Consider the following 57,671-nt stretch of genomic DNA (forward strand, 5'->3'; position numbering starts at 1 on the left):
TCTCGGTCAGCGCCTGGATCGAGTTCGCCTGGACCGCGATCCCGGGCCGTACGCCGTGCCGGGCGAAGTACTCGTCGATATGCCCTCGGGTGGCGAAGTCGTCGCTGAGCAGGGCCAGATGCTCCGCATCCAGGTCACCCACCGGCAGCGGAGGGGCGTCGGGGGCGGGGGTCGGCCGGGTCGCGCCGACCACCAGGCTGAGCCGTTCGGTGCCGAGCGCGGTCCCGGTGAGGCCCGGCAGGTGTGTGCCGCGGAACGCGATGCCCAGGTCGAACTCGTCCGCGGCCAGGCCGGATTCGATCCGGTCCTGGGTGGTCTCCACGACGTCGAGAGCGATTGCGGGATGGCGGGCGTACAGCTCCTCGGTCAGCGGCCCGACCAGGTACGTCGTGAACGTCGGCGTCACCGCGAGCCGCAGGCCGCCGCGGCTCAGGTCGGCCACGTCGTGCACGGCGCGTTCGGCGGCGGCCAGGTCCTGGAGTGCCCGGCGGGCGTAGTGCAGGTAGCTCTCGCCGACGTCGGTGGGCCGCACCGTGCGTCCGCTCCGGTCGAGCAGGCGCACTCCGAGGATGCGTTCGAGCTGCTTGATCTGCTGGGACAGGGTCGGCTGCGAGACACGCAGCTCCTCCGCCGCGCGGGTGAAGTTGCCGTGCTCGGCGACGGCGAGCAGGTAGCGGAGGTGCCGCAGTTCCGGGGCCATGGGGACGACTATAGGTGACAGCTATGGATCCGATGGGTACTGCGTCTTGGACGCTATAGGCGCAGCTCGTGCATGGTGGATCCAGTCGAACAAAGGCGCCTGCGCCCTCGGTTTCGCCTTCACCTTCGCCTTCGCTTTCGCCTTGGCTTCGCCTTCGTAGGGAGTAGTGCCATGCATCACCTCACCGCCGGTGTCACCCGGTTTCAGCGCGATGTGTTCCCGGCCAAGGCGCCGCTGTTCGACCGCCTGGCCCACGCCCACCGGCCCGCGACGCTCTTCATCGGCTGCTCCGACGCCCGCGTGGTGCCGGAACTGATCACCCAGAGCGAGCCTGGCGAGCTGTTCGTGATCCGTACGGCGGGCAATCTGGTGCCGGCCCACACACCGGGTGCGGGCGGCGGGGACGGGGTGGCCGCGAGCGTCGAGTACGCGGTCGCCGTCCTGGCGGTCACGGACGTGATCGTCTGCGGACACTCGGCCTGCGGGGCGATGACCGCACTCGCCGAGGGCCACGACCTGGCCGGCACGCCGCAGGTCGCCGACTGGTTGCGGCACGCGAACCCCGGTCGGGCCCGTCCGGCCGCGGACGCCTCGGATCGGGTGGGCGCGCTGGTCCGGAGCAACGTCGCCGACCAACTCGCCAACCTGGCCACGCACCCGAGCGTGGCCCGCGCTCTGGCCCGGCACGAACTGACCCTGCACGGCTGGGTCTACGACATCGGCTCCGGCACGGTCACCGCGCTGGACGCCGCCACGGGCCGGCCGATCGCCCTGCCGGCCTGACCCTTCCCTCCCCCACACACACTCTCGTAAGGAGAACCTCATGCCGCACGCCCTCTTCGACCCCACCGCCCGGCGGCAACTCGCCGCCACCGCCGTCGAGGCCAAGATTCGCAAGGACCTGACCTGGGAGCGGATCGCCGAACCCACCGGTCTGTCCGTCGCGTTCGTCACCGCCGCCGTCCTCGGGCAACACCCGCTGCCCGCCGACGCCGCGCACGCGGTCGCCGAACTCCTGGACCTGGGCCCGGACGCCGCGGCGCTGCTCCAGGCCATCCCCACGCGTGGCCCGGACACCCCGGGGCTGCCGACCGACCCGACCATCTACCGCTTCCACGAGATGCTGATGGTCTACGGCACCACGCTCAAGGCGCTGATCCACGAGCAGTTCGGCGACGGCATCATCAGCGCGATCAACTTCCGCCTCGACGTGCGGAAGGTCGCCGACCCGGAGGGCGGCGAGCGCGCGGTGATCACGTTGGACGGCAAGTATCTGCCGACCAAGCCGTTCTGAGATTCCGGCTTTCCCATCTCTTTCCGCCGACCTTCACCCAAAGACCAAGGAATCCCATGGACTTCGCCCAACGCACCATCGAGCTCGCCCTCCGCAATGTCGAGGAGGGCGGCCGGCCCTTCGCGACGGTGATCGTCCGCGACGGCGAGATCGTCGCCGAGAGCGCGAACAGGGTGGCCCAGACCGCCGATCCGACCGCGCACGCCGAGATCCTGGCGATCCGCGAGGCGTGCCGAAAGCTGGGAACCGAGCACCTGACCGGCACCACCATCTACGTCCTCGCCCACCCGTGCCCGATGTGCCTGGGCTCGCTCTACTACTGCTCCCCGACGAGGTCGTCTTCCTGACCACCCGCGACGACTACGCGCCGCACTACGTCGACGACCGCAGGTACTTCGAACTCGACACCTTCTACGCGGAGTTCGCCAAGCCGTGGGAGGAGCGCCGGCTCCCGATGCGATACGAGCCGCGCGCCGCCGCCACGGACGTGTACCGCGAGTGGCAGCGCCGCAACGGCGGCGAACGCCGGGTCACGGGCGCCCCCACCGCCTGATCGGGGCGCCGGGGATGTTCACCGGGGGCGTTCGCCGGGGCGGTGCGCCGCCGTTGCGGAGTCGATATCGGCAACTTCCGTACCCGCCTTGACGATTACGCTTCGGCGTTTCTAGGGTGCGGTGAGTAGTCACCCTCCGGAAAGGTTGGTTCGTGATGGCCGCTCGGTCCGTCGTTGGCGCTCGACGGTGTGTGTCATGACGGTGGGGCCCGACACGTTGACGGCGCTGCTCAAGCGCAAGGACGTGCTCCCGGCGGGCTGGGAGTCGGTGTTCGGCATGGTGGCGCGCGAGGATTTCGTGCCCGCCCGGATCTGGCCGGACGACACCGACGCGCTCCTCGATCGCGACCGGGATCCGGAGGCGTGGCGCCGCGCGGTCTATTCCGACCGGGCGTTGGTGACCCAGTGGGACGACGGCCGGCACTCCGGTACCGAGGCGGGCCGGCTGGCCACGTCGTCGGCGTCGACGCCCTCGACCCTCGCGGAGATGTTGTACGACCTCGACGCGGCCCCGGGAATGCGGGTGTTGGAGGTCGGCACCGGGACCGGGTACAGCGCCGGACTGCTGGCCGCGCGCGGCTGCCGGGTCACCTCGATCGAGGTCGACCCGCACCTGGCCCGGCGGGCCCGGGAGAATCTGGCGGCGGCCGGGTTCGGCGATCTGGTCGAGGTGATCACCGGCGACGGCACGCTGGGCCATCGGGCGGGCGGGCCGTACGACCGGATCCAGGTCACCGCCGGGGTGCGGCGGGTGCCGGCGGCGTGGCTCGAACAGGCCGCGCCCGGCGCGGTGATCGTGCTGCCGTGGGGCACCGACTACGGCAGCGGCGACTGCGCGCTGCGCCTGGTGGTGGGCGCCGATCGGCGTGGTGCGAGCGGGCCGTTCACGCTCGCCACGGCGTTCATGAAGCTGCGGGCCCAGCAGCCGGATTGGCGACGCTACGGCGGTGCGGCGCTGCCGGACGACTGGGCCGCCTACGCCCGGGCGACGACCACGACGTTGGGCTACGACGACGTGGTGGGCGGTCCGTTCGACTCGGTGGGCTTCGTGCTCGGCCTGTGTGTGCCCGACTGCCTGGCCCAGCCGGTGCTGCACGGGATGGTCGGCGCGACGTTGTGGCTGTACGGCGCCGACACCGGTCGGGGTCACTCGATCGCCGCGGTCGACTTCGGCACGGACGCGCCCACCATTCGGCAGTCCGGCCCGCGTCGGTTGTGGCACGAGGTCGAGGCGAGTTGGCACTGGTGGAACGCCCGGGGCCGGCCGACCATCCACGACTTCGGCCTCACCGTCACGGTTGCCGGCGACGGCGTCGTCGACCAGCAGCCGTGGTACGGCGCCGCCGCGTTTCCGCTCGTCCCGCCGGCGCACGACTGGCCCGCGCGGGGTCGCGGTTGACGCCCGGGGTCAGGCCGAGGTCGGGGCCGGGGCGGCGGGGAAGCCGACGTCGGCGAGCCAGGTCAGCGCGTTCTCCGCGATTTCCGGCCACCCCCTGTCGACGATCAGCGAGTGGCCCCGGTCCTCGAAGCAGCGATAGTCCGTGGTGGCACGGGAGTTGCGGTAGCGCTTGAGCGTGCCGCGGGTCAGTACGTCCGGGACGGTGTGGTCCTGCTTTCCGGACAGCAACAGGAGCGGTCCGCGCGACTGGTTCCGGGTGGCGACCTCGGCGGCGGAGTTGGGGGTGAGGTTGCCCAGGGCCAGTTGGAAGAGCGGGCGGGCGGGACTGGGGATCGTCCAGGCCGCGAACAGGTCCTCCGACTCCTTGCGGGACACGGTGTTGGCGAAGCCGTACCGGAACTGGGCCTGATTCAGCGACACCGCGCGTTTGGCGTTGGCCGGGTTGCGCAGGAAGGCGAACGTCGACTTCGCCTGGGCCGGTCCGATCGCCTTGACGCCCTTGATCTGGCCGGGACAGATCGCCACGGCCGCGGCGGCCAGCCCCTCGCCGAGCAGTTGCTGGGCGATGAAGCCGCCGACGGAGTGGCCGACCAGCACCGGCGGGGTGTCGAGGCCGCGAATCACGTCCGCGTGGGCTGCGGCGATCTCGGCGAGGCCGACGCCTGCCTGGCTCTGCGGGTCCCGGCGGGCCGCCAGTACGGTGTCCGGCACCCCGGGCCACTCGGGCGCCAGCGGCTCGTAGCCGGCCGCCCGGAATCGTTCGATCCAATTCCGCCAACTGGTCGAATGCAGCCACAAACCATGGATGAACACCACGGGAGTTCGTTTCACGGTCCTACCTCGCCTCGCTCACCAGGCCCCCGCCGCGTCGTTCGAACAAGATCCTTTCCTGCCACTGTGACACCGCCCCCGGCACGTCGCCGGCGGGGTGACGGGGCCCATTTCGCAGGGTGGGGATGTCGACGGGGGCGGATTTCGGAATGGGCGTCATGTAAGGTTTCTACAGATGTGTAGAAGCTTGGTTTCGGCGGTCTCGGTGCGAGCGAGGCCGCTTGGTCGCCTGCGATTCAGGGGGTGGAACTGTGCTGAATGATCATCGAGAGCGACGCATGGGCGTCGAGTGGGTGACGGCTCCTCCGGAGGAGGAGATCCGCCGGGTCTACGAGCCGGTGGAGATCCGCAACCGGGACGGCAGTTGGGCCCTGGGACGAATCAACGCGCGCTGGTACGGCGGCCGCGGCGAGGACTGGTGCCGCCTGCGCATCGTGGGCAGCGACCGACCGGCCCGGTGGGTCCCGTTCGACCCGGACGTCTTCGTCGAACTGCAGATCGACGGAACCTGAGAGGGGCCACCCACGGCGGTACCGCGCACCGCCCGTGGGGCGGGCGCGGGGCCGTGGGGTGCGGCGCCGACGGCCGGTCGCGGCGCCGCGGGGTCGGGCGTAGCGGCGCTCGCCGGGCGCGCCATGGGCTCGGGCGCGTCGGCGGCGGCTTCCGGTCTCGGGACGCACCGCCGCCGGCGCTCGGGGCCGGGATGTACCGCTGCCGACCTGCGTCCTCCGGGGTGCGGCGTTGTCCGTCGCTGTGGGCCTTCGTAGGCTCGGGCATTCAACGCTGTATGAGGAGGTCGTCGTGTCCGATGAGCCGTGGGGCTTTCCCGCCGTGGGGCGGCGGGTGTTGGTCAGTGGGGCCGCGCGGGGGCTGGGTCGGGCCGTCGCCCGGGCGTTCGCCACGCACGGGGACCGGGTGGTGGTGCACTACGGGTCGCGGCGCGACGAGGCAGAGGAGACGTTGGGCGGCCTGGCCGGTCGGGGCCACGTACTGATCGGCGCGGACCTCGCCGAGCCGGACGCGGTCGAGCGACTGGTGGCCGAGGCGGAGGAGGCCCTGGGCGGCATCGACGTGCTGGTCAACAACGCCGCCGTCAACACCCCGCATCCGCCCGCCACGACCGACTACGCCGAGTGGGTGACCGCCTGGCAGCGGCACGTCGCGGTGAACCTCGTCGGCGCCGCCGGGCTGAGCCACCTCGTCGCCCGGGGCATGATCGCGCGCGGCACCGGCGGCCGCATCGTCAACGTCGGCTCGCGCGGGGCCTTCCGGGGCGAGCCGGACCACCCCGCCTACGGCGCCACCAAGGCCGGACTGCACGCACTGGGCCAATCCCTGGCGGTGGCGCTCGCCCCGCACCGGATCGCGGTCGCCTCCGTCGCCCCCGGCTTCATCGACACCGACCGGGTGGCCCATCGCCTGTCCGGCGCCGAGGGTGTCGCGATCCGCGACCAGAGCCCGTTCGGCCGGGTCGCCGATCCGGCCGAAATCGCCGCCGCCGTCCTGTGGTTGACCTCTCCGGAGGCCGAATGGGCATCCGGCACGATCCTCGACCTCAACGGCGCCTCCCACCTGCGCACCTGAACCGACTCCGAATCGAGGCCCGGCCGAGTCGGAGGTGGCGGCATACGCGACGCAGCACGCCGAGGTTGCGGGGTAGGTCGGCGCGATGGGGCACCATTGCGACGGCTTCGGAATCCGGTTCCGACCCCGCCGGGCACTCTCGGTCCCCGCGACCTCGCCGGCGAACTCGACCCGACCGCCCTGCCTGCCGCTGCCGGCCGGTCTTTTCGCCGAGCAACACCCACATCTCGTCGGGGACCCCCGGTCTCGGAGTCTCGAACGCCGGCGGCGGCCTGTCCCGCGTGCCGGATCAACCCCGCAGCGCCCACGGCGACAAGGGTAGGGACCCGGGCATCGGCCGGTTCGTTCGTCGATCGTTGCGGCATGGGCCGAGTCGCGCCGCGAACCGTGCGTGCCGGCGCCGGTCGCCTTCGGTCGCCGTTGCCGCAGGCGCCGATGTCCGGTTCCATGAACACCGCCGGCCCGGCAACGCGATGGCGGCCCCAACGGAAGGTGCGGGCAGCCCCGTCGCCCCCTGGGCGGGATGACGGGACTGCCCGGTATGTGTGGGTGCCGTGCGGTCGGCGCGGTCAGCGGCCCTGGAGTGCCTTGACGTTGTTGCCGAAGGTCCAGTTGCGCGAGCCGTCCCAGTTCAGCGACCAGGTCATCAGACCCTTGAGTGCGCCGCCGTACTTGTTCCACGCCTGGGAGACCAGGCCGGTCGACATATAGCCGCCGCCCGCACCCGGTTGCGCGGGCAGGCCCGGGACCTGCTTGTCGTAGGGAACCTTGATCGTGGTGCCCTGGACGACCAGGCCGCGGTTCAGGCAGTCGGTCTGCGCGGTGAAGCCGGCGACGGTGCCGGCGGAGTAGGAATCACCGTTGCAGCCGTACATGTTGCCGTTGTAGTACTGCATGTTCAGCCACCACAGCCGGCCGTTGTCCGCGTACTTCTTGACGATCGGCAGATACGCGCCCCAGATCGAGCCGTAGGTGACGCTTCCGCCGGTGACGTAGGCCGTTTCGGGGGCCATGGTGAGCCCGAACTGCGGTGGCATCTGGGCCAGTACGCCGTCGATGATGTGTATCAGGTTGGCCTGCGAGGTGGACGGGGTGTTGATGTTGCCGCCGCCGACCAGGCCGGTTTCGATGTCGATGTCGATGCCGTCGAATTGGTACTTCTTCAGGATCGGCACCACGGTCGCGATGAACCGGTCCGCCACGGCACGGGAGTTGAGGTCGATACCGGCCGCGGCGCCGCCGATGGACATCAGGATGGTGGCACCGGCCGCCTTGGCCTGGCACATCTCGGCCGGGGTGGCCACCTTCACCGTCGAGTCCATCCCGTCCTCCCACAGGACGGTGCCGTCGCCGAGGATGACCGGGAACGCCGCGTTGAGCACGTTGTATCCGTGCGCGGCGATGCGCGCGTCGGTGATCGGGATCCAGCCGAGCGGCGGGTGTACGCCGTTGACCGCACCGTCCCAGTTCTCCCAATAGCCCTGGATCACCTTGCCGAAGGGCTTCGGCTTGCGCGGACAGAGATCGTCCGGCGGGTCGGCGGCGGCGGCCTTCGCCAGGTGCGGACGGCCGCTGCCCTGAATGCCGTCCGGGGTCGCGGCGACCGAGCCGCCCACCGCGAAGGCGACCGCCAGGGCGACTCCAAGCAGGCGTGAGGTCCTGCGCTTCATGCTCGATATCCTTCCGGCCGTTCGAGCGCGGCCGGGCACGGAAGGAACGTCCTGCGTGGCACGCCTACCTCCCGGGCGGGGACGGGCCCGGAAACTCACGTGGTGCAACACCAAAACGCTAAAGTGGTCCAGACCTCCCGGTCAACAGGTCCAGACCACAGTCAAACTCCGTCAAACAGAACGCACCCCCACCCCACACACTGCCCGCAGCACGGGCCACGGGGCCGGTCGCGGCGCGAAGCGGGGGCGGGGCGCAGGCGCGGGACGCGGAGCCGGGCGCAAGGCCGGGGCGCGGGGCCGGGCGCGAGCCGCGCGGGACACGAGGCGGGCGCGGCACAGCGCGACGCGAAAAGCGCGGCGCGAAGCGGGAGCGGGGCGCAGGGCCGGGGCGCGGGGCCGGGCGCAAGGCGGGGGCGGGGTCGGGCGCGGCACGGGACTCGGGGCCAATCGCGGCGCAAGGCGGAGGCGGGGCGCAGGCGCGGGACGCGGAGCCGGGCACAGGACCGGGCGCGAGCCGCGCGGGACACGAGACGGGCGCGGCACAGCGCGACGCGAAAAGCCCGGCGCGACACGGCACGACACGAAAGGCGCGGCGCGAAGCGGGAGCGGGGCGCGGGACGCAGGGCCGGGCGCAAGGCGGGGGCGCGGGGTCGGGCGCGGCACGGGACTCGGGGCCAATCGCGGCGCAAGGCGGAGGCGGGGCGCAGGCGCGGGACGCGGAGCCGGGCACAGGACCGGGCGCGAGCCGCGCGGGACACGAGACGGGCGCGGCACAGCGCGACGCGAAAAGCCCGGCGCGACACGGCACGACACGAAAAGCGCGGCGCGAAGCGGGAGCGGGGCGCAGGACCGGGGCGCGGGACGCAGGGCCGGGCGCAAGACGGGGGCGCGGGGTCGGGCGCGGCACGGGACGCGGGGCCAATCGCGGCACGAGGCGCAGGCGCGGGACGCGGAGCCGGGCACAGGGCCGGGCGCGAGCCGCGCGGGACATGAGACGGGCGCGACACAGCGCGACGCGAAAAGCCCGGCGCGGCACGACACAACGCGAAAGACCCGACGCAGCACGACTCGACGCGAAAGACCCGACCCGGCACTGCGCGAGGCGAAAGACCCGGCGCGACGCGACGCGAAAGGCTGGGAGCAGAGGATGAGTCCTGGCGAAGGACGGTCAGGCATGAGGCTCAGGGGCGAAGCTCCGGGCTTGGGGCCGGGCGTGGAGCACGAGTTCGGGCGCGGGGCGCGAGGAGTGAAGCACGGGATGGGGCGGTTCGCGACGTGGAATGCCGGCGAGGCTTGACGCGAGACGCCGCGCAACACGATGCGCGAAACGGTACGAGAGGCGAAGCGCCGCGCTACGCAAAGCGGTGCGGGACGCGAAGCGGCACGCCACGCGCAGCGGCACGGGACGCGAGGCGGTGCGCTACGAGGCGGTGCGCTACGCGAAGCGGTGCGGGACGCGAAGCGGTGCGCCACGCGAAGCGGCACGGGACGCGAAGCGGTGCGCTACGCGAAGCGGTGCACTACGCGAAGCGGTGCGGGACGCGAAGCGGTGCGGGACGCGAAGCGGTGCGGGACGCGAAGCGGTGCGGGACGCGAAGCGGTGCGGGACGCGAAGCGGTGCGGGACGCGAAGCGGTGCGGGACGCGAAGCGGTGCGGGACGCGAAGCGGTGCGCTACGCGAGGTGGTGCGGGACGCGAAGCGGTGCGCTACGCGAGGTGGTGCGTTCCGTGGGTCGGCGTGCGACGCGACGCGGCACGTGGTCCCAGGCCAGGCGCGACGCGCGGTGAGGCGCCGCCTCTGCGGCGACCCGCGGCGGCGCGAGACGGGAAGCGGTGCGCCCCGAGCCGACGTGTGACGCGAGGTCGGGCGCGGTCCGAGTGGGCTTGGTGCGGGGTCGGGTGGTCAGTGGGATGGCGTTGGGGGGTGGTAGATGGCGTTGAGCCAGATGTGGAGCAGGGTGGTTACTGCTTCCGGTTCGGACAGGGAGGGTTGTTCGGCGGCGAACGTGGCCAGGAGGACTCGTTCGTTCATCGAGGTGAGTGCGATGGCCAGGTCTCGGGCCGGGGGGCCTTCGGGGGCGGCGCCCCGGGTGCGTTCGGCGGTGATGGCCGCCGTGGCTCGGCGGATCCAGTTCTCCATGACGCGGGCCCACAGCTCCTGTACCTCGCGGTTGGTGCCGTGGGCTCGGGCTGCGGCCAGGGTGACCGCGCGGTGGGCCTGGAAGGTCGCGAAGAAGGCGGCGATCGTCGATCGCCAGTGGGCCGTCGGGTCCGCCGGCAGGTCTTCGAGCATGCCCTCCGAGCCCGCGTCGGCCTCGGCGACCACCCGGTCGATCAGGCTGAGCAGGACCGCCTCCTTGGAGGCGAAGTAGAAGTAGAAGGTGGGTCGCGAGATGCCCGCCCCGCGGGCCAGGTCGTCGATGGAGATCTCGTCCAGGCCGCGCCCGCCGAGCAGTCGCTCCGCGGTGGCGAGGATGGCCCGCTCCCGATCGTCGCCCGAGGGACGCGAGTCGCGCCGGCCCCGACGCGGGCGGATGCTGTCCTTGGCGGGGGTCTCGGTCACCCCCGAACCCTATCGCCCGTCGAACGCCTCGACACTGTGTTGACCGACTCGACGCGACGTCGATACCGTTGCCTACGCTACCGCCCGGTAGCCGCGCGCCGCACCGGCGTTCGTTCGGATGTCGCACCCGTCGCCCGTTGTCGGGCGCCCCTCGCGGAATGGGGAACGGCATGGCCAGGGAACACGTCGACGTACTGATCGTCGGGGCGGGTCTGTCCGGCATCGGCGCCGCCTGCCGCCTGCGCCGACACTCCCCGGGCAAGTCCGTACTGATCCTGGAGGGCCGCGACGCGATCGGCGGCACGTGGGACATCTTCCGCTACCCCGGGATCCGTTCCGACTCGGACATGCACACCCTCGGCTACTCCTTCCGGCCGTGGTCCGCGAACGAGGCGATCGCCGACGGCGCGACGATCCGCGACTACATCCGCGACACGGCGCGCGAACACGGCGTGGATGGGCTGGTGCGCTTCGGGCATCGGGTGCTCGGCGCGGAGTGGTCGGGCGGCGAGGCCCGGTGGACGGTACGCGCCCGGCGGCCGATCGCGCCCCCGACGCAGGCACCCGTGGCGACGCCGATATCGGCACCGATATCCATACCGACGCCGACGCCATCGCCGAGCCCGGCCGACAAGACCGCATCCGATCCGGGCGACGAGGCGAGTGCCACCGAAGTCGTCGAGTTGACCTGCTCGTTCCTGTTCGTGTGCACCGGCTACTACCGCTACGACGAGGGCTACACCCCCGACTTCCCCGGCATCGAGAACTTCGCCGGAACCGTCGTACACCCACAGGCGTGGCCCGAGGATCTGGACTACACCGACAAGCGGGTGGTGGTCATCGGCAGCGGCGCCACCGCCGTCACCCTGGTCCCCTCCATGGCCGACACCGCCGCGCACGTGACCATGCTCCAGCGCTCGCCCACCTACGTGATGGCGCTGCCCGCGCGCGACGCGATGGGCCGACGGCTGCGTCGGGTGTTGCCGGACCGCGCCGCGCTGCCGCTGATCCGGGCCAAGAACGTCGGCCTCACCATGCTCGCCTTCCACCTCTCGCGCAGCGCGCCGAGGCTGATGAAGTCCGTGCTGCGCAGGGGCGCCATCCGGCAACTGCCCGAAGGCTACGACGTGGACACCCACTTCGCGCCGCGCTACGACCCGTGGGACCAGCGCATGTGCTTCGTGCCCGACGGCGACCTGTTCGCCGCGCTGCGCGGCGGCCGGGCCTCGATCGTCACCGACACCATCGCCGGCTTCACCCGGACCGGACTGCGTCTGGACTCGGGCGCCGAATTGCCCGCCGACATCGTGGTCACCGCGACCGGCCTGAATCTGCTGGCCATCGGCGGCATGACACTGACCGTCGACGGGACCCCGATCGAACTGTCCCGGACCGTCGCCTACAAGGGCATGATGCTCTCCGGCGTGCCCAACTTCGCCCTGGCCCTCGGCTACACCAACGCCTCGTGGACGCTCAAGTGCGACCTGGTCAGCCGCTACGTCTGCCGGCTGCTCAACCACATGGACGCGCACGGCTACCAGGTGTGCATGCCCCAGGCCCCGCCCGCCGACGCGCCGCTCGAACCGCTGCTCGACCTGAAGTCCGGCTATGTACTGCGCGGCACCGCGATGTTGCCCAAGCAGGGCCCGACCGCGCCGTGGCGGCTGCACCAGAACTACCCGCGCGACGTGCTGCTGCTCAGGCACGGTTCGCTCCAGGACCGGGGCATGCGCTTCGGCCGCGCCGCCGCCCGGCCGCGCGCGGTCGATACCAGCACGCGCTGAACGCCCGGCCGGCCGCGCGTGTACGGTCAGCCGCGCGGTGCGCTGCGGCTTGCGCGCCGGAGGATCCACGGGACGGTCAGGTGGTGGATCGGCGCGATCGCGCCCCACACCACGCGGCCGATACGCCGCTCGTGGCGCACCCGGGTGATCCACACGACACCGTCGTCCCGGACCAGCAGCGTGTTGTGCGCGGTGACCAGGCGTGAACTCGCGGTCACGGTGCACGAGTCGGCGTCGGACGTGGCGATCGACCAGCCCAGCACGTGCGTCGGCGACGGCCGCGGTCCCAGCCGCAACCCGAGCACGAGGGTCCACCCGATCAGCAACAACCCGCGAAACACGGCCGGCGACCCCTCGAACGCCGCCCGGGCCCACTGCTCGGGGGTACGAGCACGAGCCGTCGCCGTGCCGAGCTCGAACGCCGAGGCGTATCGAGCCCCCGGCAACTCCGCGCCCGGCGCCGGCACGTCCGGCACCACGATCCGCCGCACCCGCGCGCCACCCACGAAGCATCCTCCCGACACCGACCACCGACCACCGACCACCGATCCGGTCGATCCTAGGGCGTGTCCGGCCCGGATTCGGCGCGGCCCGTCGTTCATTCGCCCTCGTCACACCCTCTTCTCCGGGGCGGGGCTCGCCTATCGTGGGTTTCATGGACAGTCTGTCGGAGCCCATCGCCGAGAATGTCGATCCGCTGCGCGCGCTCACGTTGGACACGCTGCGTCGGCGCACGAGCATGAAGTGGCACGCCTACCCGGAGGATGTACTTCCGCTGTGGGTGGCCGAGTTGGACGTCCCTCTGGCCGAGCCGATCATCCAGGCCGTGACCGATGCCGTCCGACTCGGCGACACGGGATATGCCGCCGGTTGCGAATACGCCACCGCCCTGGCCGACTTCGCGGCCAAACGCTGGGGATGGCACTCGCTCGCGGTCGAGCGTACGGCGATCGTGCCGGACGTGATGCAGGGTGTCGTCGAGATGCTCAAACTGGTCACCGGGCCGGGCGATCGGGTCGTGGTCAACTCGCCCGTGTATCCGCCGTTCTACATGTTCCTGACGCACATGGATCGACAGGTCGTGGAGGCCCCGCTCGGCGCGGACCACCGGATCGACCTCGACGTACTGGCCGACACCTTCCGTACCGCGACGGCCGCCGGCGGCCGGGTCGCCTATCTGCTGTGCAGCCCGCACAACCCGACCGGGACGGTGCACACCGAGGCCGAACTGTCCGCCGTGGCCGCGCTGTCCGCCGAACACGGGGTACGTGTCGTGGCCGACGAGATCCACGCGCCGCTGGCGCCGCCGGACCGGTACGTGCCGTACCTGAGTGTCCCGGGCACCGCCGACGGCCTGTCGCTGATGTCCGCGTCCAAGGGTTGGAACCTGGCCGGACTCAAGGCCGCGCTCGCCATCGCCGGCCCTGGCGCCGCCGAGGAACTGGCCACGCTGCCCGAGGAGGTGAGCCACGGCCCCAGCCATGTCGGCGTGATCGCGCACACCGCCGCGCTGCGCGACGGTGTCGGCTGGCTGGACGCCCTCCTGGCCGGACTCGCGGCGAATCGGCGGCTCCTGGCCGACCTGCTCGCCGAACACCTGCCGGCCGTGCGCTACACCCCCGCCGAAAGCACCTACCTGGCCTGGCTCGACTGCCGCGACCTCGGTCTCGGCGACCGCCCGGCGGCGTACTTCCTCGACCAGGCCAAAGTGGCGCTGACCTGCGGCGTCGACTTCGGCACCGGCGGCGCGGGACACGCCCGGCTCAACCTCGGCACCCACCCGGACATCGTCACCGACGCGATCCGCCGGATGGCCGCCGCGCTCTGACCGGCACACCCGTCGCCGGCATGGCCGATCCGCGCCGACTCGGCCGCCCGGCGGGCGCTCAGTCCGCGCGGTTCTGGCCGGCCAGATGCTCCAGCGCGTGCAGCAGGTACGCGGCGGAGGGGTCGGTACGGTCGGTGCGCAGCGCCCACAGCGCGACCTCGGTCGGGAACTGGATGTCGGCGAACGCGATCACCACCCCGCTGCCGTCCAGGAACAGCCGACTGCGGGCGCTGCCCAGGTCGATCCAGGTCTCGGCGACCGCGAGGGCGGCGGCCTCGTCCGCGCAGGGCAGGTAGGCGAAGCGGCCGTCCACCAGGTCGGGCGGCAGGATCCGGGCGGCGCGGCGCACCCGGGCGAGGTGGGTCTCGAAGGCGTCCGTATGCTCCCGCGCGGTCCAGGGCAGCCGCGAACGCCACAGCAGGCAGGTGCACCAGGCGGTCACCAACGCCGCGTCCGGGTCGACGGCGGAGACCGCGCCGGGTCGGCCGGCGGCGTCGGGGTGTGGCCCGGTGCGCATCAGGTGTCCGGCCGCGACCCGCTCCACCACGGCGTCGGGCTGTTCCTCGCTCAACGATCCGATCCCGTTCTCGCTACTCGCGCCGGAGCCGCCGGCGCCCGTCGGGCCACGCTGTACAGCACGGTAGCCGACGGGGGTCGCCGGGCCGCCCACGCCCCTGCCGTGCCGATCCGCAGCGGCACCACGCGGCCCACCGCGTAGAGTAGTTGCCGCGTGACCGACGGGTCACGTGTCGGATTCGAAAGCTCGCATACACCACTCATGCAACAAGTGTCACATCGGCACCCCAACCAGACTTCGGGGCGGGGTGTTTGGCGCGTTTCAATCTGCCGGCATCGCCTTCCGCTCTCCTAGGGTGACTTTCTGGATGGGCAGTACAACCATCTCCCCCGCCCATTCGTCGCCCGACCGACGTCGACCCGCGCCGGGAGAGCGCTCTACAAGAGCCCGAGGGCCTTCGGAACCCGGACGGGCCACCTCACCCGGGGTGCGTCCGGGCAGTGCCGACAGTTTCCACACAGGAAAGGTTCGGTCCCTTGCAGCAGGTGAACATGGACGATCACACCGTGTCGTTCGGCGCCGCCCTGCGCCATCATCGTCGACAACAGGGCCTATCCCTGCGGCAGTTGGCCGGACTGGTGGCCTACAGTCCGGGCTGGCTGAGCAAGATAGAGAACGGCATGTCGACACCGACCATGCAGTTGGCGCGTTTGTGCGACCGGGAACTCGCCGCCGAGGGGGTACTCGCCGCGTTGGCCGGTTCCGCGGCCGACGACCCCCCGCCCCGCCTGCGCCCGGCCCAACTCCCGCCCTCGACCGCGGGATTCGTCGGCCGTGAACGCGAACTCGAAGATCTCGACGCGCTCCTGGCACACAGTACGGAGACCGGCCTACCGCTGACGGTCGCCATCGACGGGCCCGCCGGCGTGGGCAAGAGCGCGCTGATGATCCGCTGGGCCGGCCAGGTCTCCGGGTCGTTTCCCGGCGGCGTGCTCTACCGCGACCTGCGCGGCTCCTCCCCCGATGCCGAACCGGTGCGTCCCACGGACGTGTTGGCCGACTTCCTGATCGCGCTGCGGGTGTGTCCGCCCGCCGTCCCGGCCGACCTGGAACAGCGCGCCGCGATGTTCCGCAGCCTGCTGGCCGGTCTGCGCATGCTGGTGGTCCTGGACAACGCGGCGGACTCCCGGCAGGTCACGCCCCTGCTGCCGGGAACCGCCGGTTGTGCCGCCGTGGTGACCAGCCGCCGCCGACTGACCGGAATCGCGGTGCGCGCCGGCGCGTCCAAGATCCCGCTCGGACCGATGTCGCCGGCCGAGTCGGTGGCGCTGCTGTGCGCGGTGGTCGGCCCCGATCGGGTACTCGCCGAGGCGGACGCGGCACGGAAGTTGGCTCGACACTGTGCCCATCTGCCGCTGGCCCTGCGGATCGCCGCCGAACGCCTGGCCACCCGACCGCACCGCTCGCTCGCCCTGCTCGCCGAGGAACTCGACGACGAGAAGGGCCGGTTGGATCTGCTGGCCGACGCCGACGACCCGCACCTCGCGCTGCGCGCCGCGTTCTTCGGGTCCTATCGCGACCTCGACCCGGAGGCCGCGCGGGCCTTTCGCCTGCTCGGCCTGCATCCGGACGGGCGCCTGGAGGCGTCCGTCGCCGCCGGGTTGATCGGCCGTCCGCTCGGACACACCCGCCGACTGCTGGAAAGCCTGGCCAGCGTGCACCTGTTGGAGGAGACCGGCCCCGACCGGTATCGCCTCGCCACCCTGCTGCGCGCGTACGCGGCCGAACGCGCCGGCGACGAGGAGGCCCGGGTCGGCGCCGACGACCCCGGGCCGACGGCCCGCTGACGTATCCGACGGCGCCGGGCCGGGCCTGCTCACCCGGCGCCTTCGGTCAACAACGCCACCAGGCGCGGCACGGTGGCGTGCCGGTAGAACTGCCGCACCGTGATCCGGGGCAGGCCGGCCGCCCGCAGCTCGGCGAGCAATCGTGTCGCCAGCAGCGAGTTGCCGCCGACCTCGAAGAAGCCCTCGTCCCGCCCGGCGTCGGCGCCCAGCACCCGCCGCCAAATCTCCCACACCGTTGCGGCCGTCGCGGACTCGCCGGCCGTACCGGATCCGGCGGGCGCAGTGGGTTCGGCGGGTCGGCCGGCCGTCATCGGGTCCGGGCCGGTCGGGGCCGGCACCGCGTCGTCGTCCGGCGCGGACAGGGCGGCGAGCCGGTCGGTGTCGACCTTCCCGTTCACCGTCAGCGGCAGGGCCGGCACCACGACGGCTCGACCCGGCACCATGTATTCCGGCAACACCGCCCGCGCGGCGCGCAGCACCTGCGCCGGGTCGCCGCCGTCGACCAGCACGAGATACGCGTCGATCCGGGCCTCCGCGCCGTCGCCGGCGCTCGCCCCCCGGACCACCGCCGCCGCCTCGATCACACTCGCGTGCTCCAGCAACACCGCCTCGATCTCGCCCAGTTCGATGCGGTAGCCGCGCACCTTCACCTGGGTGTCCAGGCGGCCCAGATGATCGATCCGGCCGTCCGCGCGCAGCCGCCCCCGGTCGCCGCTGCGGTAGACCCGCTGCCCGGTGTGCGGATCCACCACGAATCGTTCGGCCGTCTGCTCGGGGCGGCCCAGATAGCCGATGGCCACGCCGGCCCCGCCCACCCACAACTCGCCCGCCACCCCGGGCGGCAGCACCCGTCCCCTCGGGTCGCGCACCGACACCCACCAGCCCGGCAGCGGCGCGCCCACGGACCGCGCCTCGTTGGCCGCCCGGGTCGGGGTCAGCGGCTGGGCGGTGACGTGCACGGTCGTCTCGGTGATGCCGTACATGTTCACCAACCGGCACTCCGAGTACGAGTGCCGCTCGAACCAGGGGCGCACCATCGGCGGGTGCAGCGGCTCGCCACCGAACACCACCAGGCGCAGCGCCAGGTCCTCCGTCCGTCTGCGGTCCACCTCGAGGAGTTGGGCGAAGGCCGACGGCGTCTGGTTGAGCACGGTCACGCGCCGCTCGACGAGCAGATCGTAGAAGTCCTCGACCGAGCGGGCCGTCCAGTAGGACACCACCACCAGGTGGCCGCCGCCCAGCAGGCAGCCCCAGATCTCCCAGACCGAGAAGTCGAAGGCGGTGGAGTGGAACAGGGTCCAGACGTCGTCGACTCCCGGGGCGAGCAGGTCGCGGGTCGCGTCGAGCAGCGCGAGAACGTTGCCGTGCGGCACCTCGACGCCCTTCGGGCGCCCGGTGGATCCGGAGGTGTAGATCACGTAGGCGGGATGCGCTTCGCCGACGGCGGGTGCGGTGAACTCGGGGAGTTCCGTGCCGCGTTGGCGAATCGTCGCCGGGGCGAGGACGGTGACGGTCCGGTCGGTCCGGTCGGGCGGGTCCGTCGGGTCCGTCGGGTCGGTCGGGTCGGTCGATTCGGTCGGGAAGTTCTTCGGGTCGCCGATCACCAGGCGCAGGCCGGCGTCCGTCGCGGTGTGCCGCAGTCGTGCGTGTGGATGGCGTACGTCGAGCGGCACATAGGTGCAGCCGGCGATGAGTACGGCCAGGAGGACCACCACGGCCTCGGCGTCCGGCTCCAGGAACACGCCCACGCGGTCGCCGGGTTCGACGCCCGCTGCTTGGAGGCCGCGGGCCGTCAGGTCGGCGCGGGCGGCCAACTCCCGGAAGGTGTAGGCGCCGTCGTCGTCGGAGAGGGCGATCGCGTCGGGCCGGGCGGCGGCCGTCGCGGCGAAGCGGGCGTGGATCGTGTTCGCCCGGTCGGGGGCCGGGTCGAGCCGCCGGTCCACGCCGCCCAGGCGCAGCGTGTCCCGGATCTCGACGGTGCTCAACCAGGTGATCGTGGCCAGCGGCGCGGTGTCGGCGGCGGCGTGCAACTCGCGGACGACACGCGCGATGTGCCGGCAGACCCGCTCGGCGACCGAGGGGTCGACCAGTCCCGCGTCGTGGCGGCAGGTCAGCGTCGGGGTACCGGCCGGGTCCTCCGCGGCGTAGAGCGTGAGCGGCGCGATCGGGGCCAGGCACGGGCGGTAGTCGGCCCACCCGTCCGTGCCGTCGGCGGCGGTGATCAGCGCGGTCTGCGGCGCGGGGCCCGGTTCCGCCGGCGCGACCGCGATCGGCCCGACTCCGGGGCAACTCGCGGCGATCAGGTGCAGGTAGCGGCCGACCGTGTCGTCCTCGTCCACCCGCACGTCGTGCACATGCGGCCCCAGTCGTCGGCATCGGTCGTATGGGGTCGCGGCGGCCACGGTCTCGGCGGCGACGTCCAGGACGGCGAAGCGCTGCCACGGCTCGCCCGCGTGCCGGGCCGACACGAGCGCCACGGCCGCCGGGAGCAGCCGCTCGTACAGGCCGGGCAGCGCGGGCAGCGGCACCGACGCCCACCCGATCCGCCCGACCTCGCTCGGCTCCCCCAGCGCCCAGGCCGGCGCGGTCTCGGGGCGGTCCGCCCGGAACTCCGGCAATTCGGCGGTGAACGTCGGCACGGAGGGCCCGGCCATCGGGTCGGCCGGAGTCGGGCCGCCGAGCAGCACCTCGGCCAGTCGGTGCAGCCCGTGGGGCGACACCGCCGCGCGCTCCGCGACCAGGACCAGGTCGGCGACGCCGTCGGCATATCCCAGGACCAACACCCGCAGCGGCCCGGCGGCCGGATGCACCGGCCGCTCCGCCTCGCGTTCCCGCCGCCGCCGGGCGAGCGGATGATCCGAGCCCACGGCCAACACCTGCCGCCACGCGACCCCGACCCCCATCCCCGGCCAGGCCTCGGCAACCCGACACAGCCCAAGGCGCACGGTTTCGGCATCCACCCCCACCGGCAACCGCCGCACAAGACTGTGACAGCCCCGCCCGAGCTGCAACTCCCGTACAGAACGCCCCCGACGGCGCCCAGCCGAAACCGAGACACCAGCCTCGCCCCGCACGAACACCGCCCCATCACCAGGACCGTAAGCAGCACCCGAAGCGCTCGAACGGGGAGTCACGTCGACAACGGCAGGCACGGTCGACACACCCACGGCGGTGGAACCGGCAGCAGCGCCGAAGGCGGCTGACCCAGCGGAGCCATCCACGGCCGTGGAACCGAAATCCGCACCCGCGGCCCCTGACCCGGGGACCGTGTCCGACACCGTCGACCCGGCGGCCGCAACCCCAGCGGTCGAACCACGGGCGACCTCGGCGGACTCCGTCGACGCGGAGGCCGCCTGCACGGCGGTCCGCCCGGGGTCGACCCCCGTCGCGTCCGACACGGTCGGCTCGGGAAGCGAGTTCGCTGCCGTCGACCCGACCGCCGCATCCACCATCGCCGTGGTCGGCGTCCCCGCACCGCCCCTCGAGCCGGGCCCGACATCCGCTGGGCCGGGAGCAGCGGAACCCGAACCCACCGAAGCCGGCCCCGCGCCCGCCGGAACGGGCTCCGCACCGACCGGCCCGAACCTCGCACCCACTGGAGGCAGCGCTTCACCAACCCGGGAGGACGCCCCACCCACCGACCCGACGCCCGAACCCACCGAAGGCGGCCCCGCATCCCGCGAGCCGAAACCCGTACCGGCGCCCGCACCCGCCGGGGCCGGCCCCGCCACGGCCATCCTCGGCTTGGGGCGCGCGCCGCCCGCGCCGGCCGTCGCGTTCGTGTTTGTGCCCTCCGTCTCGCGCATCCCGGCCTCGTTCCTCATCGGACCGTGAACCCCCCGTCGACCGCGAGCAGGCTTCCCGTGACCTGGCGGGCCTCGTCGCCGGCCAGCCATAGGGCCGCGCCGGCCACATCCGCCGGTTCGACCAGGGCGTTGGTCGGTTGGGCCTGGACGAAGGCCGCCTCGTGTTCGTCGGCCGCGACGTCCAGGGAGCGGGCGATCTCGCCGAGCATGCGGCCCTCCAGGAGCGGGTCGTCGCGTACCGATCCCGGGCACAGCGCGTTGACCCGCACCCCGTAGGGCGCGTAGTCGAGCGCCGCCGCGCGGGTGAGGCCGATCAGACCGTGTTTGGCCGCGACGTAGGCGGCGAAGTTGCGGTAGCCGACCATGCCGGCGGTCGAGGAGACGTTCACGATGCTGCCGCCGCGCTGTTGGACCATCACCGGCGCCACCGCCTTCATCAGCCGCCAGGCACCGCTCAGGTCGACGTCCAGCATCAACTGCCACTCGTCCTCGCGGATCTCGTGGATCGGTTTGCCGGAAGGCGCGGCGATACCCGCGTTGTTGAGCAGCACATCGATGCCGCCGAACCGGTCCAGGGCCAGGTCCACCGCCCGGTCCACCGTCGACGCGTCGGTGATGTCCGCCACCGCGGTGACCACCTCGACGCCGAAGTCGGCGCACTGCCGGGCGGTCTCCGCCAGTTGGGCCGGTGAGGCCAGCGGATACGGCACGCCGGGATTGTCCGAGGCGACATCGAGCAGCAGCAGGTCCGCGCCCGCCTCGGCGTAGCGCACCGCGCAGGCCCGGCCCAGCCCCCGACCCGCCCCGGTGATCACGGCCGTCCTGTCCGCGAGTCGCGGCGCGGCGTCGTCGTGCGCGCGGCCCCGGATCTCCGCCGCGCTCATCGGCCCGGACCCACCGGTTGGCCCACCGTGCCCGCAATCAACCGCAGCAGCGCGTCGGCTTGTTCGGTGGGATACATGTGTCCGCCCGGCAGTTCGGCGGTGAGCAGTGGCGTGGTGGTGACCGCCTGCCACTGCCCGATCTCCCGCGCCGAGACCATGTCGTCCGCACTGCCGCGCACGGCGAGGATGGGCGCGGGCAGCGGTCGGTCGACCGTCGGCCGGTAGCGCTCGTGCATCTCGGCGTCCGCGCGCAGCACGGGCAACAGCAGCTCGCGAAACTCCGGATCGTCCAGCGCGGCCGGTCGATATCCGACGAACTCCGCGATTCCGTCGAGGAATTGCTCGTCGGACAGGCCGGTGACCTGTCGCCGGCGCGATTGGTACGGGCCGTGCGAGCCGCTGACCACCAGGACCGCGACGCGGATGTCGGCGGTGTCGATGAGGCGATGCGCCAACTCGTAGCCCAGGAAGGCGCCCATGCTGTGTCCGAACACGGCGATCTCGGTACGACCCCGCAGTGCGGCCAACACGCGCGGGGCGAGTTCGTCGATCGCGGCGCGGATGTCGCGGTGCGGCTCGTCGTCGATCAGTTCCTCTCGGCCCGGCAGTTGCACCGGCACGATGCTCAGGCCGTGTCCTTCGCGCCCCCACCAGGTACGGAAGATCGAGGCGCCGACACCGGCGAAGGGCAGGCACACCAGCGGCAGGGGTTTCATCTCGGCTCCGTTTCGCATCCGCGTGTTCTCCGTTCCCACCCGCACGGCGGGCGTCCTGCTCCCGGCCCCGGGCCTCGTGGTCCCGGGTCCGAACGGTTCACCCGCGTCTGCGGGCGGCGGCCAGGTCGGCCAGGCCCTCGCGCAGGGCCGGTTCGGACTCGAGGGGCGGCGGGCGACGGCTCGCGTAGATCGTGTTCAGATACGCGGCGCCCAGATCCGGACAGATCACGCCGATCTCGCGCAGTTCCGGATCGCCTCGGGCGGCGACCATCGCGCCCAGGAGCGCGGCGCCGGAGGAGCCGCCCAGGGTCAGGCCGGTGGCCGCGCGCACGACCCGGCAGGCCGGCGCGGCGTATTCGTCGTCGACCCGCACGCATACGTCCCAGTCGCCCGGGCACAGGAACGACGAGCGTCGTCCGGAGCCGAAACCGGGGATCTTGGCCGGACGCGCGCCGCGTGCGCCGCCTATGGCGGCCGAACCGACGGCATCCACGCCGACGATCGTGGTGTTCGGGTGGGCCCGGCGGAAGTAGGCGGACAGGCCCGCCAGGGTGCCGCCGGTGGAGATCGCCGCGACCACCGCGTCCGGGCCGACGGCGCCGATGCCCCGGGCGAGTTCGGGCCCGGTCCAGCGTTCGTGCACGCCGGGGTTGGCGGGGCTGCCGTACTGGTCGGTCCAGCGCATGCGCGGATCGGCGGCGAGGATCCGGCGCACCATGCGCAGCCGTTCGGCGACCGGGTTCCCGGCGGCCGTGGGCTCGACCAGGATCACGTCGGCGCCCGCGTCCGCCATCAGGATGATGCTCCGGCGCGGGGTGTCGCGGTCCACCACGAGGGTGCACCGATAGCCCCGGGCGCGGCAGATGCCGGCGAGTGCGACGCCCAGGTTGCCGGAGGTGGACTCGACGATCGATCCGCCCGGCTCCAGGCCGCCGTTGTGTTCCAGGTGTTCGATCAGGGCGTGCGCGGTACGGGCCTTGATCGATCCGTACGCGTTGGCCCCTTCGAGCTTGAGCCACAACCGGCGGTCGATGCCGCACACGGGCACTACCAGCGGCACGAGTGGGGTGCCGCCGATCCCGGGTTCGCCCGCACCGGCCGTCGGCAGGGTGAACTCCGCCCCCAGGCAGGCTGGTCCGGTCGGTCCGCGATTCATCCGCTCCGCTCCTCCGCCCGTCCCCGGTAGTAGCCGAACCGGAGTTCGGCGGTGTGTCGACCCGCGTGGTCGCGCAACCACAGGTCGGCCGGTCCCGGCAACATCTCCGAGACCACGATCGGGCCATGGGCCCGGTCGTAGTGGCGCGAGAACAGGTCGACCAGCACCGGTACCTCGAAGTCCACGAAGATCGGTTTGGGTTCTCCGGCGAAGCGCACATAGACCTGGTCGGGGAAGCCGTACCGGTCGCGCAACCGACGCATCCGGGTGCGGTTGGCCGGGTGCAGTCCGCTCCACGATCGCGGCGGCGGCGCGGGAATCCGCCAGGTCTCCCGGTGCACGACGGTGCGGCCCACGGTCAGCCGGGGCAGGTGCGGGACGTCGTCGAGGGCGCGGAACATGTCCTCGGCGCCGACCAGTCGGGCGCCGGTGAATGGCGTGAAGATCGACTCGACCTCGTCGCCCCAGGACGGCAGCGGCGGTCTGGTCAGCAGTATTCGCCCCAACGTCGGGCACTCCAGGACCAGTTCGCCACCGTCGAGGCGCACCCGCAGGTCGGCCGCGCGGCCGACCCGTCCCGGTGGGCGGGGGCTGGTGCCCAGGAACTCCACCTCGGGCAGTACCTCGGCGCGGGCCAGTGTCTTGCGTCCGTGTGCCAGGACCGGATCGCAGATCCGTGCGTCGGTCAGGCCTTCGATCAGGGCGCCGATCTCCGCCTCGAACCCGGCCCGGTCCGGATGCAGTGCCGGCCACAGGCCCTGAAGCAACTGGTCGTGCAGGCCGTGTACTTCGCCGACCACGACGGTGAAGGTGTCGGCGTTGATCGCCGCCTCGTCCGGCGCGGCCACGAACAGGTCGGCGCCCGCCACGCACCACGTGTCGAAGTCGACCTCGGCCGCGGCTCCCTTCGCCCAGTCCATGTCGAGCCGCACCCGGGGCCGGTCGGCGCCGGCCCGCAGCCGGTCGGTGAGCGCCGAGGGTCCGTCCATCCGGGTCCGATCGTCGAGCTTGCGCAGCCGCGCGCCGAGCCCGGCCTCCTCGGCGGCGACCAACACGCTTTCCAGCGGCACGCTTTGCCCGGCGAACGTGTCGGCGAACCACTGGGTGATCTCGGCGACCAGTCGTCGCCGCCGGGCCAGCGACAGTTCGAACAGCAGGTCCAGGAGCACCGGCGCCTCGTCGGTGAGATACCGGTGCAGCGGGCGGCCGAGGTCGACGCGCGGCCACGGGAAGCGCCCGTCCTCGACCAGGATCGACCGGTCGGCGTAGTGCCGACCCGCGTCCTTGTCCGCCGCGGCCCCGGTCACCTCGGTGAACGTGCGGCCGACGGCGGACAACGCCTCACGGCGCGCCGCCAGGGACGGTGCCTCGCGAAACCGTCGTCGGCGCAACTCCAGTTCGGCCAGTACGCCGCGCCACCGCCGTCCTACCGGGCCGGACAGGCGTGCGGCGAACTCGGTGAGCGGGCGCAGCGGATCGATCAGGCCGACCGGGACGGTCAGTCCGAAGCGCACCGAGCCGCGCCGGTCCAGCGCTCGCAGCAGATCGAGCGTACGGCCGAGGTCCAGGCCCTCGGCCGCGGCCAGTTCGGCGGCGGTGGTCCGCCCGTCGCAGCGCGCGAACAACGCCCGCTCGGCCGCCGTCCGGGGCGGCTCGGCCCGTTCGTCCAGGGTGATCGGCCAACGGTCGTAGCGAACCGCGAACTGCCGCCCGTCCCGCTCGACCAGATTCGGCGGCACCCGCGGCGCCACCTCGGCGAGCACCTCGGGATCGGCGCTCATCACGTCGGCGATCGCCTGCGCGGCCCAGTGGGTCCAGGCGGTGGTCAGCCGGACCGGGGCCGGCTCCCCGAGGTCGAACCGGAACGGTTCGTCGGGGTCTATCCGGGCCCAGGCGATCGGGCCGAAGAAGCTGGTGCTTTCGTTCTTGGCGCACATCCGTTGGAGGTACATCGCGGCCAGCAACACCCGTCGCCGGTCGGCCGAGCGCAGCCGGCTCGGGTCGGGGTCGGTCCGCAGCCAGTGGTGCAGGCGTTCGTAGGCACCTCGACTGGAGAGCAGCACGGCCTCCAGGAACCGCGGATCCGCGCAGGTGCGCAGCAGGCGGCGCACACATTCGGCGATCGGATCCGCGTCGGGCGGCCCGCCCGCGACGGCGGCCTCCGGGGCCTCCCCGCCCGTGTGTCGATCGGCCGGGTCCAGGACGCGCAGGTCCTCCAGCAACTCGTAGGGGAATCCGGTGGATTTGACCAGGGCCCACCCGGCCGTGCGCCAGGGCCCCTCGGTCGCCGCCCCGGACACCGCCGCCCGCGCCTCGGGGATGTCCGTCCCGTCGCCCATCCCTAGTGGTCCTCGTACAGGAAGGTCTTCCAAACGGTCATCATGTACGCCAGCGCGCGTTTTTCGATCGTGGTCAACTCCGGGTGCCAGACGTCGAAGAGCAGTACGGCCCGGCCCGAGTCGGCGTCGTTCCACACCTCGTGCTCGAACGAGTCGTCGAAGACGATCGCCCGGCCCTCGCGCCAGGTCCGGGTCTCGTCGGCGACCCGCATCCGCCCGCCGTCGGGCACCACCAGGCCCAGGTGACAGCGCACCCGCGCGTTGATGAAGCCGCAGTGCGGCGCGACATGGGTGCGCGGGCCCATGATGGAGAAGTAGCACATGCCCGAATCGGCCACCCCGTCCGGCTCGGACAGCACCTTGGTGGTGCGCGGGCAGCGGGCGATGTGTTCCGGGTAGGAGCGGCCGAGCAGGTGGAAGTAGTACGCGTTCCACTCGCCCGCCTCGGCCAGGTTCCCGGAGTTGGGGTGTCGGACGGCGTCGGCGGGGACCAGCCCGCCGACTGCCTCGAACTCCTCGCGGATCGCGCCGAATCCGGCTTCGAGGTCGGTGATCCAGGGGAAGTACCGTCGGTCCCACCACGGTTGTGCGGTGAGTCCGGGGAGCAGGACCTCCGGGCGCTGCACCGCGTCCTCGTCGGCGGGCTCACGCCAGGAACTGACCTCCAGGCCGTCCAGGATCCGGGTCAACCGGGACCGGTCCACGTGCTGTTCGTCGATCCACCGGTCCAGGAACGGCCGACTGTCGTTGACCCACGCAGGCATGCCCGCGCTCCTTTCTTCCGTGCCCACCAGGGGCGTTCGGTGTGCTCAGGGTCGGCGTGACGGACGTTGCGGCCGGGGCGCGGCGAGGTCGGCGGCTCCCGGGTCGACGCCGGCTTCGCCCGGGCGCGGCAGCCTGGTCGGGACGTCGAACCGGGCACCGACCGCGATCAGGTCGGCCACGGTCGCGCGCGGCAGCGGGATCCCGGTCGCGCGGGCCTGGCGGCTGCGATGTTCCGGGGCGCCGGGGACGGTCGCGTGTGCCCCGGCCGCCTCGGCGTCGGCGACCAGCGCGGCGGTGTCCGCGATCATCGCCCGATACGGCTCCAGGCCACCGAACGCCTCGGGGTCGATCGCGATCAGGCAGACGCCGGCGATCTCACCGCGTCCGGTGGAGTCGGGCGGGCGCTGCGATCCGGCCAGGGTCGGCGTACCGTCGCCGATCGCGGCCAGGCCGCCGAGCAGTGCCGCACCCAGGGCCAGGCCGAAGCCCTTGTGCGCGGCCACCGGGCTGCCCAGCGGCAGCAGCGCACCGCCCGCCAGGTAGTCGGCCGGGTCTCGGCTGGGACGGCGTCCCGCGTCCACGACACACCCCTCCGGCAGGACCTCGCCGCGCGCCGCGGCGGCGGTGATCTTGCCTTCGGCGAGCAGCGCCGTCGACACGTCCACCACCACCGGATGATCGGTTCCGGGCACGCCGAGCGCCCAGGGGTTGGCCGCGAGGAACCGTCCGGAGCCGCCGGGGGGCGCCATCACGCCGACGCCCGGACCGGCGGCTCCCACGGTGAGCAGTGCGACCAGACCGGCGTTCGCGAGCAGTTCGCAGTAGTGCCCGAGCCGGCCGATGTGGCCGCAGTGTCGAATGGCCACCACCCCGACGCCGTGTTCGATGGCCAGGGAGGCCACCAACTCGCAGGCCATCCGGGCCGAGTAGTGGCCGAACCCGCGGCGCGCGTCGAGCAGTACGCTCGCTCGGCGCCGGCGCAGCACGTGCGGCCGGGCGCTCGGTATCAGGTCGCCGCGCTCCGCCTCGGCGACGTATTGCGGCAGTCGCAGCACGCCGTGCGAGTCGTGTCCGGCCAGGTTCGCGCCGACCAGGTGTTCCGCGACCTCGCCGGCCACTTGCCCGCCGGCGCCCATGCGGCGGCAGACCGAGTCGACGAACAGGGTCAACTCGGCGGGCGGTACCCGGATCGCGTCCGCCGCGGTCGACGCGGGACGGATCGGCGGCAACGGCGGTCCTGCCGACGGGGCGGGGCCGGGAGCCCTCGGGTCAGTCCACATCGGACGTCCACATCCGCATCACGAACTCCATCGCCCGGCGCTCGATTTCGGTCAGGTCGGGGTGCCAGGTATCCACGAGCAGCACCGCCCGGGGACGGTCCGAGTCGTTGGCCACCTCGTGCTCGAACGAGTCGTCGAAGACCGAGCACCGGCCCTCCCGCCAGGCCCGGGTCTCGGTGCCCACCCGCATGCGACAGTCCGGCGGCACGATCAGGGGGAGGTGGCAGCGGATCCGGGTGTTCACGAAGCCGCAGTGCGGCTTGACCCGGGTTCGCGGCGCCAGCACCGAGAAGTAGCAGATCCCGGCGTCGGCCACCCCGGGCACCGCCGCCAGCGCCTCGGCCGTGGCCGGGCATTGCGCCAGGTGTTCGGGGAACGGGGTGCCCATGGTGTGGAAGTGGTACGCGTTCCAACCGCCGGTCGCGGCGAGTTCGCGCTCCTCGGGGTGTCGGCCGATCCCGTCGCTCGCGTACTGCTTCTCGAACTCGTCGCGGATGCGCGGGTATCGGCTCTCCAACGCGTCGACCCACGGATACCGGTCGGGGTCGTGCCAGGGCGAGGCGGCCAGTCCGGGCACCAGGATCGCGGGGGATTGCAGGTGTCCGGCCCGGGACCGTACCGGGTCGTCGGGATCGAGACCGCGCTGGATCCGCTCCAACTCCGCCGGGTCGATGCCCTGTTCGGCAGCCCAGCCGGTCAGGGCCCGGGCGCTGTCCTGCGGCGTGGGCTCACGCATCGTGTTCGTCGCCTTCCGCTCAGCTCGTCGACGGGCGCGCGGCGGACTGCCGCGCCTCGGCCTCGGCCCGCCGGGCGAGCCGATCACGCAGGCTCTTGGGGCGCATGTCGGTCCACACCCGTTCGATGTGGGCGAGGCAGTCCTCCCGGGACCCCTCGACGTCGACGCCGTCCACCCGCACGATCCGCCAGCCGACCGGCACATCGCGGCCGGCCGCCCAGATCGAGTACTGCTCCTCGTCGTTGATCACGACCGACCAACGGGTGTCCTCTACCGTCATGGTTGTTCTCCGCTCATTGCGTTGTGGTGCGTTGCCGATGAGGTCGCGGCCGGTCGCACCGGTCGCGAGGGGGCGTCCCCGGGGGCGAGGACCGCCCGTGCCAACACGTCGGTGACGTCCACGACCGGGACGCGGCCCGCCCGGGACGGGGCGATCACCGACAGTTCGGTACAGGCCAGCACGATGCAGTCCGGATCGCCCGTCCGGCGCGGCGGCAGGCCCTCGATCCAGCGGGCGAACTCCGCACGCAGCGCCTCGACCGGGTCGCCGCGCTTGACCCGGCCGATGAAGTCGTCGGTCGCCGCCTGCCGTTCCGCGTCCGGGTAGCGTGCGATCGTGTCGGGTGCCAGGTGCGGCTCGTACAGGCGCAGTTCCGCCGTCGCCTCGGTGGCCAGCAGCAGCGGCCGACGCAGCCGGGCGCGGCGCAGCGCGATACCGGTCTCGGCGAGCAGGTCGAACACCGGTACGCCGACCGCGTCGCACAGTGCGGCCCGGTAGGCGTGTGTGGTGGCCGAGGGGATGGCGATCGCATCCGCCCCGGCGCGTTCCAGCTGCTCGACGGTGGCCAGGAGTTGTGGCAGCGGGCTCTCACCCCGACCGAGCAGGTGCTCGATCCGACTCGGCATCGGTTCGGAGACCAGCACCGCCGCGGGGTAGTCGGCGTCCTCGCTCGCCCCGGACAGCCGCAGCAGACGTTCGTAGAAGTACACGGATGCGAGCGGACCGACGCCGCCGACGATGCCGATGCGTTTCATCAGGGCCGAGCCTCCTCGGGCGACGATGCCGATCCGGTGCGGCCGTCGGGGCGCAGGGCGGTGTCCACACCGATGCGCAGCAGCCGGGCGAACTCGGGTACATGCGGTGGGTTGGCCAGGTCGTGGTGGGTGCCGGGCACCGGCACCACGTGCAACGCGGCATGCGTACGGCGACGCCAACTCGCGGGGATCACGGCGGGGTTGGTCAGCGTCGGATGCCGCTCGCTCGCGGTGAACAGGTGCAGCGGGGCACGCACCCGGGTCGTGGGGCGATGGCCCTCGGCGGCGCGCCCGTTCGCGGTGAACACGTCGATCATCCGGCGCAGCGTTCCGGTGTCGGCGTATCGGGACAGCCGGTCCTGGGCGGTGAGGTGTCCGGCCAGCAGGGTGAGCACCGCGTCGTCGTCGGCACGGCTCAGGCCGGAGCGGGTCAGGCCCTGGGTGATGCCGAATCGGGCCAGTTCGCCGGTGTTGGCGTACCACTCCTCGACCTCGTCCTCGCCGAACGCGCGGGCGTCGATCACCCCGACGAACGCGACCTCCTCGCCGGCGGCCTCCAGGAGCGCGGCCATCTCCACCACGACATTGCCGCCGAACGACCAACCGGCGAGCAGGTACGGGCCGTTGGGGGAGACCTTGCGGATCTCCTCGACGTAGCGCCGCGCCATCGCGCCCAGGTCGGTCAGCGGGGCGGCGTCGCTGCTGTACCCGATGGCCTCGATGCCGTACACCGGTCGCCAGTCGCCGAGTTCGCGGACCAGATGCACGTAGCAGCACACGTCGCCGGACTGCGGGTGCACCAGGAACAACGCCGGTCCGGGCAGGTCTTCGTCGCCGAGGGGCACGACCAGGCCGGGCCCGTCCGGCGACGGGTCGGCCAGGGCGGTCGCGGCGGCGGCCAGCCGCTCGACGGTGGGGTTGCGGAAGAGCGTGTGCAGCGGCAGGTCCAGGCCGGTCCGGCGGCGGATCGTCTCGACCAGCTCGACCGCCTTGAGCGAGTGGCCGCCGAGGTCGAAGAAGTCCTGGTGCACACCGATCGGGGCCCGGCCGAGCACGTCCTCCCACACGCCCAGGAGCCGCATCTCGACCCTGGTGCGCGGGGTCACCACCGCCTCGCCGGATTCCGGCTCGGGTGCCGGTGGGCGGGCCGCCAGGGCCCGGCGGTCGAGCTTGCCGTGCGCGGTGGTGGGCAGCGCGTCGAGCGCGACGTAGTGGCCGGGACGCAGGTACTCGGGCAGTACGTCGGCGATCGCCCGGCGCAGCGCGCGCAGGTCGGGCGGGCCCGCGGCGCCGACCACGTAGGCCACCAACTCGACGCCGTTCGGCCCCCGGTGCGCCACCGCGGCCGCCGCGCGCACCTCCGGCCGGGCCAGCAACGCGGCCTCCACCTCGCCGGGTTCCACTCGCACGCCGCGGATCTTGACCTGGTCGTCGCGTCGGCCGTGGAAGATCAGCCGGCCGTGGAAGTCGACCCGGGCCAGGTCTCCGGTGCGGTACCAGCGGCTGCCGGGCGGCCCGTACGGGTCCGGCGGGAACCGCTCGGCGGTGGCCCCGGGCGCGCCCGGGTAGCCGATCGAGACGCCGGGCCCGCCCAGGTACAGTTCGCCGATCGCGCCGGTGGGCAGCGGCCGACCGGCGGCGTCCAGGACCAGTGCCCGGGTGCCGGGCAGCGGCGCGCCGATCGGAATCGACCCGGCGTCGAGGTCGGCGTCGGTGATGCGCCGGAACGTGGACGTCATGGTGCACTCGGTGGGCCCGTACTGGTTGACCACCACGATCCCGGCGCCCAGTCGGCACACTCGCCGCAACACCTCGGCGCTCGGCTCCTCGCCGCTGAGCAGAATCAGCCGCAGCCGGCTCGCGGCGGGCGTCGTGGCGGCGTCGCCGTCGGCGACCGCGGTCAACACCCCCAGCAGCGACGGCACCACGGACAGCAGTGCCGTCACCCGGTACCGGTCGATCGTGGCCAGGATCGCCCTCGGGTCGCGTGCGTGTTCGTCGGCCGGCAGCACCAGGCGGGCGCCGGCGGCGAGGGTCCCGAAGATGTCCCGGATCGCCGCGTCGAAGGAGACCGCGGCCACCTGAAGCACGGTGTCCTCGGCGCCGAGGCCGAACTCGGCGGCGAGCAGGCGAAGATATCGGGTCGCCGCCGCGTGGGTGGTGGGCACCGCCTTGGGCAGGCCGGTGGAGCCGGAGGTAAAGGTCACGTAGGCGAGGTCCGCCGGGCCGGCGGGGGAATCCGGAGGGTTGTCGGCCTCGATGGTCGACGCGGACACCACCGCCGACCCGGCGAACCGGTCCGTCGCGCCGCCGGTCGGTGACGCCCCGTCGGTCAGCACCAGGGACGCCCCCGCGCGGGTCAGCAACAGCCGGGTGCGCTCGACGGGTTGGCCCGGGTCGAGCGGTACGGCGGCGGCTCCGGTCCGGAACACCGCGAGCAGGCCCACGACCAGCTCGATCGACCGCGGCAGCAGCACGCCGACGAACACGCCCGGTCGGGCGCCGGCCGCCCGCAGCCGTCGGGCCAGGCCGTTCGCGCGCCGGTCCAGCCGAGCGTAGGTGAGCACCTGTGCGCCGAACTCCAGAGCCGGGGCCGTGGGCTGTTCGGCGGCGCGGGCGGCGACCAGGGTGTGCAGGCACGCGTCCTCGAATCCGGTGGGCCCCTCGATCGGCAACAGGCGTCGTGCGGCGGCCGGATCGAGCAGGTCGGGTCCGGCCGCCGGACGGTCCGGGCGGGCGAGGGCCGCGGTGAGCACCCGCCGGAAGGTGTCCGCGATGCCGTGGGCGGTCGTGCGGTGGTAGAGCGCGGTGGCGTAGGCCAGCGATCCGCTCAGCGTGCCGTCGGGGCGTTCGGTGAGGGTCAGGCCTAGATCGAACTTTGCGCTGTGGTGCGGGATCCGTACGGATTCGGTGCGCACCCGGGGAAGGTCGAGGGCAGCGGCCTCGTCCCGGTCGAACGCGAACATGATCTGGAACAGCGGGTGTCGGCCCAGTTCGCGCTCCGGCCGCAGCTCCTCCACCAGCCGCTCGAACGGCAGGTCCTGATGCGCGGTCGCGTCCAGGACGGTGGTTCGCACCTCCCGCACCAGGTCGGCGAAGACGCGCTGCTCTCCGGCGTCCACCCGGAGTACCAGGGTGTTGACGAAGGGACCGATCACACCCGCGAGTTCGGGATATTGCCGGCCGCGACCCGCGGTCGGCGATCCGAGCACGACGTCCGTACTCCCGGAGAGCCGGGCGGCGGTGACCGCGAAGGCGGCGCACAGGATCACAAACGGCGTGGTCCCCAGCTCGCGCGCCACCTCGGCGGTACGCCGCGCCACGGTCTCCGGCAGCTCGAAATCGACCGAGGCGCCTTCCTCGTCGAACATCGCCGGTCGGCGCCGGTCGCCGGGGATCTCGGTAGCGCTCGCTCCGGCCAACTTCTCACGCCAGTAGGCGAGGTCGGCCGCGCCCCGGGCGGTGTCGGCACGCTCCCACGCGGCGAAGTCGGCATACTGCAACGGCGGTCGAGCGGGCTCGGGCAGCACCGATACGGACCCGGACCCGGACCCGGCAAGTGCCCGATACCCGGCGCCGACCTCCGCCCAGAACAGCGGCAACGACCAACCGTCGACCACCGCGTGGTGCATGACCACCACCAACAGGTGGTCCTCGGCACCGATCCGGATCGGCGTGGCCCGGAACAGCGGTCCGCGCGCCAGGTCGAACGGCTCGGCGCAGCGCCGCCGCGCCTCGGCGAGCGCCGCCGCTTCCGCCTCGCCCGGATCGGGCGCGCCCGGGTCGTACACCTCGTCCCACGGCGGCCGGACCGGGTCGGTCACCTGTACGGGACCGTCGGGGCCCGCCACGAACCGCCCGCGCAGCACGTCGTGTCGGGACAGGACCCCCTCGACGGCCCGCCGCAGCACGGCCGGTTCCACCCGGCCGCGCAGCCGCAGGACGGACGCCACGTTGTAGTCGGCCCGATCCGGACGCAGCCGGTCCAGGAACCACAGTCGCCGCTGGAGGAACGACAGCGGCGCCGGGCCCGGTTCGGTTCGTCGCGGGATGCGCTCGACGGGCCGCTCCGGGTCGAGCGCGGCGGCGAACTCGCGCACCGTGGGCCGGTCGAACACCAACCGCACGGGCGCCTCCACCGCCAACTCCTCGCGCAGCGCCGCCACCAGGCGGGCCGCGCGCAGCGAGTGCCCGCCCAGTGCGAAGAAGTCGTCGTGCGCGCCGACCCGTTCCACATCCAGGACCCGTGCCCACACTTCGGCGATGCGCGCTTCCCGGTCGCCGGCGGGGGCGACATACGCGGCGCTCGTGCGAGGTGAGGGCGGGTCGGGCAGCGCGCGGCGGTCGAGCTTGCCGTTCGGGGTCAGTGGCAGTGCGTCCAGTTCGACGATCAGCGGCGGCACCAGGTATTCCGGCAGGGTCTCCCGCAGCCACTCCCGAGCGAGCACGCCGGGGTCGCGGTCGTCGTGGCCGGCGCGGCGCACCAGATAGCCGACAAGCACCCGGTCCAGCCCCTCGCCGTGCACCCGCACCGCCGCGCGGACGATGTCGGGGTGGGCGAGCAGGCGGGCCTCGATCTCCCCGGGCTCGATGCGATGGCCCCGGATCTTGACCTGATGGTCGGCCCGGCCGAGGAAGTCCAGCCGGCCGTCCGGGCGGTAGCGGACCAGGTCGCCGGTGCGGTACATCCGGGCCCCGGCGCGGCCGACGCCCGCCGCGAACGGGTCGGGCAGCAGCCGCTCGGCGGTCCGACCGGGGTCGGCGGCATAGCCGCGTGCCAGGCCGAGGCCGCCGATGTACAGCTCGCCGACCACGCCGATGGGCGCGACGGCGAGACGGTTGTCGAGTACGTACAGCGACGTGTTCAGCAGCGGGCGGCCGAGCGGCGGGGCGGCCGGGCCGGGCCTGTCCGGCCCGGGCATGACGGGCGGGTACTCCACAAGGTGTGCGGCGGACCAGATGGTGGTCTCGGTCGGGCCGTACACGTTCCACAGGCGCGCGACCCGCTTGCGGATGCGCTCGGCGAGCGGCCCCGGCAGCGCCTCGCCGCCGCACAGCGCCCGGATCTCGCCGCCGGACCAGCCCGCGTCCAGCAGCATCGCCCAGCCGGCGGGGGTGGCCTGGACCACGGTGGCGCCGGCGTCGGTCAGCGCGGCGCCGAGCCGGCCGCCGTCCGCGAGCACCGCCTGCGGGAGCACCTGGACCCGGGCGCCGGCCGCGAGCGGAACGAGCAGTTCCAGCACCGCGATGTCGAACGAGACCGTGGTCAGCGCGCCCACCACGGATGCCCCGTCCAGGGACAGGCGTTCGATCATGTCCCGGGCGAGGTTGGCCACACCCCGGTGGGTGACCATGACGCCCTTGGGTCGGCCGGTGGATCCGGAGGTGTGGATCAGGTAGGCCACCTGGTCCGGGTCGGCTGCGGCGGCGGTCGGGCGCGCGGCCTCCGCGCAGTCGGGGACGGTGTCCGGGTCGGGGGTGGTGTCGAGGTCGGGGATGGCGTCCAGGTCGAGCACCGGCACACCGAGTTCGGTCCAGGGCATGGTCCGCGCGGTCGCCGCGTGGGTCAGGATCAGCCGGGTCTCGCTGTCCGCGAGGAGCGCGCCGATTCGGGCCGTGGCGTGGCTCGGGTCGATCGGCAGGTAACTTCCGCCCGCGCGCAGCACTCCGAGCAGCGCGATAACCAGGTCCACGGAACGGTCCAGGCAGACCGCGACCACACCCTCGGCCGGCAGGCCCAGGGCATCGAGGCGCGTGGCCAACCGGTCGGCCCGCTCGATCAGTTCCGTGTACGTCACCGTGCGCTCGCCGCAACCGAGCGCGATCGCCTCGGGGGTGCGTACGGCCTGCGCGGCGATCAGTTCGGGCAGTGTGGCCTGGTCCGCATCGCGGAACTCGCCGCGTCCCCAGTCGTGTACGAGGGTGGCCGACTCGGCCGGGTCGGCGAGCGGAAGCCGGGCGGGAGGCAGGTCCGGGTAGGCGGTGGCCGCGTGCAGGAGGCGGACGTATCCGGCGGCCAGGCGATGGATGGTCGCGGACTCGAAGAGGTCCGGGTCGAAGACGATCGATCCGGTGATCGGGGCTTCGGGACCGCCCTCGGTCAGGGTGAGCGCGAGGTCGAACTTCGAGGTGGTGACGGGCAGCGGTACGGGACGAAGGCGCGGGCCGGACCGTGTTTCCGACTCCGGCGCCGATTCGTGGTGGTGTGCGAACAGCACCTGGAACAGCGGGTTTCGGCTCAGGTCGCGGTGGGGGTGGAGGTGTTCGACCAGGTGCGCGAAGGGCAGGCGCTGGTGGGCGTACGCGCCGAGCGCGGTCTCGCGCACCCGACCGATCAGGTCCACGAAACTGTGCGAGTCGGCCAGGTCGGTCCGCAGCACCACGGTGTTCACGAACGTGCCGAGCATCGTCTCGAGTTCGGGGCGGTCGCGCCCGGCGACCGGGGTGCCGACCGCGATGTCGGTCTGCCCGCCGAGCAGCGCGAGTTGCGCCTTGAAGCCGGCGAGCAGGGTCATGAACGGCGTCGCGCCGTGCCGTACGGACAACGCGCGCACCCGGACGGCGGTCGCGGCGGACAGGGTGAAGCGCACCTCGGCGCCGGCGCGCTCACTCGCGGCGGGCCGGGGATGGTCGGTCGGCAGCGTGAGTTCGGGCAGTCCCGATAGTCGGTCGGCCCAGTAGCGCAGGTCGGCGGCCTCGGTCTCGGCGGCACGGGCGCGCTCCCAGGCCGCGAAGTCCGCGTACTGCCGGGCCGGCGGTTCCGTGGGCAGCGGCCGGCGGGCGCGGGCGGCGGCGTACAAGCGCGCCAGTTCGTCCCAGGTCCGGTCCATGGCCGGTCCGTCGGTGGCGATGTGATGCACCGTCAGCAGCACCAGCGCGGAGCGGTCGACGCAGCGCACCACGGCCGCGCGCAGGGGGAGTTCGCCGGCCAGGTCGAACGGGCGGTCGGCGAGGCCGGCGACCCTTCGGGCGAGGCGGCGCAGGGCGTCGGGGTCGGCCGGATCGCCGAGTCCGGTGCCGTCGACCGTCTCGATCGACACCGGCCCCGCAGCGCGGAGAACGGGCCGGGGCAGGCCGTCGACCTCGGTGAAGACGGTCCGCAACACCTCGTGCCGGGCGACCAGCGCGGTCAGTGCCCGGCCGAACGCGTCCGGGTCGAACTCGTCCCGGAACCACATGCACTGCGGCACGTTGTACTCCGGGGCCCGACCGAGGATGCGGTCGACCAACCAGACCCGTTCCTGCTCGAACGAGGCCACGATCGGGGCGTCGGCCGGACGCCGGGGAATCGATCCCGAATGCGTGTCCGAGGCCCCGGGCCGCAAGTCGGCCAGCCGCGCCCGGGCCGCGCGCAGTCGGTCCACCAGGCCCGGGTCACGCGCGCCGGTGCGCTCAGTCATCGCAGCTCCCGGCGGGCGAGTCGTGGTCGGTCGGTGCGCCGAGCAGTTCGGCCTCGACGGCGGCGGCGAGCCCGGCGATCGTCGGATGCTCGAAGAGCAGCACCAGCGGCAGTTCCACGTCCAGGGCGCGGCGCAGTCGGGAGACGATCCGGGTGGCCAAAAGCGAATGACCTCCCAGGGCGAAGAAGTTGGCGTCGGCGTCGTCGGCGGCGAGGAACTCCGCCCAGACCTGGGCGACCAGGAGTTCCGCGTCGGTCTCGGGGGCCCGGATCGGGCCGGGTGTCGGTGCCGGCTCGGTGTCCCGTTCCGGTGTGGGCAGTCGTCTGCGGTCCACCTTGCCGTTCGGGCTCAGCGGCAGGGCGTCGAGCAGGGTCAGGCGGGTGGGGACCAGATACGGCGGCAGCCGCTCGCCCAGGTAGGCGCGCACGTGTTCGACCTCGGGGCGGGTGCCGGCGGCAGCCACGAGGTAGGCGAGCAGGCGATGGTCGCCGGGGGTGGGCTCCCACTTGGTGACCACGGCCTCGGCGACGTTCGGGTGCGCGACCAACATGGCCTCGATCTCGCCGAGTTCGACCCGGATTCCGCGGATCTTCACCTGGTGGTCGACCCGGCCCAGGAACAGCAGTTCGCCGTCCGGGCGGCGGATCGCCCGGTCTCCGGTCCGGTACAACCGCTCGCCCGGGACGTCCGGGTCGGGCACGAACGCCTCCGCGGTGCGCCTCGGGTCGTTCCAGTAGCCGCGCGCCAACCCCGGTCCCCCGACGTGCAGTTCCCCCTCGGCGCCGACCGGGACCGGCCGCAGGTCGGCGTCCAGGACGTGCACCCGGTAGTTGTCCAGGGGCAGGCCGATCGGCACCGTGTCGGCGTGCGCGTCCTCACGGCCGCAGACGTGGTGAGTGGCGTCGATGGATGCCTCGGTCGGGCCCCACTGGTTGTGCAACCGGGCGCCCCCCACTGCCGGATGCGAGTGGAACCGGGCCACCAGATCCGGGCGCAGCGCCTCGCCGCTGGAGACCACGACCCGCAGCCGGTCCAGTCCCGCGGGCCCGACGGCGTCGAGTTCGTCGAGGAACAGGCCGAGCATGCTGGGGACGAATTGGAGCACCGCGACTTCGTGTTCGACGGCCGCGCGCAGGATCGCCCTGGGGTCGCGGTGCAGGCCCGGTTCGAGCATGACCACGGTGCCGCCGACCAGCCACGGCCAGAACAGCTCCACCGCGGAGTCGTCGAAGCTGAGCACGGTCTTGTGCAACACGCGGTCGCCGACGGCGAGGCCGTGTCGGCGGTGCATCCACCACATGCGGTTGACCCAGCCCCGGTGCGGGTTGGCCACACCCTTGGGCTTACCGGTCGAGCCCGAGGTGTAGTAGATCGAGACGAGGTCGTCGGGGTCGACCGGAACATCGGGCGGGGTGTCCGACCGGGCGTCCGGTGCGGTGTGTGACCGGGCGTCGGGTGCGGTCGAGTCGACCGTGATCGTACGGATCCCGGCGTCGGCCGGGAGCGCGTCGCCCGCCGAGGCGTCCACGACGCAGATGTCCGTGCCCGCCTCGTCGAGCAGTTGTCGGGCCCGGGCCGGAGGCAAGTCGGGGTCGAGCGGTAGGTAGGCACCACCGGCCTTGAGGATCCCGAGCAGCGCGACGGCCAGGTCCGAACCCCGGTCCAGGTGCAGTCCGACCGGAAGGCCGGGGCGGACCCCGTGGGCCACGAGTCGGTGCGCGAAGCGGTTGGCGCGGCGGTCGAGTTCGGCGTAGTCGAGGGTCTCCCGCCCGGCGATCACGGCCGCGGTGTGCGGGGTGCGCCGGGCTTGCCGGGCGAACAGGTCGTGCAGGCAGTGGTCGAGGTCGTGGTCGACGGCGGTGTCGTTCCATCGGGCGTACGGCTCGGCGCCGGCCCGGGGGTCGCCCGCTGCCGCATGCCGGGGATCGCCGGTCGCGGGGGACGCGAGGGCCTGGGCCCGGTCGGGCGCGGACCCGAGGGCGCCGGGCGCCCCGAGGCGGGCTTCGTGGCCGAGTCCGCCCACCGGCGCGTCCGGTCGCTCGACCAGCGCCGCGAGGAGCTGGACATAGTCTCGGGCCAGCCGTTCGATCGTGGCGGGGTCGAACAGGTCGGTGGCGTAGTAGACGCTGCCCAGATACGTGTCCCCTCGCTCGGCGACGGCGATCTCCAGGTCGAGTTTGGCGGCGCGGAACGGCACCGGGTGTGGCGCGACCGCGGGCTTCCCCCAGTCGGCGGGGGCGGGGTTGACGTCCGCCATCGAGAACATCAGCTGGAACAGCGGGTTGCGGCCGAGGTCGCGCGCCGGCCGCAACTCGTCGACGAGCTGCTCGAACGGCAGGTCCTGATGCGAGTAGGCGGCGGCCGCGTCGGCGCGGGTGCGGGCGATCAGGTCGGCGAAGCCCAGCGCGGGATCGAGATCGACGCGCAGGACCAGGGTGTTGACGAACAGACCGATCAAACCGTCGAGTTCGGGGCGGCCGCGACCGGCGACGGGGGTGCCGACGGCGATGTCGCGGGCTCCGGTGCGCCGCGCGACGAGCACCTGAAAGGCGGTGAGCAGGGTGATGAACGGTGTGCTCTCGTAGGTCCGGCTCAGATCGAGGAGTCGGCGGCGCAGGTCGGCGGGGATCTCGAAGTCGAATTGCTCGCCCCGGCCGGACATGACGGGCGGTCGCGGGTGGTCGCCGGGCAGTTCCACCGAGGTCAGTCCGGCCAGGCGGGTGCGCCAGTAGTCGGCCTGGGCCCGCCGGGCCGGGTCCGCCGCCGCGCCGCTCTCCCAGGCCGCGTAGTCGGCGTAGCGCAGCGCCGGCGGGTCCGGTTCGTACCGCGCGCCCAGCCGGTATCGGTCGGCCAGTTCCCGGCACAGCACCTCGCTGGACCAGCCGTCGGTGGCGATGTGGTGGACCACCAGGAAGAGGATGTGGTCGTCGTCGGCCAACCGGACCAGCAGCGTGCGCATCGGAGGTGCGGCGGCGAGATCGAACGGTCTGCCGAGGTCGTCGGCGATCGCCGCGTCGGCGACGGACAGCGCCTCCTCGATCGGCAGCGCGCGCAGGTCGAGTTCGCGCGGCTCGACCGGCCCGGCCGGTTCCACGCGTTGGCGTGCCTCGTCCTCGTGCAGCACATAGCGGGTGCGGAGGACGTCGTGCCGGGCGACCAGCCCGGTGAGCGCGGTGCGCAGCCGATCCGGATCCAGCGGGCCGGTCAGGCGCAGTGCGACGGGCAGGTTGTAGTCCGGTCGGTTCGGCAGAAGTTGGTCGAGGAACCACAACCGGCGCTGGGCGAAGGACAGCGGCACGAGGTCGTCGGCGGTGGTGGTGCGCGGGATGGTGTGCTGGTCGCGGTCGCGGTCGGCATCGGGTCCGGTGAGCCGCAGCCGTGCCTCGGTGGTCATCCCGGCCAGGAACGCGGCGGGCGTCGGGTGGCGGAAGACGTTCTTGACCGGCACCTCGATCGCGTGGTCCGCGCGTAGCCGGCCGACGAGACGGATCGCCGCCAGGGAGTTTCCGCCGAGTTCGAAGAAGCTGTCGTCGAGCCGCACTTCGGGTAGGGCGAGGGTTCGGGCGTACAGCGCGCACAGGGCCCGTTCCTCGGCGGTGCGCGGGGGGCGGGAGGGGTCGGCGAGGTCGAGGGCGGGCAGCGCCGCCTCGTCGACGGCGCCCGCCGGGGTACGCGGGAGGGCCGGCAGCGGGACCAGGGCGGTCGGCACCAGGTGCGCGGGCAGGCGTTCGGCCAGGAACGCGGGGAGTCGGTCGTCGGGTTCCGCGTGGCCGGGGGTCGGTACCAGGTAGGCGACCAGGATCTCGCCGAGGTGTTCGTCGTCGCGGCGCACCACCACGGCCTCGGCCACGCCGGGGTGTTCGGTCAGCGCCGCCTCGATCTCGGCGGGCTCGATGCGCCGTCCGCCCAGGCGCAGTTGCCGGTCGCGGCGGCCGACGTGGTCCGCGCTGCCGTCGGCTCGGCGGTGGAAGAGGTCGCCGGTGCGGTACATCCGCGATCCGGGTGGGCCGTACGGGTCCGGCACGAAGCGCTCGGCGGTGAGCGCGGGGCGACCCAGGTAGCCGGATGCGATCCCGGGTTCGGCCAGGCACAGTTCGCCGATCATGCCGATGCCGACCAGGGTGCCGGTCTCGTCCACGAGGCGGGCGCGGGGGTCGTCGACGGTCTGTGGGGCCGGGGAATCCGGTTCGCCCACCGCGGGTACGCCGACACCGCTCGGCAGTCGGGTCCACGGCAGGTACGTGCCGGCCTCGTGGGTGGGTCCCCGGTCGCGCGGGCTCGGCCCGCCCGGGTGGTCCGGCGCGGTGAGCAGGTCGCGGTGGCTCGTACACACGCCGACGAGGGCGCCGGTGGAGTCGCTTGTGTAGGCGATGCGAACGATCCGGTCGGGGTCGATCTCGGCGGGCGCCGCTCCGGTGGGTGCCGCCGCTCCGGCGCGGATCGTGTCGGCCACCCGCAGGACGCGCGTTGTGGGGCCGACCAGGGCGCGGACGCGTTCCGCCCGCTCGGGGTGGTCGACCAGTACGGTGCCGGCGCCGCTGTCGGCGAGGATCGCGGCCAGGCGCCGGTCGGGCAGGGCCGGGTCGAGCGGCACATAGGTCCCGCCGGCCTCGATCACGCCGACGGTGGCGGTCACCACGTCGACGCCGGGTTCGAGGAGCACGGCGACGGGCGCGTCGACGTCGGTCAGTCCGTCGGCGAGGGTCCGGGCGCGCCGGCCCAATTCCCGATAGGTGAGCGTGTTCTCGCCTTCGCCGACGGCCGGCGCCTCGGGGTGGGCGGCGACCCGGGCGTGGAAGGCGGTGACCAGGGTGTCGTGTTCCGGGTGGGCGGCCGGCGCGATCGGGCGCAGGGCGGCGAGTTCGGTGTCGTCGAGGATGGCAAGCGCGCCGATGGGGCGGTGCGGGTGGGCGACGGCCTCGCGCAGGAGGCGGACCAGTCGGTCGGCCATGCGCCGGACGGTGTCCCGGTCGAACAGGTCGGTGGCGTACTCCACGGTGGCGTCGATCCGGCCCGGGCGGCCCGTCTCGGTGCGGTGCGGGAAGAGGTGGAACGCGAGGTCGAACTTGGCGGATCGGGTGTTGGCCAGCGTCCACGGATCGGCCAGTCCGGGCAGGCCGGTGATCGCGTCGGGGGTGTTCAGCAGGCCGAGCGAGACCTGGAAGATCGGGTGTCGGGACAGGCTGCGGACCGGGTTCAGCTTCTCCACGAGCAGGTCGAACGGGACGTCCTGGTGCGCGTAGGCAGGCAGCCAGGACCGGTCCACCCTGGCGAGCAGTTCGGCGAAGGTGGGGTCGCCGGCGGTATCGGTCCGCAGCACCACGGTGTTGACGAAGAAGCCGATCAGGTCGTCGAGGACGGCGTCCGCGCGGCCCGCGATGGGGCTGCCCACCACGATGTCCTCGCCCGCGCCGAGTCGGGTGAGCAGGCCGGCCAGGCCGGCGTGCAGCGCGACGAACAGCGTGGTGTGCGCGGAGCGGGCCAGGTCGTCCAGGGCGGTACACAGGTCGGCGGGCAGTTCGAAGGCGTGCACGTCGCCGGCGTGACCGGCCACGATCGGGCGCGGACGATCGGTGGGCAGCGGCAATGCGGCCGGCGCGTCGGCCAACCGTGCGGTCCAGTAGGCCAGTTGTTTGCCCAGTGGGCTGTCCGGGTCGTTCTCGTCGCCCAGGTGTTCGCGCTGCCACGCGGCGTAGTCGCGGTATTGCAGGGGCAGCGGCGCGGTGTCGGGTCGGGTGCCGCGTGTTCGGGCGGCGTAGGCCCGGCCGAGGTCGCGGGTGAGCGTGGTCAGTGACCAGCCGTCGGCGCTGATGTGGTGGACCACCACGAGCAGCACGCTCTCGTGCGGGCTTTGGATCAGCTCGGCCCGGATCGGCAGCCCGGTGGTCAGGTCGAACGGCGCCCGGGCGGCGCGGGTGATCTCGGCGTCCAACGCGTCGGCCGCACAGTCGGCGACGGGGATCCGTACCCCGAACTCGTCGATGTCGAGGATGTGTTGGCGCGGCACGTCGTCGTGTACGGGAAAGACCGTGCGCAGGCTTTCGTGTCGCTCGATCACATCGCGCAGCGCGGCTCGCAGGGCGTCGAGGTCGGGCTCGGTGTGCAGGCGGAACAGCAGCGGGATGTGGTAGTCCGGGTTGGCGCTGCCCTCCAGGCGGTTGACCAGCCACAACCGCCGCTGGGCGAAGGACAGCGGGATGACGTCGGGGCGCGGTCGGGGGGTCGGCGGCGGGCGTTCGGCGGTCCGGGCCCGGGCCGCCGCGTCCAGGCGGAGCGCGAGGGCGGCCGGGGTCGGCGCCTCGAACACGTCGACCACCCGCAGGAGTCCGGCGCCGGCGGCGGCGATCCGGGCGACCGCACGGGTGGCGAGCAGCGAGTGGCCGCCGAGTTCGATGAAGTTGTCGTCGATGCCGACCCGGTCGAGGCCGAGCAGGTCGGCGAACACCTCGCACAGCAGTTCCTCGACGGCCGAACGCGGCGCGCGGCCGTCGACGGCATGCGTCGGTGCGGGCAACGCGGCCGAGTCCACCTTGCCGTTGGGCGTCAGCGGCAGGGCATCGAGTACCACGCAGTCGGTCGGCACCATGTAGGCGGGCAGTGAGGCGGCCAACTCCCCCAACACCCGCCGGCCCCACCCCTCGTCGCCCGGACCGGGGTTCGCGTCCCCGGACCGGGTGTCCCGGCGCGGGACCAGGTAGGCGACGATCGTCTTGTCGCCGTGTGCGTCCGGCACGGCCAGCACGGCGGCGCCCGCGACGTCGGGGCGCAGGACGAGGCGGCTCTCGATCTCGCCGAGTTCGATCCGGAAGCCGCGCACCTTGACCTGGCGGTCGCGGCGGCCGACGAATTCGAGCAGGCCGTCCGGCCGCCGGCGCACGATGTCGCCGGTGCGGTACATCCGCGCGCCGCCGCCGGCGAACGGGTCGGGTACGAACCGGTCGGCGGTGATCCCGGGGCGGCCCCGGTAGCCCCGCGCGACGCCCCGGCCGCCCAGGCACAGTTCGCCGTCGGCGCCGGTCTCGACCGGGTGCAGCCGCTCGTCCAGGACGTAGGTGCGCACCCCCGCCATCGCCGAGCCGATCGGCACGGGGGCGCCCACCGGCTCGGTCGGCACATGGAAGGCGGCGAAGATGGTGCCCTCGGTGGGCCCGTAGACGTTGACCACGGTGCCGGCGCCGCCCGCCCGCAACGCGCGCGAGACGGCGAGCGGGGAGGCCGCCTCACCGCCCATCCATACCTGGCCGATGCCCGCGAAGACCGCCGGATCCTGCTCGACCATCACGTTGAACAAGGAGGTCGTCACGAACGCGCAGGTGACGCCCTCCTCCTTGATCAGGCGCGCGACCACGCCCGCGTCCACCTCGCCGGGCGGGGCCACCACCACCCGGCCACCGCGCAGCAGCGGCATCCAGATCTCGAACACCGACGCGTCGAACGCCAGCGGCGAATACTGGAGCACCCGCCGATCCAGGCCGTCCGACCAGCACGGGTCGGCGGCGAACGCGACCAGGTCGCGGTGCTCGACCTCGACGCCCTTGGGCACACCGGTGGAGCCGGAGGTGTGGATCACGTACGCGAGCCGGCGCGGCGATCGGGGGCGCGGGGGCGCCTGCGTCACGGCTCCGGGCGGCGCGACGGGTCCGGTCGCCACGAGCCTCGGCGGCGCCACGGCGTCCGCGAAGCACACCACGTCCACCCATTCGGCGCAGAACCGGCGTACCCGGGCCGCCCGTTCGGCCGTGTCCACCAGGACCAGCCCGATGCCACACTCGTCCAGGATCAGCCGCAACCGGGCCGCGGGTGACCGGATGTCCAGCGGTACATAGGGGCGCCCCGCCTTGACCGCGCCGACCATCGCGGCGATGACGTCGACGCCCCGGTCCATGAACACGCCGACCGGCGCCTCGTCGGCCAGTTCCGGCCCGCACACCTCGCAGTCGTCGACCAGCCGGGTATCCGTACCGCGAGCCTCCAGGAACCGGCGCACCGCGTCCGAGGATTCGTCGAGTTCGCGGTAGTCGACCGCCCGCTCCGCGCAGGTGATCGCGGTCGCGTCCGGGTGTTCGGCGACGCGTGCCGCGAACACCCCCACCAGGTCGTCCGGTTCCCGCGACGCGTGATCGTCCGGTTCCCGCGAGGCGTGCGACAACGCAGTTCTCCCATCGCCGATCCGGGCCCGGGACGGGGTGCCCGGGGCCGACTTGCGCATACGCGTGTGCTCGGTGGATTCAGGGGGTTGGATGGGTTCCGGGGGCCTGGTCACCCGTCCGGCCCGCACCGGCGATGACGCATGCGGACCACCATCGACCGGCGGCCGGGAGGGCGAAAGTGTTGCCCTGTTGCCCGTTCGAGGAAACACCCTCCCACGTGCGGCGGCACGCCGAACTCCTGCTCTCGCGGGAGCTTTCGACCTGCCACGCGCCGGCTCGGCGCACCTGCCGGGGCGGCGCTGTTTCCTGGTTTGGGCAACAGGGCAACACTTTCGCCTCCCGAGGCCCTCGCCGAGGGTGGACGCCATGCCCGTGCGACGGCACGTACGGCGTCATGGGGGATCGTTTTGCGGCCCACGCGCGGGATTTCGGCCGTCGGCGGCCTGATGGCACGTCGGGGACCGACCTGGAGGGCCGATGACCAATTCCGTCGACGAAGAACCGACCTCGGCCGGCGCGGACATCAGATTTCACGACGCGGGCGGCGAGACCGCGCCGGCGATCTTCCAGGAACTCCTGAGTACGCGCAGACGCCGACTCGCGGCGGACCTGGCCGCCGGCCGCACGGCGACCCGGTACTTCCCGGTGCTCTCCGTCCTTGCGCCCGTGATGACCCAGGCCGAGGGCGAGATCACCTACCCCGGCGACCCGATGTGCCTGTACGCCGCGCTCAGCTTCGCCGTACACCGCGCCGTCGCCGACGCGGGGCAGCTCCGACACGCCGAACATTACAACGACCTGGCGCCGGAGTGGACCCGATTCCCCGACCACGCCTACCGGATGACGGCCGGCCACGACGGCTACCGCGAGTACGGCACCGACCCGAACACCGACCAGACCGTCTTCGACCCCCGGATCTGGGACGAGGCCGCGCGGGTGCGCTGGATCCGGCTGCTGCGCCGGGTACGGCCCAGGGTCGTGCTGATCAGCGCGGTCTCCCCGGCGCACCGATACGCCCTGGAGATCGCCGGCCTGGTCCGCACGGAGGTTCCGGAAGCCTTCGTGGTGCTCGGCGGACGCCACGCGGACGAGACGGTGATCCGGGTGCCGCATCGCGAACGCCTGGTACTCGCCCCCAGCAGTCCGCTCGCCGTGATCGCCGACGGTCGCGCGCCACGGGTGTTCGACGCGGTGATCACCGGTGAGGCATACCACTCGCTCGATCTGCTGATGCGTGCCCTGGCCCTGGCCACCGACCTGGACCGGCGCTGGGTCGATCGCGATCGGGTGTTGCCCTGTCTCCAGGGGCTGCTCGACAAAGAGGGTCCCTCGGTGGGCAGTTCGATGATCGTGCTGCTGTCCTCGTCCGGGTTCGACGTGCTGCCGCAGGACGGATCATCGCTCGATCTGGGCTCGTTGCCCTCACCGTACGAGGCATTCGCGATCCGCTCGCGCTTCCCGATCTTCACCCACGCCGACGGCGGTATCCGACGCACGGCACACGTGATGGTCTCCAACGCCTGTCCCTATCACTGCAATTTCTGCTCGGAGTCCTCCGCCCTCGGCATCGGCCTCAAGCGGTTCCGGGAGGATCCGATCGGCCGCGCGCTGGAACGCGTCTGTGAATACGTCGGCTACGGCGCCGAGGCGCTGTTCTTCGACGACTCGGTGTTCTGGAGCGGGCGTTCCCGCGACATCGCCGAATTCTGCGGGCAGTTGCGCCAGTTGCGCCGAAGCGAACCGACGGCGCTGCCCGGGCGCTTCGCCCGGCTGCTGCCGGAGCCGGACGATCCGGATCGGCTGCGGGACCTCGAATGGGGCGCCCAACTGACCGTGGACACCCTGATCGCGCTGCGGGAGCGGCACGCGGCGAGCGAGATCCTGAACCGGATGCGCGAGGCCGGCTGCTCGTACGTGTACGTCGGCATCGAAAGCATGTCGACGCAGGTGATGGACCACATCCACAAGAACCTGCGGCGCGGCACCGACCGGCCCTGGGCGCATCGCGTGCGCGAGGCGGTGTCGTTGGTCAAGCGGCACGGGATGCGGGTGGGCACCTCGGTGTTGTTCGGCCTCGACGGCGAGACGCGCGGCAGCATCGACGAGACGATCGAGGCGGTGGGCGGCCTGATCGACGCGCGCCTGATCGACCTGGCCAGCCCGAACATCCTCACCTACCACCCCGCCACACCGATCACCCGCATCCACGGCATGCAGGATCGGCTCGACTACCACTCGCCCCGGGTAGACAACCGGCGCCCCTACACCTACTTCGAGGAGGCCTTCCCGGGCGTGGTCTCGGTGGTGCTGGCCGAGGACGACATCTGGCACATCCACCGCGAGACGGAACGCCGCTGGGGCACGGTACGCAACGACTCGTCACCGCTGCTCGGGGAGGGGGACGGGGTCGCGCCGGAGGAAGAGGACGGCGAGGCGGCTCGCGAGCGGGACGACGGGCCGGGCGGCGCGGAGCGGGACGGCGGCATGCCCGGTGACGCGCGGGTCGTGGCCGGATTCGTACCAGGCGTGGCCGTTCCTGCCGAGGAGCCCGGTCGATGAGCGCGGACGCCGCGTCGGCGGCCGACTTCGGGCCCTCGGGCTCCGTCGGGCACGAACGGGCCTTCCGAAACGGGGTGTTCGACGCGCTCGACCCGGACATCCTGGCCCGTCGGGACGGTGAGAAGTGGGCCTACGCGCCCGAGGACACGCTGTCCGCGTGGATCGGCGACATGGACTTCCCGATCGCGCCCGAGATCCGCGCGGCACTGATCCGGCGCATCGACGGCGACCTGGGCTATCCGGTGTGGTTCGACGGGACCGAAGGGGCGCCGCTGGGCGAGGTGTTCGCGGCCCGGATGAAGCGTCGGTTCGACTTCGCCGCCGAGCCGACCCACCTGCGCCTGTTCACCGACGTCAATCAGGCGGTGTCGGCGGTCCTGCATCTGGCCACCCGACCCGGCGACACGGTCGTCCTGCACACGCCCGCCTGCCCGCCGTTCGTCGACGACCTGCGCCGGATCGACCGGCCGCCGCTGACCGTGCCGATCGAGGAGGGCGCACACGGCTGGACGCTCGACCCGGATCGAGTGGCCGCGACACTCGATCGGGCGGACCGTTGCCGGGTGTTGTTCCTGGTCAACCCGCACAACCCCACGGGCCGGGTACTGCGCCGGGACGAACTCGAAACGCTGGCCGAACTCGCCCTACGGCACGACCTGTTGGTGATCTCCGACGAGGTGCACGCGGACCTGACCCACCCGCCGCACATCCACATCCCGTTCGCGTCCCTCGGGCCGGAGATCGCCGCGCGCACGGTCACCGTGACCTCGGGCAGCAAGGCGTTCAACCTGGCGGGCGTCCGCTGCGCCGCCGCGCACATCGGCCCGCCGGAACTGCGGGACGCCGTGGACGCCCGGCGGGGACTGCTCTTCGGCCAGGTCGGCGTGCTGGCCGTGGCCGCCCTGGAGGCGGCCTGGGCGGAGGGCGACGCGTGGTTGGACGAGGTACGCGTCCTCCTCGACCGCAACCGCCGCCGCCTCGCCGCAGGACTGCCCGAGGGCATCCGCCACCACTCCCCCGAGGCGGGCTTCCTGGCCTGGCTCGACTGCCGCCCGCTGGGCCTGGGCGACGACCCGTACGAGTTCTTCCGCGACCACGCCAAGGTTCTCCTGTTTTCCGGCCCCTCCTTCGGCCCGGAGGGAAACGGCTTCGCCCGCCTGAATTTCGCCACCTCCGCAGGCGTCCTGGACGAGATCCTGAATCGTATGCACACAGCGCTACGGGCTCGCGGCGGCGTGTGAGACGTGCGAGGCGCGACGCGGGGAGCAGGCCCCTCAGCGGTAGCCGCAGAGCGCCGCGACAGAGCCCGCAAGGAATATTGCGCAAATAATCTTGCGCAATATTCCTTGCGGACCTAGGCTCGAATCCGCAGTTCATCCGACTCCGGGAGACCGTCATGTCGGCCACCGACGAATCCGCGCCGGCGACCGCCGTCGCCGGGCCCCCCGCGCATCGTGATCGCAATGTGCTGCGCTGGCTGGTCGCGTACACCGCCTCCGTGGTCGGTGACAGCGGATTCTTCCTCGCCCTCGGGTGGGCCGCCAACCAGCACGGTGGGCCCGCGCGGGTCGGGTTGATCATGGCGATCGCGGCGATCCCCCGCGCGGTGCTGATGCTCGGCGGCGGTGTGGTCGCCGACCTGTTCGGCCCGCGTCGGGTGGTGATCGGCAGCGATACCGTGCGCTGCCTCGTCGTGCTCGGCGCCGCGGCGACCCTGGCGCTGTCCTCCCCCGGGCTGTGGCTGCTGATCGCCGTCGCGCTGGTGTTCAGCGTGGTCGACGCGTTGTTCATGCCGGCCGTGGGCGCGCTCCCGCCCCTGCTGGCCGCGCCCGGGGAACTGGTCCGGGTCCAGGGCATGCGCGCGCTGTCCATCCGGCTCGGCCAGACCGCCGGGCCGCCCCTGGCCGGCGTCGCACTGGCCCTCGGTGGCCCGGCCGCCGCGTTCACCGTCGCGGGCGGGCTGTTCGCGCTCTCCCTCGTGTTGCTGCTCGCGGTACGGATACCCGGCGCCGGATCGAGCGCCGCCGCGGCGGATGCCCCGGCGGCCGGCCGTTCGCGGGCCGCCGCGTGGCGTGAACTCATCGACGGCCTGCGCTACATCCGCCGCCGTCCGCTGATCCGTCGTCTCGTCCTGGCGAGCGCGCTGATCGAACTCGGCGCCGGCGGACCGCTGAACGTCGGCATGGTCGTACTGGCCGACGCACGCGGCTGGGGCGCCTCGGGCGCCGGCTGGCTCGCGGGCGCGTTCAGTGTCGGTGCGGGCGCGAGCGCACTGCTCCTCACCGTGACCGGCCGACTGCCCCGAGCCGGCGCCGTCCTGATCGCCGCCCTGGCCGCCGGCTCCGCGGGCCTGGCGGGCCTCGGCGCGACCACCGTCCTGCCGATCGCCGTCGCCGTCGCGGCCTGCGCCGGCCTGCTGTTCGGCCTCAACGGCGGCCTGAGCCACGCCCTCGTGCAGACCGCGACCGAACCCGCCTACCAGGGCCGGGTCGCCTCCGTCCTCAGCCTGACCGCCTTCGGCCTCGGCCCGATCGCCTTCCCCCTGTTCGGCGCCACCGTCGCGGCCACCGGCCCGGGCCCCGCCTACGCGATCTTCGCCGGAATCAGTGCCCTCGGCGCCGCCGTCGGGCTGACGTCCTCGACCATTCGCCGCGCCGAACTCCCGCGCTGAGCACGGGCGAAGCGCCCGTGCCGGTCGGCGTGACCGACCCCGGCACCCCGTCCGGCGCATCCACTGTTGACCTTTTGGTCCAGACCACTTACCGTCCTAGAGGCGTTTTGGTCCAGACCAATTTCGCCGGCGACTGCTTCTCGACCGCGACCGGCGTCCCCGTCGCGCGGTCACCCCGGTGAGGCGCGCGCGTGCACGGTTCCGCACAGCCCTGTTCCACGCACACAGGGAGAGAGCCATGTCCCCACAACCACGCAGAGCCCGCGGCACACTCCGCGGCAGATTCCGCACCAGCCTGCGCAGCCGCGCGGCCGTCCTGATCGCCGTCCTGGCCCTGCCCCTGGCCGTACTCACCGGTCTGAACGCCGGCGCCGCGCAGGCGGCCGGCAAACTCACCGCGACGTTCTCCGTCCAGGACAACGGCTCGTGGTGGAAGGGCACTTACGTCGTACACAACGGCGGCACCGCCGCCGTCACCGGCTGGCAACTGGAGTTCGACCTGCCGCCCGGGGTCACCATCAACGGCAACTACTACGGCGACGCCACCGTCACCGGCAGCCACGTATCGGTCAAGAACGCCTACTACAACGGCACCATCGCCGCCGGCGGCAGCACCGACCCGTTCAGCTACTGGTTCGTCGGCAACGGCCCCGCCGGCACGCCCGGCCACTGCACCGTCAACGGCGACAAGTGCGACGGCACCCCCGACGTCCCGCCCACCGCACCGGGCACACCACGCGCCACCACCGTCACCGCGCACTCCATCTCGCTCGGCTGGAGCGCGGCGGCCGGCGGGGACTACCCGGTGGCCGGCTACGAGGTGGTCTCCGGCGGCACCACGGTCGCCTCCACGACGGCCACCTCGGCCACATTGACCGGCCTGACCCCCGCCACCGCGTACACCTACGCGGTCCGGGCCAAGGACAAGCGCGGCAACCTCGGCCCGGCGAGCGCGCCGGTGACGGTGACCACCGTCGACCCGGCGAGCGACCCGACGCCGCCGACCGCGCCGGGCACACTGCGCAGTACCGGCAAGACGTCCGCCACCGTCGCCCTGGCCTGGAACGCGTCGACGGACAACGTCGGCGTGGCCGCGTACGACGTCTATCGCAACGGCACCCTGGCCACCACCGTCGCCGGCACCGCCACCGCGGCCACCGTCGACGGCCTGTCCCCCGCCACCGCCTACACCTTCACGGTCAAGGCCCGAGACGCGGCGGACAACTCCTCGCCCGCCTCCAACACGGTGGACGTGACCACCGACGACATCGCCGGCGCGGGCAAGAACCTGCGCGTCGGCTACTTCGTCCAATGGGGCATCTACGGCCGCCAGTACTTCGTGAAGAACCTGGACACCTCCGGCTCGGCCGCCAAACTGGACGTGATCAACTACGCCTTCGAGAACATCGATCCGGTCAACCTGACCTGCATGGCCGGCGTCACCAAGGGCACCACCGCCAACCCGCAGGACCCCGACCAGGGCACCGGCGCGGGCGACGCGGACGCCGACTACGCCCGGCCGATGTCGGCCTCGCAGTCGGTGAACGGGGTGGCCGACGACGGATGGGCCAAGCTGCGCGGCAACTTCAACCAGATCAAGCTGCTCAAGGCCAAGTACCCGCATCTGAAGGTGGTGGTCTCGCTCGGCGGCTGGACCTACTCGAAGTTCTTCTCCGACGCGGCGGCCACCGAGGCGTCCCGGCAGAAGTTCGTCAAGTCCTGCGTGGACACATGGATCAAGGGTGACCTGCCGGTCTACAACGGCGCCGGCGGGCCGGGTACCGGCGCGGGCGTGTTCGACGGCATCGACGTCGACTGGGAGTGGCCCGGCTCGCCCGACGGGCACGCCGGCAACCACTACAACGTCAACGACAAGCAGAACCTGACCCTGCTGCTCGCCGAGTTCCGCAAGCAGCTCGACGCCACCGGCGGACAGCGCAAGCTGCTCACCGCGTTCACCCCGGCCGACCCGGTCAAGGTGAACCAGGGCTGGGACCTGTCGAAGATCTTCGACTCCCTGGACGTGGCCAACATCCAGGGCTACGACTTCCACGGCGCGGGCAGCGACAACTCGTGGGAGCCCAACCGCGCCGGCCACCAGGCCAACCTGTACACCGACACGCAGGACCCGTACCCGACCCACTTCAGCATCGACGACGCGGTGAAGATCTACACCGACGCCGGGGTCAATCCACGCAAGCTGACCATCGGTTTCCCGTTCTACGGACGGGGTTGGCAGGCGGTGGCCGACGGCGGGGCGCACGGCGAGTGGCAGTCCGCGAACGGCGCCGCACCGGGCCAGTTCGCCGAGGAGGCGGGCACTCGCGGCTACCAGAACCTGCTGAGCAGCGTGCCGAATCTGACCGTCTATCACGACGCGCAATCCGTCTCGACCTACGGCTACACCGGAGCCGGCGGACAGTGGTGGACCTTCGACGACGCCTGGTCGATCGGCCAGAAGACGGCCTATCTGAAATCCAAACACCTACTCGGCGCGATGATCTGGGAGATGTCCGGTGACACCCCCAACGGAGCGCTGATGACCGCACTCGACAACGGCCTCAAGTAGCCCCGTCCGGGCCCGACTTCTACACCACGCACCACGCACCGACCGTACCGCCGTCCGGGACCACCGGGCGGCGGTACGGCCGCCTCCGGGGCCGATCCTCACGCCTGCGGGACGCGGCCCAGGCCGCCGATCATGGTCAGGCCCGCGTAGGCGGATTCGTCCGTCACCGGCGTGTCGGGACGCCAGTACGGCAGCAGCACCACGCCCGGCTCGACCGGCTCGGTGCCCGCGAAGAAGCCCTCTATGGTCGCCCGACTGCGGAACCGGCCACTGCCGAGGGTGGACAGGAACAGGTGCTCCAACTCGCGGCCCTCCGGCGTGGAATCGCAGAAGTGGGTGATGAACAGGTAGCTGCCTGGGGCCAGGGCCTCGCGGTACGTGCGCACCAGCTCCGTCGGATCGTCCGCGTCCGCCAGGTGGTGCAGCACCGCGACCATGAGCAGCCCCAACGGCCGCTTCAGATCCAGGAGTTCGGTGATCTCCGGCCGGGTGAGCACGTCCCGGGCGTCCCGCACGTCGGCGTTCACCACCCGGGTGCGATCGTTTTCCGCCAACAACGCGCGGCCGTGCGCGAGGACGATCGGGTCATTGTCCACGTAGACGACCCGGGCGTGGGGATTCTCCTGCTGCGCCACCTCGTGGGTATTGCGCGCGGTGGGTAATCCCGACCCGAGGTCGAGAAATTGATCGATGCCCTCCCGGGCCATATAGCGCACACCGCGTTCCAGGATCGCCCGGTTCGCCCGCGCACCCGTACGGGCGTTGGGCATCACGGCCATCGCCTTGTCGGCGATCACCCGGTCGATCGCGAAATGATCCTTGCCGCCCAGGATCGCGTCGTAGACCCGCGCGACACTGGGCACCCCCATATCGACTCCTCCCGGTCCCCACTCGGGTGAAGTCTCCGCCTCCGTCTCGTCGTTCGACGGAACCCACCACTCCTCGGACACAGTTGCCCCCCGAACCGACTCGTCCTCGGCGCCACAGCGGTCCCTACCGTCCACACCGGTGACATCCGCGGATCCCCGCCCATGTCCCGGAGGCTATCCGCCAACCGCCCGGATAATCCGTGGCATGGCCACTCCGTTCCGCGACTGTTACCACACCGACGGTGGTCCCGCCCCCGGCCGCGACCACCGTAGGGCTACCGCCGGGGCCGGACCCGGACGTGGAACCCCAGGGCGACACAACCCGCGGTCATCGCCATCAGCGCGCTCAGCAGCCATTCCCGACTGCACGCCGCAAGTACCGCGATCAGCACCGCGATCGCCGCCGGCGGCCCCCACAGGAACACCTCCCGGCGCGCGTCGCGACCGCGCTCCACCGCCATCCACGCCCTCTTTCGCCCGGATCGACACCGACCCGGCAAACGCGCCGATCTCGGCGGCGCCGCCCCCAACATTCACCGAGGCGGCGGCTGCGCGCAGTTTACGCGCGCGCCACCGACACCCCGTCGACCCCCGCGTCGCCGGGCGGGTCGCCGATCGGGGATCAGGCGAATCCCGCCACCGGCCGCGGCGTGTACGGGCGTTCGAGCCGATCCACCTCGGCCGCCGTGAGGGTCAGCGACAGGGCCGCGACGGCGTCGTCGACGTGTACCGGCTTCCCGGCCCCGACGATCGGCGCGGTCACCCCGGGTCGGCTCGCGATCCACGCCAGCGCGACCTGGGCGCGCGATACCCCACGCTCCCCGGCGATCTCGGCCACGGCCTCGACGATCGGCCGATCCGCCTCGCCGTACAGCGTCTTGCCGAACTCGTCGGTCTCGCTGCGGGCGCTGTCCGCGCCCCAGTCGCGGGTCAGCCGCCCCCGGGCCAGCGGGCTCCACGGGATCACCCCGACGCCCTGGTCCGCGCACAGCGGCAGCATCTCCCGCTCCTCCTCGCGGTAGAGCAGGTTGAGGTGGTTCTGCATGGAGACGAACCGGGTCCAGCCGTGCCGCTCGGCGGTGTACTGGGCCTTGGCGAACTGCCACGCGTACATCGAGGACGCGCCGATGTAGCGGGCCTTGCCCGCCTTGACCACGTCGTGCAGCGCCTCCATCGTCTCCTCGATGGGAGTCGCCGTGTCCCAGCGGTGGATCTGGTACAGGTCCACGTAATCCGTGCCCAGTCGGCGCAGCGAGTTGTCGATCTCGGTCAGCACGGCCTTGCGGGAGAGCCCGGCCGCGTTCGGCCCCGGTCGCATCCGCCCGTTCAGCTTCGTGGCGATCACGATCTCGTCGCGCCGTGCGAAGTCCGCCAGGGCGCGCCCGACGATCTCCTCGCTGGTCCCGTCGGAGTAGATGTTCGCCGTGTCGAAGAAGTTGATCCCGGCCTCCACGGCCCGCCGAATCAACGGCCGAGCCGCGTCCTCGGGCAACGTCCACGGATGGCTGCCACGCTCGGGCACGCCGTAGCTCATACATCCGAGACAGATCCGCGAGACGTCCAATCCGGTGCTGCCGAGCTTCACATACTCCATGACGCGCCACCTCTTCCCGTGTGCTCCGAACCGCCCACGAACATATCCCGCGACCGCGAAACCCCCGGCCCTGGCCCGCCGAAACGGGATCGAAGAGGTGGTGGGGACGCCTCGGCCGACCGTCCCCGTGCGGTCGGCCGAGGCGCGTTCGAGGGTGGCCAGGTCAGGCCCGGATGCCGTCGCGTTCGTTGCGGGCCAGGACGGACAGCAGTTCGTAGCCGACGTGGGCCGCGGCGATGCCGGTGAGTTCGGCGTGGTCGTAGGCGGGGGCCACCTCGACGATGTCCGCGCCGACGACGTTCAGGCCGACCAGTCCGCGCAGCGTGTTGAGGAGTTCGCGGCTGGTCAGGCCGCCCGCCTCGGGGGTGCCGGTGCCGGGGGCGTGCGCCGGGTCCAGGACGTCGATGTCGACCGAGACGTACACCGGGCCGGTACCGAGCCGGCGCCGCATCCGCTCGACCACCGACGCGACGGTGGCGTCCTGGTAGTCGTCGCTGTGCACGACCTGGAAGCCGAGCACGCCGTCCTCGCGCAGGTCGTCGGGGCCGTACAGCGGACCGCGGATGCCCACGTGCAGGCAGCGGGTCGGGTCGAGCAGGCCCTCCTCCGACGCGCGACGGAACGGCGTGCCGTGGGTGTACGGCTCGCCGAAGTAGGTGTCCCACGTGTCCAGATGCGCGTCGAAGTGCACCACCGCGACCGGCCCGTGCTCGGCGGCGACCGCGCGCAGCAGGGGCAGGGCGATGGTGTGGTCGCCGCCGATGGTGAGCAACCGGGTGCCGTTCGCCGCGAACTCCCGCGCGGCCGCTTCGAGCGTGGCGATCGCGGCGCCGATGTCGAACGGGTTGACCGCGATGTCGCCCGCGTCGGCGACCTGCAACTCGGCGAACGGCGACACGTCCAGCGCCGGGTTGTACGGCCGCAGCAGCTTCGAGGAGGCGCGCACGTGCGCCGGTCCGAAGCGGGCGCCGGGCCGGTAGCTGACGCCGGTGTCGAACGGCACGCCCACGACGGCGACGTCGACCCGCTCGACCTCGTCGGCGCGCGGCAGGCGTGCGAAGGTGGCGGGGCCCGCGAAGCGCGGAACGCGTGTGGCGTCGATGGGTCCCTGGGGGGCGCCGGTCATCGCTCGGTCCTTTCGGTGGTGTGCTCGCTCGGGTTCGATGCGGGGAGCGGGGGCGGTTCGAGCACCGGCCCGTACAACTCGGGCCGTCGGTCCGCGAATACGTCGTTGTGTGCGCCGATCCGCTTGTCCCGGGCCTCGGGAAGTCGGCAGCGGGCGAGCAGCAGGTGTTCGGCGTCCTCGGCCGGCGGGCCGGCGAGGGGGAAGCCGTCCGGGTCGACGATGATCGAGCCGCCGACCCAGGAGGTGCCGCGTTCGGGGCCGGCCCGGTCGCAGGCGGCGACGAACACCCGGTTCACCGCGGCGTTCGCCTGGACCCGGACGTCCTCCGCCGGCCGCTCGCCCGCCGGCCGCGGCGCGTACGGCCAGTTGACCGGCGCGCACAGCAGATCCGCGCCGCGCAGGGTGGCGGTCCGCACCCATTCGGGGAACTCGACGTCGTAGCAGACCAGTACCCCGATCCGGCCCGCGTCGGTCCGCACCACCGGCGGCAACGCGTCGCCGGGGACGAAGAGTTCGCCCTCGCGGCCCCACAGGTGCGCCTTGCGGTAGCACGCCCGTACGCCGCTCGCGTCGACCAGGACGGCCGAATTGCGGACCGCGCCGTCGGCGTCGCGTTCGGCGAACCCACCGACCACGATCACCCCGAGCCGCCGGGCCGCCTCGTGCCAGCCGGTCACGGTCGGCCCGTCGACCGGCTCGGCGTAGCCGGCGGCCTCGGCCGCGTCGCGCATCACGTAGCCGCTGTTGGCCAGTTCGGGCAGGACGATCACGTCGGCCCCGGCCGCCGCGGCCCGTTCGATCGCGGCCAGCGCCGCGCGCCGATTGCCCTCGACGTCGCCGACGGACAGCGCGATCTGCGCGCAGGCCACCACGGTCTCGGTCGCGTCGCCGGTACGGTCGCTCATGTCAGGCCCCCACCGGCGCGTCGGCGCCTTCGAGTTCGGCCTCGCTCGCCCGCTCGGCGGCGCGCTCCGCGCTCAGGTCCAGGTCGCGGCACAGCCAGGCGTACAGCGCGCCGCCGACCAGCAGTCCGACCACGAAGGACAGGTCCGCGCCGTCCAGCGCGTCGGCCACCGGGCCGGTGAAGAACGAGGTCTTGAAGAACGGGATCATCGCCGCGAAGCCGACGGCGTAGGCGGTCAGTCCGCGCCAGGACCAGCGCCCGTAGATGCCGCGCGGGTCGAAGATCGCGGTGACCGCGTAGTGGCCCCGGCGCACGAGGTAGAAGTCGACGAGGTTGACGGCGGTCCACGGGATGAGGCCGTAGAGCATCATGAGGATGAAGTCGTTGAAGCTGCCGAGGTAGTCCTCCGGCAGCACGATCGCCACCACGAAGACGATCGCCTCGATCGCCACGATGCCGATCACCCGCACCCGTACGGTCGGCCGCACCGGCCGGAACGCGTCGAGCGCGCTGGTCGTGGTGAGCATCGCGCCGTACGCGTT

At 72.7% G+C, this 57,671-nt stretch carries 38 protein-coding genes (1 of these 38 running past the window's edge); 14 read left to right on the forward strand and 24 right to left on the reverse strand.

Features of this window, described 5'->3' with window-relative positions:
* The coding region (gene cynR, locus B4N89_RS30720; RefSeq protein WP_078979758.1) for a transcriptional regulator CynR at window positions 1-700 on the reverse strand (700 nt) is incomplete at its 3' end.
* A 171-nt stretch (window positions 701-871) separates the two neighbouring features.
* Here cynR and B4N89_RS30725 point away from each other — a divergent pair.
* From B4N89_RS30725 to B4N89_RS30740, 5 genes are all read left to right on the forward strand, one after another.
* Complete coding sequence (locus B4N89_RS30725; protein WP_078979759.1) at window positions 872-1,483, forward strand: carbonic anhydrase; 612 nt, start codon at window positions 872-874, stop codon at window positions 1,481-1,483.
* Window positions 1,484-1,523: 40 nt separating this feature from the next.
* Window positions 1,524-1,994, forward strand: coding sequence for a cyanase (gene cynS, locus B4N89_RS30730; protein ID WP_078979760.1), 471 nt, complete (start codon window positions 1,524-1,526; stop codon window positions 1,992-1,994).
* Between the two features lie 56 nt (window positions 1,995-2,050).
* Entirely contained in the window at window positions 2,051-2,341 is a 291-nt protein-coding gene (locus B4N89_RS51780) for a nucleoside deaminase (protein WP_235619004.1), read from the forward strand.
* On the forward strand, window positions 2,293-2,547 hold the full coding sequence (locus B4N89_RS51785) for a hypothetical protein (protein ID WP_235619005.1): 255 nt from the start codon (window positions 2,293-2,295) through the stop codon (window positions 2,545-2,547). Before B4N89_RS51780 ends, B4N89_RS51785 begins: the two co-directional genes overlap by 49 nt.
* Window positions 2,548-2,743: 196 nt before the next feature.
* A complete protein-coding gene (locus B4N89_RS30740; RefSeq protein WP_078979761.1) occupies window positions 2,744-3,946 on the forward strand; it encodes a methyltransferase domain-containing protein in 1,203 nt (400 codons plus the stop codon).
* Window positions 3,947-3,955: 9 nt separating this feature from the next.
* Here B4N89_RS30740 and B4N89_RS30745 read toward each other — a convergent pair whose 3' ends face one another.
* On the reverse strand, window positions 3,956-4,777 hold the full coding sequence (locus tag B4N89_RS30745) for an alpha/beta hydrolase (protein WP_078979762.1): 822 nt from the start codon (window positions 4,775-4,777) through the stop codon (window positions 3,956-3,958).
* 278 nt (window positions 4,778-5,055) lie between these two features.
* On the opposite strand from B4N89_RS30745, the gene B4N89_RS30750 reads away from it, so the two are divergent.
* Entirely contained in the window at window positions 5,056-5,289 is a 234-nt protein-coding gene (locus B4N89_RS30750; protein WP_235619006.1) for a hypothetical protein, read from the forward strand.
* A 289-nt stretch (window positions 5,290-5,578) separates the two neighbouring features.
* Complete coding sequence (locus B4N89_RS30755; protein WP_078979763.1) at window positions 5,579-6,361, forward strand: SDR family NAD(P)-dependent oxidoreductase; 783 nt, start codon at window positions 5,579-5,581, stop codon at window positions 6,359-6,361.
* Window positions 6,362-6,930: 569 nt separating this feature from the next.
* Here the strand turns inward: B4N89_RS30755 and B4N89_RS30760 are convergent.
* Both B4N89_RS30760 and B4N89_RS30765 read right to left on the reverse strand, forming a co-directional pair.
* Window positions 6,931-8,031: a chitinase gene (locus B4N89_RS30760; protein ID WP_078979764.1), complete on the reverse strand. Its 1,101-nt coding sequence runs from the start codon at window positions 8,029-8,031 to the stop codon at window positions 6,931-6,933.
* Window positions 8,032-9,934: 1,903 nt separating this feature from the next.
* On the reverse strand, window positions 9,935-10,594 hold the full coding sequence (locus tag B4N89_RS30765) for a TetR/AcrR family transcriptional regulator (RefSeq protein ID WP_078979765.1): 660 nt from the start codon (window positions 10,592-10,594) through the stop codon (window positions 9,935-9,937).
* Between the two features lie 170 nt (window positions 10,595-10,764).
* On the opposite strand from B4N89_RS30765, the gene B4N89_RS30770 reads away from it, so the two are divergent.
* Window positions 10,765-12,378 (forward strand): flavin-containing monooxygenase, encoded by a 1,614-nt coding sequence (locus B4N89_RS30770; protein WP_078980619.1) that lies wholly within the window; start codon window positions 10,765-10,767, stop codon window positions 12,376-12,378.
* A gap of 26 nt (window positions 12,379-12,404) precedes the next feature.
* Here B4N89_RS30770 and B4N89_RS30775 read toward each other — a convergent pair whose 3' ends face one another.
* The gene (locus B4N89_RS30775) at window positions 12,405-12,884 is read right to left on the reverse strand and encodes a DUF2867 domain-containing protein (RefSeq protein WP_235619007.1); all 480 of its coding nucleotides are present in this window, start codon (window positions 12,882-12,884) and stop codon (window positions 12,405-12,407) included.
* A gap of 149 nt (window positions 12,885-13,033) precedes the next feature.
* Between B4N89_RS30775 and B4N89_RS30780 the strand changes: the two genes are divergently transcribed.
* On the forward strand, window positions 13,034-14,206 hold the full coding sequence (locus B4N89_RS30780; RefSeq protein WP_078979767.1) for a MalY/PatB family protein: 1,173 nt from the start codon (window positions 13,034-13,036) through the stop codon (window positions 14,204-14,206).
* A gap of 58 nt (window positions 14,207-14,264) precedes the next feature.
* On the opposite strand, the gene B4N89_RS48060 is transcribed toward B4N89_RS30780, so the two are convergent.
* Window positions 14,265-14,777: a hypothetical protein gene (locus B4N89_RS48060; RefSeq protein ID WP_143658147.1), complete on the reverse strand. Its 513-nt coding sequence runs from the start codon at window positions 14,775-14,777 to the stop codon at window positions 14,265-14,267.
* 491 nt (window positions 14,778-15,268) lie between these two features.
* Here B4N89_RS48060 and B4N89_RS30785 point away from each other — a divergent pair, with 491 nt between their 5' ends.
* Window positions 15,269-16,570, forward strand: coding sequence for a helix-turn-helix domain-containing protein (locus B4N89_RS30785; RefSeq protein WP_078979768.1), 1,302 nt, complete (start codon window positions 15,269-15,271; stop codon window positions 16,568-16,570).
* A 29-nt stretch (window positions 16,571-16,599) separates the two neighbouring features.
* On the opposite strand, the gene B4N89_RS30790 is transcribed toward B4N89_RS30785, so the two are convergent.
* The 12 genes from B4N89_RS30790 to B4N89_RS30845 all read right to left on the reverse strand — a co-directional run bounded on the left by B4N89_RS30790 (window position 16,600) and on the right by B4N89_RS30845 (window position 44,836).
* Window positions 16,600-19,437, reverse strand: a complete 2,838-nt coding sequence (locus B4N89_RS30790; RefSeq protein WP_143658149.1) for a non-ribosomal peptide synthetase — start codon at window positions 19,435-19,437, stop codon at window positions 16,600-16,602.
* Between the two features lie 953 nt (window positions 19,438-20,390).
* Window positions 20,391-21,260: an SDR family oxidoreductase gene (locus tag B4N89_RS30795; RefSeq protein WP_078979770.1), complete on the reverse strand. Its 870-nt coding sequence runs from the start codon at window positions 21,258-21,260 to the stop codon at window positions 20,391-20,393.
* Window positions 21,257-21,976, reverse strand: coding sequence for a thioesterase II family protein (locus B4N89_RS30800; protein WP_078979771.1), 720 nt, complete (start codon window positions 21,974-21,976; stop codon window positions 21,257-21,259). Before B4N89_RS30800 ends, B4N89_RS30795 begins: the two co-directional genes overlap by 4 nt.
* A gap of 97 nt (window positions 21,977-22,073) precedes the next feature.
* Window positions 22,074-23,132 (reverse strand): pyridoxal-phosphate dependent enzyme, encoded by a 1,059-nt coding sequence (locus B4N89_RS30805; RefSeq protein WP_078979772.1) that lies wholly within the window; start codon window positions 23,130-23,132, stop codon window positions 22,074-22,076.
* On the reverse strand, window positions 23,129-25,471 hold the full coding sequence (locus B4N89_RS30810) for a lantibiotic dehydratase (RefSeq protein WP_078979773.1): 2,343 nt from the start codon (window positions 25,469-25,471) through the stop codon (window positions 23,129-23,131). The genes B4N89_RS30805 and B4N89_RS30810 overlap by 4 nt, the downstream gene beginning before the upstream one ends.
* A 2-nt stretch (window positions 25,472-25,473) precedes the next feature.
* A complete protein-coding gene (locus tag B4N89_RS30815) occupies window positions 25,474-26,235 on the reverse strand; it encodes an aspartyl/asparaginyl beta-hydroxylase domain-containing protein (protein WP_078979774.1) in 762 nt (253 codons plus the stop codon).
* A 45-nt stretch (window positions 26,236-26,280) separates the two neighbouring features.
* Window positions 26,281-27,465, reverse strand: coding sequence for an Ldh family oxidoreductase (locus B4N89_RS30820; RefSeq protein WP_161500882.1), 1,185 nt, complete (start codon window positions 27,463-27,465; stop codon window positions 26,281-26,283).
* A 40-nt stretch (window positions 27,466-27,505) separates the two neighbouring features.
* A complete protein-coding gene (locus B4N89_RS30825) occupies window positions 27,506-28,252 on the reverse strand; it encodes an aspartyl/asparaginyl beta-hydroxylase domain-containing protein (RefSeq protein WP_078979776.1) in 747 nt (248 codons plus the stop codon).
* Window positions 28,253-28,271: 19 nt separating this feature from the next.
* On the reverse strand, window positions 28,272-28,532 hold the full coding sequence (locus B4N89_RS30830) for an MbtH family protein (RefSeq protein WP_078979777.1): 261 nt from the start codon (window positions 28,530-28,532) through the stop codon (window positions 28,272-28,274).
* Window positions 28,529-29,287 carry an aspartate/glutamate racemase family protein gene (locus B4N89_RS30835; RefSeq protein ID WP_078979778.1) on the reverse strand — a complete coding sequence of 253 codons (759 nt, stop codon included), beginning with the start codon at window positions 29,285-29,287 and terminating at the stop codon, window positions 28,529-28,531. Before B4N89_RS30835 ends, B4N89_RS30830 begins: the two co-directional genes overlap by 4 nt.
* Window positions 29,287-36,687 carry an amino acid adenylation domain-containing protein gene (locus B4N89_RS30840; RefSeq protein WP_078979779.1) on the reverse strand — a complete coding sequence of 2,467 codons (7,401 nt, stop codon included), beginning with the start codon at window positions 36,685-36,687 and terminating at the stop codon, window positions 29,287-29,289. Before B4N89_RS30840 ends, B4N89_RS30835 begins: the two co-directional genes overlap by 1 nt.
* Window positions 36,680-44,836, reverse strand: coding sequence for a non-ribosomal peptide synthetase (locus tag B4N89_RS30845; RefSeq protein ID WP_161500883.1), 8,157 nt, complete (start codon window positions 44,834-44,836; stop codon window positions 36,680-36,682). Before B4N89_RS30845 ends, B4N89_RS30840 begins: the two co-directional genes overlap by 8 nt.
* A 478-nt stretch (window positions 44,837-45,314) precedes the next feature.
* Between B4N89_RS30845 and B4N89_RS30850 the strand changes: the two genes are divergently transcribed.
* The 4 genes from B4N89_RS30850 (at window position 45,315) to B4N89_RS30865 (ending at window position 52,636) form a co-directional block, all read left to right on the forward strand.
* The gene (locus B4N89_RS30850; protein ID WP_201261034.1) at window positions 45,315-47,396 is read left to right on the forward strand and encodes a B12-binding domain-containing radical SAM protein; all 2,082 of its coding nucleotides are present in this window, start codon (window positions 45,315-45,317) and stop codon (window positions 47,394-47,396) included.
* The gene (locus B4N89_RS30855) at window positions 47,393-48,637 is read left to right on the forward strand and encodes a MalY/PatB family protein (RefSeq protein WP_235619008.1); all 1,245 of its coding nucleotides are present in this window, start codon (window positions 47,393-47,395) and stop codon (window positions 48,635-48,637) included. Before B4N89_RS30850 ends, B4N89_RS30855 begins: the two co-directional genes overlap by 4 nt.
* 155 nt (window positions 48,638-48,792) lie before the next feature.
* Window positions 48,793-50,067 (forward strand): MFS transporter, encoded by a 1,275-nt coding sequence (locus B4N89_RS30860; RefSeq protein ID WP_078979781.1) that lies wholly within the window; start codon window positions 48,793-48,795, stop codon window positions 50,065-50,067.
* 238 nt (window positions 50,068-50,305) lie between these two features.
* Window positions 50,306-52,636: a glycosyl hydrolase family 18 protein gene (locus tag B4N89_RS30865; protein WP_078979782.1), complete on the forward strand. Its 2,331-nt coding sequence runs from the start codon at window positions 50,306-50,308 to the stop codon at window positions 52,634-52,636.
* Between the two features lie 98 nt (window positions 52,637-52,734).
* Here the strand turns inward: B4N89_RS30865 and B4N89_RS30870 are convergent, their stop codons facing one another.
* The 6 genes from B4N89_RS30870 to B4N89_RS30895 form a co-directional block, all read right to left on the reverse strand.
* The gene (locus B4N89_RS30870; protein WP_201261035.1) at window positions 52,735-53,505 is read right to left on the reverse strand and encodes an SAM-dependent methyltransferase; all 771 of its coding nucleotides are present in this window, start codon (window positions 53,503-53,505) and stop codon (window positions 52,735-52,737) included.
* Window positions 53,506-53,780: 275 nt separating this feature from the next.
* Window positions 53,781-53,966 (reverse strand): hypothetical protein, encoded by a 186-nt coding sequence (locus tag B4N89_RS30875; RefSeq protein WP_078979784.1) that lies wholly within the window; start codon window positions 53,964-53,966, stop codon window positions 53,781-53,783.
* Window positions 53,967-54,127: 161 nt separating this feature from the next.
* Window positions 54,128-55,099, reverse strand: a complete 972-nt coding sequence (locus tag B4N89_RS30880; RefSeq protein ID WP_078979785.1) for an aldo/keto reductase — start codon at window positions 55,097-55,099, stop codon at window positions 54,128-54,130.
* Between the two features lie 163 nt (window positions 55,100-55,262).
* Entirely contained in the window at window positions 55,263-56,225 is a 963-nt protein-coding gene (speB, locus tag B4N89_RS30885) for an agmatinase (protein ID WP_078979786.1), read from the reverse strand.
* Complete coding sequence (locus tag B4N89_RS30890) at window positions 56,222-57,130, reverse strand: nitrilase-related carbon-nitrogen hydrolase (protein ID WP_078979787.1); 909 nt, start codon at window positions 57,128-57,130, stop codon at window positions 56,222-56,224. Before B4N89_RS30890 ends, speB begins: the two co-directional genes overlap by 4 nt.
* A 1-nt stretch (window position 57,131) precedes the next feature.
* Window positions 57,132-57,671 carry the end of a purine-cytosine permease family protein gene (locus B4N89_RS30895; protein ID WP_235619009.1) on the reverse strand. The gene runs 1,065 nt beyond the window's last position, so only the last 540 of its 1,605 coding nucleotides appear in the window; its start codon lies off the right edge, out of view — the gene reads right to left on this strand; it ends in the stop codon at window positions 57,132-57,134.

It is taken from the genome of Embleya scabrispora, from assembly GCF_002024165.1.
Taxonomy (GTDB): domain Bacteria; phylum Actinomycetota; class Actinomycetes; order Streptomycetales; family Streptomycetaceae; genus Embleya; species Embleya scabrispora_A.

What these genes read in the sequence shown, in the direction of transcription:
- B4N89_RS30825 (WP_078979776.1), bottom strand. Translation starts at nt 28,252, where the DNA reads ATGCGTGAGCCCACGCCGCAGGACAGCGCCCGGGCCCTGACCGGCTGG.
- B4N89_RS30805 (WP_078979772.1), bottom strand. Translation starts at nt 23,132, where the DNA reads ATGAATCGCGGACCGACCGGACCAGCCTGCCTGGGGGCGGAGTTCACC.
- B4N89_RS30840 (WP_078979779.1), bottom strand. Translation starts at nt 36,687, where the DNA reads ATGACTGAGCGCACCGGCGCGCGTGACCCGGGCCTGGTGGACCGACTG.
- B4N89_RS30760 (WP_078979764.1), bottom strand. Translation starts at nt 8,031, where the DNA reads ATGAAGCGCAGGACCTCACGCCTGCTTGGAGTCGCCCTGGCGGTCGCC.
- B4N89_RS30860 (WP_078979781.1), top strand. Translation starts at nt 48,793, where the DNA reads ATGTCGGCCACCGACGAATCCGCGCCGGCGACCGCCGTCGCCGGGCCC.
- cynS (WP_078979760.1), top strand. Translation starts at nt 1,524, where the DNA reads ATGCCGCACGCCCTCTTCGACCCCACCGCCCGGCGGCAACTCGCCGCC.
- B4N89_RS30880 (WP_078979785.1), bottom strand. Translation starts at nt 55,099, where the DNA reads ATGGAGTATGTGAAGCTCGGCAGCACCGGATTGGACGTCTCGCGGATC.
- B4N89_RS30780 (WP_078979767.1), top strand. Translation starts at nt 13,034, where the DNA reads ATGGACAGTCTGTCGGAGCCCATCGCCGAGAATGTCGATCCGCTGCGC.
- B4N89_RS30725 (WP_078979759.1), top strand. Translation starts at nt 872, where the DNA reads ATGCATCACCTCACCGCCGGTGTCACCCGGTTTCAGCGCGATGTGTTC.
- B4N89_RS30865 (WP_078979782.1), top strand. Translation starts at nt 50,306, where the DNA reads ATGTCCCCACAACCACGCAGAGCCCGCGGCACACTCCGCGGCAGATTC.
- B4N89_RS30870 (WP_201261035.1), bottom strand. Translation starts at nt 53,505, where the DNA reads ATGGGGGTGCCCAGTGTCGCGCGGGTCTACGACGCGATCCTGGGCGGC.
- B4N89_RS30855 (WP_235619008.1), top strand. Translation starts at nt 47,393, where the DNA reads ATGAGCGCGGACGCCGCGTCGGCGGCCGACTTCGGGCCCTCGGGCTCC.
- B4N89_RS30815 (WP_078979774.1), bottom strand. Translation starts at nt 26,235, where the DNA reads ATGCCTGCGTGGGTCAACGACAGTCGGCCGTTCCTGGACCGGTGGATC.
- B4N89_RS30740 (WP_078979761.1), top strand. Translation starts at nt 2,744, where the DNA reads ATGACGGTGGGGCCCGACACGTTGACGGCGCTGCTCAAGCGCAAGGAC.
- B4N89_RS51780 (WP_235619004.1), top strand. Translation starts at nt 2,051, where the DNA reads ATGGACTTCGCCCAACGCACCATCGAGCTCGCCCTCCGCAATGTCGAG.
- B4N89_RS30810 (WP_078979773.1), bottom strand. Translation starts at nt 25,471, where the DNA reads ATGGGCGACGGGACGGACATCCCCGAGGCGCGGGCGGCGGTGTCCGGG.
- B4N89_RS30875 (WP_078979784.1), bottom strand. Translation starts at nt 53,966, where the DNA reads ATGGCGGTGGAGCGCGGTCGCGACGCGCGCCGGGAGGTGTTCCTGTGG.
- B4N89_RS30795 (WP_078979770.1), bottom strand. Translation starts at nt 21,260, where the DNA reads ATGAGCGCGGCGGAGATCCGGGGCCGCGCGCACGACGACGCCGCGCCG.
- B4N89_RS30800 (WP_078979771.1), bottom strand. Translation starts at nt 21,976, where the DNA reads ATGAAACCCCTGCCGCTGGTGTGCCTGCCCTTCGCCGGTGTCGGCGCC.
- B4N89_RS30835 (WP_078979778.1), bottom strand. Translation starts at nt 29,287, where the DNA reads ATGAAACGCATCGGCATCGTCGGCGGCGTCGGTCCGCTCGCATCCGTG.
- B4N89_RS30830 (WP_078979777.1), bottom strand. Translation starts at nt 28,532, where the DNA reads ATGACGGTAGAGGACACCCGTTGGTCGGTCGTGATCAACGACGAGGAG.
- B4N89_RS30750 (WP_235619006.1), top strand. Translation starts at nt 5,056, where the DNA reads ATGGGCGTCGAGTGGGTGACGGCTCCTCCGGAGGAGGAGATCCGCCGG.
- speB (WP_078979786.1), bottom strand. Translation starts at nt 56,225, where the DNA reads ATGACCGGCGCCCCCCAGGGACCCATCGACGCCACACGCGTTCCGCGC.
- B4N89_RS30890 (WP_078979787.1), bottom strand. Translation starts at nt 57,130, where the DNA reads ATGAGCGACCGTACCGGCGACGCGACCGAGACCGTGGTGGCCTGCGCG.
- B4N89_RS30770 (WP_078980619.1), top strand. Translation starts at nt 10,765, where the DNA reads ATGGCCAGGGAACACGTCGACGTACTGATCGTCGGGGCGGGTCTGTCC.
- B4N89_RS30850 (WP_201261034.1), top strand. Translation starts at nt 45,315, where the DNA reads ATGACCAATTCCGTCGACGAAGAACCGACCTCGGCCGGCGCGGACATC.